Here is a 55649-nt window from a genome sequence, read left to right on the forward strand (position 1 = left end):
AACTGCGCAGAGGACTGGTTCGGGTCGGAGAGACGGGCCAGGTAGCGGTCCAGGGCGCGGATGCCTTCCTGGTACTCGGTTTCCGATGCCGGCAGGGCCCAGCTCTTGTTGTCGAAGTTGAAGCGCGGCTCGGCACGGGCGAGGTCGACGTCTTCGGTGGACTGCGACTGCGAACGGGCGAAGTCCTTGCGCAGGGCGCGGGACAGGTCGCGGACCTGCACCAGCACGCCGTATTCCCAGCTGGGCATGTTGTCCAGCCAGAGGCCGGGCGGGGCGAGGTCGTTGGAGAGGTAGCCACCGGGCTTGTCGAGCAGGGTCTGGCCGACCTGCTTGAGGGTCTCGACCGTGGTGTAGCCGGTCACCAGCTTGCGCTGGGCACGCTCGGCGGCAGCCTGGGCGTTCTGCTGCACCGGGAACAGCCCGGGTTCCTGGCTCCAGTACCAACCCACGATGATCGCACCCACCAGGTAGAGGCCCAGCAGCGCACCAAGGGCGCGGCTCAGCCAGATTCCGCCCAGGTAGCTGCGCACGTCATCCACCGAATCATCGACGCGATCTCGTGCCTGACCCGCACGCTTCTTCCAGTCCAGCATGGCTATGTCCTTAAACTCGTTCAGCTCGGCAGTTTCGACAGCAACCTGCGAGGAGGGTGCCATCCGGCTCTGCACTATAAGTGAAGCGCCGGGCCTTGCCAGCGACAAATGGCCAAACCAAGAGTGGGCCGCAACCTGAGACGGGCCGCACAGCACAACTGTGACCTAATGGTTCTCCGTGAAAAAATACTGGCGTCATTAGATCGGCGGTACTAGCGTACGCATTATCAAGTGCTAGCATAGAGCCACCATTCTGACCGCCCACTCAAAATCCTGCGGTCGAGCATTAGAAGCAACGCCATGACCGAGCATGAAGATCCGAGCCGCGATCGCCTCAAGAATCACTTTGCACAACGAGTGATCCACCAGGCGCGCCATCTTCTGGAAGTCTGGCAACGCCTGCAGCGCGCCGAGTGGACCAGCGCCGACCTGGCCGAGCTGACCGAAGCCAACGGCTACCTGCTGCGCTATGCGGAACGCTTCGAACAACCCGAACACACCCAGCTGGCCCAGGGCATCAAGCACTGCCTGGAAGCCGTCAAGGCCAACCGCGGTCGTCTTTCCAGCGACCTGATCACCGAGCTCAGCCAACTGATGCAGCGCCTGTCGCGCACCGGCCTGCGCCATGGCGACCAACTGGAACAGACCTTCCTGCCGCCCCTGCGCAAGCCGGTGTACCTGGCCCTGCAGGATCAGGAGCGGGCCCAGCGCCTGGGCCAGCAGATGGACTTCTTCGGCCTCTACGTACAGACCTGCGACAGCGCCAATGCCTTCCGCGCCGCCATGGCCGAGCGCCATCCGGCCGCCATCGTCATGGAAGTGGATTTCGCCGGTCGCGGCACGGGACTGGAGCTGGCCCTGGAGGCGCAGAAAGGCCTGGAGCACAAGCTGCCGGTGCTGTTCTTCAGCCATGAGGAAACCGATACGCCGACCCGCCTGGCCGCCGTGCGCGCCGGGGGCCAGGAGTACTTCACCGGTGCCCTGGATGCCTCCAGCCTGCTGGAGAAGATCGAGACCCTGACCCGCACCGCCCACTACGAGCCGTACCGGGTGCTGATCGTCGACGACTCCAAGGCCCAGGCGATGCACACCGAAATGGTGCTCAACAGCGCCGGCATCGTCACCCAGGCCATCACCGAGCCGGCCCTGGCCATGGGTGCGCTGGCCGAGTTCCAGCCGGACCTGATCATCCTCGACATGTACATGCCCGAATGCCTGGGCACCGAGCTGGCCAAGGTGATCCGCCAGCACGAGCGCTACGTCAGCGTGCCGATCATCTACCTCTCCGCCGAGGACGACCTGGACAAGCAGCTGGATGCGATGAGCGAGGGCGGCGACGACTTCCTCACCAAGCCGATCAAGCCGCGCCACCTGATCGCCACGGTACGCAACCGCGCCAAGCGCGCCCGCAGCCTCAAGGCGCGGATGGTGCGTGACAGCCTCACCGGGCTGTTCAACCACACCCACACCCTGCAACTGCTGGAAGACGCCCGCTCCCGTGCGCGCCGCGACGGTCGCCCGCTGACCTTCGCCATGATCGACATCGACCACTTCAAGAAGGTCAACGACACCTACGGCCACCCCATGGGCGACCGGGTGATCAAGAGCCTGGCGCTGTTCCTCAAGCAACGCCTGCGCAAGACCGACCATATCGGGCGCTACGGCGGCGAGGAGTTCGCCATCGTCCTGCCCGATACCGACCTGCAGGCCGCCCACCGCGTGCTGGACGAAATCCGCCGGCGCTTCGCCGAGATCCACTACCCGGCGCAGCCCCACGACCTGTCCTGCACCTTCAGCGCCGGCATCGCCGAGCTGCGCGACGACCTCGACAGCAACGCCCTCTCCAAGCAGGCCGACGAAGCGCTCTATCGCGCCAAGCACGGCGGTCGCAACCGCGTCGAACTGTTCACCTGAGGCCGACCGGCGGGCGTGACGCAGTTCACGCTGTCATCAGGTTGAAACCGAACCGCAATATCTTTCAGGGCCTGTCCGTTATGTAGTCGGTCGAGGCCCCGATGCGCCTGAAACAGCTCACCAATCTCAACACCCTGCTCCTTGTAACCGTCTGCCTGGCCCTGGGCGTCACCCTCTGGTGGTCGCAACGCGCCCTGGAGCGTCCCTACCAGGTGATGGAGCAGTACATGGACCTGGCCCAGCGCTTCCAGCGTGACGTCAGCGCCAACATCGAAGCCTACCTCGGCAGTGGCGACGCCCTGCGCCACAGCGCCGCCACCCAGAGCCTGGATGAACTGGACCAGCGCATGGCCCAGCTGCCGCCGCAACTGGCCACCACCCTGCGCGCCAGCATCGACGACCTGCGCGCCTTCAGCCGCGACCAGCTGCTGGCCGCCGGCAAGCTGGCCGGCGACCCGCAGGGCTTGCTGCTACAGGCCGAACGCGAGATCGACGGAGCCCTGGAACAGCTGGCCCGCTACGCCGACGAAGGCGACCCCAGCCAGGCCGCCGACTACCGCAAGCCCCTGCTGGCTGCCGCCCAGCACCTGACCCGCCTGGCCCACGCCCGGGTCAAGCTGGTGGAGAGCGGCCGCGACGAACTGGCCGCCGACGTCGAGCGCGAGCTGGCCGCCCTGAGCATGGAATCCGCGCGCCTCGACGCCCTGCCGCTGCTGGGCCTGGCCGACGCCTCCAGCTCCGCCTCCGATGATTTCGCCGCGATGATGGGCCTGGCCGCCACCGAAGCCGCGACCGAGACGAAACAGGCCGAGGATCGCGGCATCGCCCTCAAGCGCGACCTGGCCAGCCTGCTCAAGCGCTACCCGGCCGAACTGCAGCGCACCCGCCAACTGATCACCAGCCGCGCCGAACTGGCCGGCACCACCCGCGCCCGCCTCGACGCCCTGCGCCAGGCCCTGGCCGCGCTGGAGCCGCTGGTGCGCTCCGAGCATGGCCGCATCCAGGGCGAGGTACGGGTGATCCAAGGGCTGATGATCGGCCTGATCCTGCTCATCGCCCTGGCCGTGGACCGCATCCAGCGCAACCTCACCCGCGTGCTCGGGCGCCTAGTGCAGTCCCTCTCCGCCTGGGCCTCCGGCGACTTCAGCAAGCCCATCGCCCTGGATTCGAAGATCGACGACCTGCGCGGCATCGAACAGTCCCTGGGCCGCCTGCGCGCCTACCTCGGCGAGCTGGTGGGCACCATCCGCCACCATGCCGAGCAGGTGGCCGGCAGCAGCCACACCCTGGCCGACCTCAACGGTGGCCTGCACGCAGGGGCCGAACGCCAGGCCGGCGGCACCGCGCAGATCCGCGACGCCCTGGGCGAACTGGAGGCGACCATCCAGCAGGTGGCGGGCGATGCCAGCCAGGCCGCCTCTGCCAGCCACGACGCCGGGCGCGCCGTGGAACAGGGCCAGCGCATCATCGGCCAGAGCCTGGAGGGCATGCACAGCCTGGTCGGCGAGGTGCAGGGCAACGCCATCGCCATCGAGCGCCTGGCCCAGGAGTCCGCCACCATCGAAAGCGTGCTGGTGGTGATCCGCGGCATCGCCGAACAGACCAATCTGCTGGCGCTCAACGCCGCCATCGAGGCCGCCCGTGCCGGCGAGCAGGGCCGGGGCTTCGCCGTGGTCGCCGACGAAGTGCGCACCCTGGCGCAACGCACCGCCGGCGCCACCGGCGAAATCCAGGAGCTGATCGGCCGCCTGCAGACCGCCGCCCATCAGTCGGTACAGGGCATGCGCGCCCAGGTGGAGCACGCCGAGGCGACCGCCGCCCGCGCCGCCGCCGCCGATGGCGCACTGGACGAGATAGTCGCGGCCATCCGCACCATCGCCGACACCGCCGGGCAGATCGCCGAAGCCACCGCCAATCAGAGCGGTGCGGTGACCGAGATCCGTGGCTACAGCGAGGAGATCCACCAGCTCGGCGACGACAACCTGCAGCGCATCGGCCGCAGTCGCGACCAGGCCGAACAGCTGCTGCAGCTGGGCGGCGACCTGACCCGCGCGGTGCAAGCCTTCCGCGTCTGACCCCTGCGGCGACGTGTCGCGCCCCGCAACAGCGAAGCGCGTCGCCGCCGGGCGGGCACGGTCGCTGCGCCACGACCACCCGGGCAGCCGAGAAAACCGCTTACAGGATCAGCGCTGCATGGCGGCGGCCGGCTCCGCTATCATGCCCGGCACCTTCGCCTGCCGAGACTTCCATGCGCCGTCTGCTGACCCTGATCCTGCTGCTGGTCGCCCTGCCCGCCAGCGCCGGGCTGCTGGATAACCGCCCCAGCTCCACCCTCGGAGCCGCGCTGAACAACAGCAAGGACTTCCTCCCCGTGCGCGAGGCCTTCCGCCTCAGCCTGGTGGACAGCTCGCCGACCTCGATCAAGCTGCGTTTCGCCAACGCCGAGGGCTACTACCTCTACAAGCACCGTTTCCAGTTCCGCACCGAGCCGGCGGACATCGCCCTGGGCGACGCGCAGCTGCCGGCCGGCAAGCACAAGACCGACGAATATTTCGGCGACGTGGAGGTGTACTACGAAGTTCTCGACGTCGACCTGCCGCTGAACAACCCGTCCAATCGTCCCTTCAAGCTGCTGGTGACCTACCAGGGCTGCGCCGACAAGGGCCTGTGCTACCCGCCGGAGACCGAAACCCTGCAGATCGGCGACGCCCCGGCGGCGCTGGACGGTGCGATCCCGTCCGAGGGCAAGGGCTGGAGCTGGCACGAGCTGGCGCTGTTCTTCCTCGCCGGGCTCGGCCTGACCTTCACCCCCTGTGTGCTGCCCATGCTGCCGATCCTGTCCGGCGTGGTGCTGCGCGGCCAGGTGGGCGGCAGCCGCGGCCTGGTGCTGTCGCTGGCCTATGTGCTGCCCATGGCCGCCTGCTTCGCGGTGCTCGGCGCGCTGATGGGCGTGTTCGGCGCCGAACTCAACCTGCAGGCACGCCTGCAATCGGCCTGGGTGCTGGTGCCCTTCGCCGCCTTTTTCGCAGCCTTCGCCCTGGCCATGTTCGGTCTCTACGAGCTGCGCCTGCCACAGTTCATCAGCGGCCCGCTGGATCGCCTGGCCGGCAACACCCGGGGCGGCTCGATCTGGGGCGCGGCGGCGCTGGGGGTGTTCTCCAGCCTGCTGGTCTCGCCCTGTGTGTCGGCGCCCCTGGCCGGCGCCCTCCTCTATATAAGCGCCAGCGGCGACGCCCTGGGCGGCGGGCTCAAGCTGTTCGTCCTCGGCCTCGGCATGGGCGCGCCCCTGGTGCTGTTCGCCGTGGGCGGCGGCACGCTGCTGCCGAAGTCCGGCAACTGGATGGTCGCGGTGCGCAATGCCTTCGGTGTGCTGCTGCTGGCCGTCTCGGTGTGGCTGCTGGAACGCGTGCTGCCCGGCCCGCTGTCCCTGGCCCTGTGGGGCCTGCTGGCCGGCGGCGTGGCGCTGTTCCTCGGCGCCCTGGAGTTCACCCCGAAAACCGCCCGCCAGCGCCTGGCGCAACTGGCCGGGCTGGTGCTGCTGGTCTACGCGGTGGCCGCCTGGACCGGCGCCCTCAAGGGCGAGTCGGACCCGCTGCGCCCCCTGGGCCGCCCGGGTGCTGCAGCCGTCACCGCCAGCACGGCCGGTGCCTGGCAGACCATCACCACCCCGGCCGAGCTGGCCGCCGCCCAGGCCGAGGCCAAGGCCACCGGCAAGCCGCTGCTGCTGGACTGGTACGCCGACTGGTGCATCAGCTGCAAGGTGATCGAGCGCGAAGTGCTGACCGCCCCCGAGGTGGCCAGCCAACTGGGCGCCTACCACCTGGTGCGCTTCGACATGACCGCGAGCACGCCCGAACAGCGCGCGCTGCTGGACCGCTACAAGCTGTTCGGCCCGCCCGCCATCCTGTTCTTCGCCCCCAATGGTGACGAATGGTCGGAATCGCGTGTCGTAGGTGAGATCACCGCGACGGACTTCGCCGCCAAGCTGCAAGGCGCTGCCCAGCGGCTTTGAGCCGATTTTCACAAATCTGCCGCAAACTACGGGCATCGTGTCGACTACTACCGGCATATGGACAGCCTCTCGGGCTTTCCTGCATAGTCCCGCCTGGCCCCCAATAAGGAAGACATCGCATGGCCACCCTGCTCGTCCTGCACGGCCCCAACCTCAACTTGCTGGGCACCCGCGAACCCGACAAGTACGGCGCCACCACCCTGGCCGAAATCAACCAGGACCTGGAGCGCAGAGCCCGCGAGGCGGGGCATCACCTGCTTTATCTGCAGAGCAATGCCGAGTACGAACTGATCGATCGCATCCATGCCGCACGCAACGAAGGCGTGGACTTCATCCTGATCAATCCCGCCGCTTTCACGCATACAAGTGTCGCCCTACGTGACGCGTTGCTCGCAGTGAGCATCCCATTCATCGAAGTGCACCTCTCCAACGTGCACAAGCGAGAACCTTTCCGCCATCACTCCTACTTCTCCGACGTTGCGGTGGGAGTGATTTGCGGTCTGGGTGCCACCGGCTACCGCCTGGCCCTGGACGCGGCGCTAGAACACCTTGAACGCCCCTGACCTCACCCTTGGGAGTTGATAATTAATGGATATCCGTAAAGTCAAAAAACTGATCGAGCTGCTGGAAGAATCCGGTATCGACGAGCTGGAGATCCGCGAGGGCGAAGAGTCCGTGCGCATCAGCCGCCACAGCAAGCAGGCCGCCATGGCCCAGCCGATCTACGCCGCACCGATGGCCGCCCCGGCACCGGCTCCGGTCGCAGCAGCCCCGGTCGCCCCGGCAGCAGACGCCGCCCCGGCCGCCAAGAAACTCAACGGCACCGTGGTGCGCTCGCCGATGGTCGGCACCTTCTACCGCGCCGCCTCGCCCACCTCGGCAAACTTCGCCGAAGTCGGCCAGACCGTTAAGAAGGGCGACATCCTGTGCATCGTCGAAGCGATGAAGATGATGAACCACATCGAGGCCGAAGCCAGCGGCGTGATCGAATCCATCCTCGTGGAGAACGGCCAGCCGGTTGAGTACGACCAACCGCTGTTCACCATCGTCTGAACCGCGGAGAGCCTGTGATGCTGGAAAAAGTCCTGATCGCCAACCGTGGCGAGATCGCCCTGCGCATCCTGCGCGCCTGCAAGGAGCTGGGCATCAAGACGGTGGCGGTGCACTCGACGGCTGACCGCGAGCTGATGCACCTGTCCCTGGCCGACGAGACCGTATGCATCGGTCCGGCCCCGGCTGCCCTGTCCTACCTGAACATCCCGGCGATCATCAGTGCCGCCGAAGTCACCGGCGCCACGGCGATCCACCCGGGTTACGGCTTCCTCGCCGAGAACGCCGACTTCGCCGAACAGGTGGAGAACTCCGGTTTCGCCTTCATCGGCCCCAAGGCCGACACCATCCGCCTGATGGGTGACAAGGTGTCCGCCAAGGACGCCATGAAGAAATCCGGCGTACCGACCGTTCCGGGCTCCGACGGCCCGCTGCCGGAAGACGAAGCCACCGCCCTGGCCATCGCCGAGGAAGTGGGTTACCCAGTGATCATCAAGGCCGCCGGTGGCGGTGGTGGTCGCGGCATGCGCGTGGTGCACAGCGCCGACGAGCTGATCAAGTCGGCCAAGCTGACCCGTACCGAAGCCGGTGCTGCGTTCGGCAACTCCATGGTCTACCTGGAGAAGTTCCTCACCAACCCGCGTCACGTGGAAGTGCAGGTGCTCTCCGACGGCCAGGGCAATGCCATCCACCTCGGCGACCGCGACTGCTCCCTGCAGCGTCGTCACCAGAAGGTGCTGGAAGAAGCCCCAGCCCCCGGCATCGACGAGAAGGCCCGCGCCGAAGTGCTGGCCCGCTGCGTCCAGGCCTGCGTCGAGATCGGCTACCGCGGTGCCGGTACCTTCGAGTTCCTCTACGAGAACGGCCACTTCTACTTCATCGAGATGAACACCCGCGTCCAGGTCGAGCACCCGGTCACCGAGATGGTCACCGGCATCGACATCGTCAAGGAGATGCTCAGCATCGCCGCGGGTAACAAGCTGTCGATCAAGCAGGAGGACGTGGTCATCCGTGGTCACGCCCTGGAATGCCGGATCAACGCCGAAGACCCGGACAACTTCATGCCCAGCCCCGGCAAGGTGCAGTACTACCATGCACCCGGCGGCAACGGCGTGCGGGTCGATTCGCACCTGTATAGCGGCTATTCGGTTCCGCCGAACTACGACTCGCTGATCGGCAAGCTGATCACCTACGGCAAGGACCGCGACGAGGCCATGGCGCGCATGCGCAACGCCCTCGATGAGCTGGTGGTGGACGGCATCAAGACCAACATCCCGCTGCACCGTGACCTGACCCGCGACAAGGGTTTCCGCAAGGGGGGCGTGAACATTCACTACCTCGAGCACAAACTGGGCAAGAAGTAAGCCCGGCAACCCTGGAAGGGCCGCATAATGCGGCCCTTCTGCATTTCACGCGAAGGATCGCCATGTCCCTGAAGTCCCGCATTCTTGCCATCGGCCCGGCCTTTGGCGAAGCCTTCATCTGCCTCGGCCTGGCCCTGCGCTCCAGCCTGCGTCCCGGCATCCTGCTGCGCTCCTCCGGGCTCTGCCTGCTGACGCTGGTGTTCTGGAGCTGGGTCTTCTACGCCCATGCCGAAATCATCCTCAAGGCCGCCGGACTGCTGTCGTTCTTCGTCGTCTCCGGCGCCGCCATGTTCGGTCTGATTCCCAGCCTCACTGGCGGCCCGGCCACCGTCAGCGGCATGGCCGGCATCGCCCCGGCAGTGGGGCTGATGCTGGTGTATTCCGCCCTCCTGGCACTGGCCATGGTCGGCGTGCTGTTCGTCGCGGCCATCGTCATCAGCATCCGCCTGGCCCTGCGCTGGGTGTTGATGGGCAGCCTGCGCGAGCGCGCCCTCAAGCCCTATCCGGGCCTGGCCTCGCGCAGCCCGGCGGCCAGCGACCTGCTGCGCGCCGGGCGCTACCACCTGGGGCCCTGGCTGGGCATCGGCCTGGGCCCACTGTTGTGCCTGGCGATACCGTTGATAAACGGCGTGCTGCTGATCATCCTGCTGGGCTACCTCAACGTGCGCTTCCTGGTGCCCGCCGCCCTGTCTGGTCTGGCCAGCGGCGCCGAGCAGATGCAAGCGGTGCGCCGCCAGCGCGGCGCCATGATCGCCTTCGGCCTGCTGATCCTGCTGCTGGCGCTGGTGCCGGTGCTCAACCTGCTGCTGCCCGCCCTGCTCGGCGGCGGCGCCTGCCACCTCGCCTATCGCGGCCTGGACCGCCCGGAACGCCCGGCTGGCGTGGCATCAGAGCCTCAAGTAAGCTTGCCCGCCCCATGAAGGCATCCCAAAAACTACCTGCGTTGCCATCGCACAGGTTTTCAAGGTGCCCATAAGGGCCACATTTTCACGTCGCATCGAGGTTCCGCCATGCCCTGGTTACAAGTCCGTCTCGCCATCACCCCGGATCAGGCGGAAACCTATGAAGATGCGCTGCTGGAAGTCGGCGCCGTCTCCGTGACCTTCATGGACGCCGAAGACCAGCCGATCTTCGAGCCCGACCTCGGCACCACCCCGCTCTGGTCCCACACCCATCTGCTGGCGCTGTTCGAAGCCGACACCGACGAAACCAACCTGGTCGCCCACCTGGAACTGCTCACCGGCGGCGCGCTGCCCGAGCACCAGATCGAGCGCATCGAGGACCAGGACTGGGAACGCAGCTGGATGGACAACTTCCAGCCCATGCGCTTCGGCCGCCGCCTGTGGATCGTGCCCAGCTGGCACCAAGCCCCGGAGCCGGACGCGGTGAACCTGCTGCTGGACCCGGGCCTGGCCTTCGGCACCGGCACCCACCCGACCACCGCCCTGTGCCTGGAATGGCTGGACGGCCAGGAGCTGGACGGCTGCGAGCTGATCGACTTCGGCTGCGGCTCGGGCATCCTCGCCATCGCCGGTCTGCTGCTCGGCGCGCGCCAGGCGGTGGGCACCGACATCGACCCGCAAGCCCTGGAAGCCTCCCGCGACAACGCCTCGCGCAATGGCATCGACCCGGCCCTGTTCCCCGTCTACCTGCCCGCCGACATGCCGCAACAGCAGGCGGACGTGGTGGTGGCCAACATCCTCGCCGGCCCGCTGGTGTCCCTGGCACCGCAGATCACTGCACTGGTCAAGGCCGGCGGCCGCCTGGCGCTGTCCGGCATCCTCGCCGAGCAGGCCGAGGAAGTCCGCGCAGCCTATGCCGACGCCTTCGTGCTCGACCCCACCGCCGACAAGGACGGCTGGGTGCGCATCAGCGGTGTACGTCGCTGAGCCACGCCCCATGAGCAGACCCGCGCCAGCGTGCTACCGAGTTGGTAGACTGGCGCCTTGTTTCACACGGACCGCCGCATGACCGAAAGCTTCGTCACCCAGTGCCCCCATTGCCAGACCAGCTTCCGCGTAAGCCGCGCGCAGTTGGGCGCTGCCCAAGGCGCCGTGCGCTGTGGGGCCTGCCTGCACGTGTTCAACGCAGCCAAGCAGTTGCTGGGAGCCATGTCGGCCGGCGAGCTAAAGCCCTCCACGCCCGCGCCCCAGGCGCCGCGCCCTGCCGCGCCGGCAGCACCGAAACCCGCTGCCCCGGTCGCGCCAGTGGCCCCGGCACAGCCGGCCAGCCCGGCACCCAGCGTCGCCACCCTGCTCAAGTCGCCCCTGGCCTCGGCGCCCGTGCCCCCACCCGCGCCGGTGCCGCCCGCCGTGCCGCCAGGCAAGACGGCCGACAAGAACACCCTGTGGATCCACGACGACCTGGACCTCGACAGCCTCGACCTGGACGAGGAACTGGCCAAGCTGGAACAGGAAGAACTCAAGCTCTCCCAGGAATTCCTCGCTCTGCAGGCCGCGCCCAAACCGGGCGAGCAGTCATACGGCCAGCACGTGGAATCCACCGACAAGCATGACGAGCGCTGGGCCGAGGCCCTGTTGCGCGAGGACGCGCCGCGCGCCGCGCCCAGCGCACCGCGCCCTACACCGCCCGCCGTGGCCGAGCGCCCCGCCACCATCGAGCCCCCTGCGCCGCAGCGCAAGGAACCGGCGCTGTCCCTCAACGACGACCTGGACGATGACCCGGCCCCGGCCTTCGGCCCCGCCGCTGATCGCGATGACGAGCCGACGGACGAGCCCGCGCGCGCTCGAATCGGCGCGTCGGACGAAGAAGAAGACGACGAGATCGACGAGCCCCCGGTCGCCCCGGCACGTACGCCACCGCGCAACGAACCGGGCCTGCATGGCGGCAACCTGCTGGATATCGACGACGAGCCGTTGCAGCTCGACTGGCAACAGCCGAAGAAACCCTGGGGCCGCTGGATCGGCTGGGGGGCGCTGAACCTGCTGGGCGCCATCGCCCTGGCCGGGCAATACGTCTGGTACCACTTCGACGAGCTGGCACGCACCGACCAGTACCGCCCCTGGTTCGAACAGCTGTGCCCGGAACTCGGCTGCCAGCTGCCGTCCAAGGTCGAGATCGCCCTGATCAAGAGCAGCAACCTGGTGGTGCGCAGCCACCCGGACTTCACCGGCGCACTGGTGGTGGACGCCATCCTCTACAACCGCGCGTCCTTCTCCCAGCCCTTCCCGCTGCTGGAGCTGCGCTTCGCCGACATCAACGGCCAGCTTCTGGCCAGTCGTCGGTTCAAGCCGGGCGAATACCTCGCCGGCGAGCTTGCCGGGCAGTCGGAAATGCCGCCGCAGACGCCCATCCACATCTCCCTGGATATCCTCGACCCAGGCACCAAGGCTGTGAACTACAGTCTCAGCTTCCACTCCCCCGAGTAGCGCCAGCGGCGGCTTGTCGCCGCTGGAGGGCCTCGCCAGAACCTTCGGCGATAAGCTCATCACTGTTCAGAATTTGTTCAAAACAACCTTTATCCGGTCATCGAGAGCGGGTATCATGCCCACCCTTTTTCGAAGACCAAGATCCGGCCCCACAGGCAGGGAAGACCCATGTCGGCGGTACGCATCGGCCCATACGCACTACCCAATCAAGTGATACTCGCCCCCATGGCGGGAGTGACCGATCGTCCGTTTCGTCTGCTTTGCCGTCGCCTCGGCGCCGGCTTGGTAGTCTCCGAAATGGTCACCAGCGACGTGCGCCTGTGGAACAGCCGCAAGTCGAAACTGCGCCTGCTCCATGAGGGCGACCCCGAGCCGCGCTCGGTGCAGATCGCCGGGGGCGATCCGCAGATGCTGGCCGAGGCCGCCGTCGCCAATGTGGCGCTCGGCGCGCAGATCATCGACATCAACATGGGTTGCCCGGCGAAGAAGGTCTGCAACAAGGCCGCCGGCTCCGCGCTGATGAAGGACGAGGCCCTGGTGGCTGCGATCCTCGAAGCGGTGGTCGGCGCCGTGGACGTGCCGGTGACCCTGAAGATTCGCACCGGCTGGGACCGGGACAACAAGAACGGCATCGCCGTGGCAAGGATCGCCGAACAGTCGGGAATACAGGCGCTGGCCGTGCATGGCCGCACCCGTGCCGATCTGTACACCGGTGAAGCCGAGTACGACACCATCGCTGCGATCAAGCAGTCGGTGTCGATCCCGGTCTTCGCCAATGGCGACATCACCTCGCCACAGAAGGCCAGAGAGGTCCTCGACGCCACCGGCGCCGATGCCCTGCTGATCGGTCGAGCGGCCCAGGGGCGACCCTGGATATTCCGCGAGATCGCGCACTACCTGGAAACCGGCGAACTCCTGCCGGCCCCGGGCTTGAAGGAAATTGAACAGATCCTGCTGGAGCACCTGGCCGCATTGCACGCCTTCTACGGCGACCTGATGGGCGTACGCATCGCCCGCAAGCATGTCGGCTGGTATCTCGCAACCCTGCCGGGCGCCAGGGAGTTTCGCGCCCAGTTCAATCGTTTGGAGTCCACGGACGCGCAGTGCGCCAACGTTCGAGAGTTTTTCATCGAACGTCACAACGACGGAGAACAGGCCGCATGACGACGATGACCGAGAATTTTTTTGATGGGGCAACACCCGTGAGCGACAACGCCAACCTTAAACAGCACCTGACCACACCGACCGCGGAAGGCCAGACCTTGCGCGGCAGTGTCGAGAAGGCCTTGCACAATTACTTCGCCCATCTCGAGGGCGCCGCGGTCACGGACGTCTACAACCTGGTGCTCTCCGAAGTCGAGGCGCCGCTGCTGGAGTCCGTGATGAACTACGTCAAGGGCAACCAGACCAAGGCTTCCGAGATGCTCGGCCTGAACCGCGGTACCTTGCGCAAGAAGCTCAAGCAGTACGACCTCCTGTAAAAGCAGCTGGAAGCTGAAGGCCTGAAGCTGGCATGCACGTGGCTTCGGGCGTCTGACTTCAAGCTCTCGGCTTCAAGCTTCCGGCTCCTCCACTGACATCCCCCTGCACGATGGCCTTCAGATGACCGACCAGACCACCCGCCTCCCCGTTCGCCGCGCACTGATCAGCGTCTCCGACAAGACCGGCATCCTCGAATTCGCCCGCGAACTCGTCGCCCTCAACGTCGAGATCCTCTCCACCGGCGGCACCTACAAGCTGCTGCGGGACAACGGCATCGCCGCGGTGGAAGTCGCCGACTACACCGGCTTCCCGGAAATGATGGACGGCCGGGTGAAGACCCTGCACCCGAAGATCCACGGCGGCATCCTCGGCCGTCGCGCGCTCGACGGCGCGGTCATGGAGCAGCACGGGATCAAGCCGATCGACCTGGTCGCGGTCAACCTGTACCCCTTCGAAGCCACCGTCGCCAAGCCTGATTGCGACCTAGCCGACGCCATCGAGAACATCGACATCGGCGGCCCGACCATGGTCCGCAGCGCCGCCAAGAACCACAAGGACGTCGCCATCGTGGTCAACGCCGGCGACTACGCCAGCGTCCTCGAAGGCCTCAAGGCCGGCGGCCTGACCTACGCCCAGCGCTTCGACCTGGCCCTCAAGGCCTTCGAGCACACCAGTGCCTACGACGGCATGATCGCCAACTACCTGGGCACCATCGACCAGGCCCGCGACAGCCTGTCCACCGAAGCGCGCAGCGCCTTCCCGCGTACCTTCAACAGCCAGTTCGTCAAGGCGCAGGAAATGCGCTACGGCGAGAACCCGCACCAGAGCGCGGCCTTCTACGTCGAAGCGAAGAAGGGCGAGGCGAGCATCTCCACCGCCGTGCAACTGCAGGGCAAGGAGCTGTCGTTCAACAACGTGGCCGACACCGACGCCGCGCTGGAATGCGTGAAGAGCTTCGTCAAGCCGGCCTGCGTCATCGTCAAGCACGCCAACCCCTGCGGCGTGTCCGTGGTCCCGGAAGACGAAGGCGGCATCCGCAAGGCCTACGACCTGGCCTACGCCACCGACACCGAATCCGCTTTCGGCGGCATCATCGCCTTCAACCGCGAGCTGGATGCCGAAACCGCCAAGGCCATCGTCGAGCGCCAGTTCGTCGAAGTGATCATCGCGCCCAAGGTCTCCGCCGAAGCCCGCGCCGTGGTCGCCGCCAAAGCCAACGTGCGCCTGCTGGAATGCGGCGAGTGGCCGAAGGACCGCGCCCCGGGCTGGGACTTCAAGCGCGTCAACGGCGGTCTGCTGGTGCAGAGCCGTGACATCGGCATGATCTCCGCCGACGACCTGAAGATCGTCACCCAGCGCGCACCCAGCGAGCAGGAAGTGCACGACCTGATCTTCGCCTGGAAAGTGGCCAAATTCGTCAAGTCCAACGCCATCGTCTACGCCAAGAACCGCCAGACCGTCGGCGTCGGCGCCGGCCAGATGAGCCGCGTCAACTCCGCCCGCATCGCCGCCATCAAGGCCGAGCACGCGGGCCTGGAAGTCAAAGGCGCGGTCATGGCCTCGGACGCCTTCTTCCCCTTCCGCGACGGCATCGACAACGCCGCCAAGGCCGGCATCACCGCGGTGATCCAGCCGGGTGGTTCCATGCGTGACAACGAAGTCATCGCCGCCGCCGACGAGGCGGGTATTGCGATGGTCTTCACCGGCATGCGTCATTTCAGGCACTAATAGCTCGAAGCCCGAAGCTGGAAGCCTGAAGCCCGCGCGCTTCCAGCTTCCAGCTTCCAGCTTCCAGCTCTTCAGATGAGAGCATCGAATATGAACGTATTGATCATCGGCAGCGGCGGTCGTGAACACGCCCTGGCCTGGAAAGTGGCCCAGGATTCCCGCGTCGCCAAGGTCTTCGTGGCCCCGGGCAACGCTGGCACCGCCACCGAAACCAAGTGCGAGAACGTCGTCATCGACGTACTGGCCATCGAACAACTGGCCGACTTCGCCGCCCAGAATGTGCAGCTGACCATCGTCGGGCCCGAGGCCCCCCTGGTGAAGGGCGTGGTGGACCTGTTCCGCTCCCGCGGCCTGGACATCTTCGGCCCCACCGCCGGCGCCGCGCAGCTGGAAGGCTCCAAGGCCTTCACCAAGGACTTCCTGGCGCGCCACAAGATCCCCACCGCCGACTACCAGAACTTCACCGAAGTCGAGCCGGCCCTGGCCTACCTGCGCGAGAAAGGCGCACCGATCGTGGTCAAGGCCGACGGCCTGGCCGCCGGCAAGGGCGTGATCGTCGCCATGACCCTGGCCGAAGCCGAGGACGCCGTGCGTGACATGCTCTCCGGCAACGCCTTCGGCGACGCCGGTGCCCGCGTGGTGATCGAGGAGTTCCTCGACGGCGAGGAAGCCAGCTTCATCGTCATGGTCGACGGCAAGAACGTGCTGCCCATGGCCACCAGCCAGGACCACAAGCGCGTTGGCGATGCCGACAGCGGCCCCAACACCGGCGGCATGGGCGCCTACTCCCCGGCACCGGTGGTGACCGCCGACGTGCACCAGCGCGTGATGGACGAGGTGATCTACCCCACCGTCCGCGGCATGGCCGAGGAAGGCAACGTCTACACCGGCTTCCTCTACGCCGGCCTGATGATCGACAAGGCCGGCGCGCCCAAGGTCATCGAGTTCAACTGCCGCTTCGGCGACCCGGAAACCCAGCCCATCATGGTGCGCCTGGAGTCGTCCCTGGTCCTGCTGGTGGAAGCCGCCCTGGCCAAGGCCCTGGACAAGGTCGAAGCCACCTGGGACCCGCGTCCCACCGTGGGCGTGGTACTGGCCGCAGGCGGCTACCCGGGCGACTACGCCAAGGGTGACGTGATCTCAGGCCTGGCCGACGCCGCCGAACTGGACGGCAAGGTGTTCCACGCCGGCACCGCGCTGAAGGATGGCCAGGTGGTCACCGCCGGCGGCCGCGTGCTCTGCGCCACGGCCATCGGCCCGAGCGTCCACGAAGCCCAGCAGCAGGCCTACCGCCTGGCGAAGAAGATCAGCTGGAACGGCTGCTTCTACCGCACCGATATCGGTTACCGCGCCATCGCCCGCGAACGCGGCGAAGGTTGAAGGTAAAAAACCGGTAAACCTGCAGAAGAGGCGGCCATATGGCCGCCTTTGTCATATTCCACCGGCCGGTGCTTGGCTATAATCCGGCCACTCACTCACGAAGGGACTTCGCCCGTGCGCCGGCTCAGGATTGCCATCGGTCTTAGCGTCAGCCTGCTGCTGACCCTGCTCTGCCTGCCATCGGCGCAAGCCAGGGATAGCGCGCACTGGAGCATGCTGCTCGATCCCACCGCCAGCCTGCAGCTCGAAGACATCCGCGCCCAGCAGTCCGCCTCGCAATTCACCCCCGTCGACCTCGAACGCCTCTACACCCCCGGTGGCAACAGCGCCCTCTGGCTGCACTACCAATTGCCCCCCGGCGATCACGAACAGCTGCTGCGGGTCTTCGCGCCCTACCTGTCGTTCCTCGACCTCTATGTGATCCGTGGCGATGAGCTCATCGACCACACCCGCACCGGCAGCCGCCTGCCCTTCAGCGACCGCCCGCTGCCCAGCCGGGACTTCCTCCTGCCGCTGCCCATGCGCAGCGAGCCGCTGGAGCTCTACCTGCGGCTCTCCTCCGAACACGCCCTGCGCCCCACCGTGTCCCTGCAATCGGCCGTGAGCATGGCCGCCGACGACAGCCGCCCACTGCTCTTCGGCGTGCTCATCGGCAGCCTGCTGATGCTGGTGGTGCACAACCTCCTGCGTTTCGGCTACGCCCGCGCCACCAGCGGCCTGTGGCTGGCCGCCACCCAGCTGTGCCTGGTGGGTACCGCCCTCAGCCTGCTGGGCATCAGCGCACCCTGGCTGCACAGCTGGCAGAGCGCGCAACCGCAGATCGCCAACCTGTCGATGCTGCTGGCCATGCTCTGCGCGCTGTTCTTCACCGCCAGCTTCTTCCGCAAGGTCTGCCCCAGCACCCCGCTCAATGGCGTGCTCGTCGGCGAGATCGTGCTCATCGGCGTCATCGGCATGCTGCTGATGATCGCCACCGACCTGATGTTCAACCAGCTGGTCTACGCCATGGCGGCGCTCACCGGCGTGAGCATCCTCTTCGTCTCGCTGCACCACTGGCGGCGCGGCTACCGCCCGGCGCGCATGTTCACCCTGGCGCTGCTGGTCTACACCGTCGCCTTCATCAGCGCCCTGCCGGCGCTGTTCGGCTACTGGTCGGTGCAGTCCGACTGGCTGGCCTTCGGCCTGCTGGCGGTCACCGCCATCAGCGGCGTGCTGATGAGCATCGCCATGAGCGAACGCCAGCGGCGCATCCTCCTCGACGATTTCAGCGTCAGCCGTGAAGCGGCGGCCAGCTCCGCCGAGCTCAAGGCCAAGGGCGAGTTCCTGGCCAAGATCAGCCACGAGATCCGCACCCCCATGAACGGCGTGCTGGGCATGACCGAGCTGCTGCTCGGCACCCCGCTGTCGGCCAAGCAACGCGACTACGTGCAGACCATCCACAGCTCCGGCAACGAGCTGCTCACCCTGATCAACGAAATCCTCGACATCTCCAAGCTGGAATCCGGGCAGATCGAGCTGGATGACGTGCAGTTCGACCTCAACGCCCTGATCGACGATTGCCTGGACATCTTCCGTGCCAAGGCCGAGCAGCAGAAGGTCGAGCTCATCAGCTTCATGCAGCCCCAGGTGCCGCGCGTCATCAGCGGCGACCCGACGCGCCTGCGCCAGGCCCTGCTGAGCCTGCTGGACAACGCCTTCAAGCAGACCGACGAAGGCGAGATCCTCCTGGTGGTGGCCCTGGACACCAGCGGCAACGAACCGCGCCTGCGCATCGCCGTGCAGGACAGCGGCCGCCCCCTGGAAGCCGCCGAGCGCGACGCCCTGCTCAACGCCGAGCTGCACAGCAAGGACTTCCTCTCCGCCACCAAGCTCGGTGGCCGCCTGGGCCTGATCATCGCCCGCCAGCTGGTGCGCCTGATGGACGGCGAGTTCGGCGTGCAGACCGGCGGCAACCAGGGCAGCACCCTGTGGCTGACCCTGCCCCTGGAAAGCGAACGCCTGGAGCAACCCGCCTCCGACTTCGACGGCCCCCTGCAGGGCGCGCGCCTGCTGGTGGTGGACGACAACGACACCTGCCGCAAGGTGCTGATGCAGCAGTGCAGCGCCTGGGGCCTGCAGGTCAGCGCCGTGCCCTCCGGCAAGGAGGCCCTGGCCCTGCTGCGCACCAAGGCGCACCTGCGCGAATACTTCGACGTGGTGCTGCTGGACCAGGACATGCCCGGCATGACCGGCATGCAGTTGGCCGCCAAGATCAAGGAAGACCCGAGCCTCAACCACGACATCCTGATCATCATGCTCACCGGCATCAGCAACGCGCCGAGCAAGATCATCGCCCGCAACGCCGGCATCAAGCGCATCCTCGCCAAGCCGGTGGCCGGCTACACCCTCAAGACCACCCTCGCCGACGAGCTCAACCAGCGCGCCGCCGGTGGCGCGGCGGCCCTGCCCGGCTCCCAGGTCAGCACCCCGCTCAACGTGCCCAACGACTTCCGCATCCTGGTGGCCGAGGACAACAGCATCTCCACCAAGGTCATCCGCGGCATGCTCAGCAAGCTCAACCTGCAGCCGGACACCGCCAGCAACGGCGAGGAAGCCCTCAGCGCGATGAAGAACCAGCAGTACGACCTGGTGCTGATGGACTGCGAAATGCCGGTGCTCGACGGCTTCTCCGCTACCGAGATGCTGCGCAACTGGGAAAGCGAAGAGCAGCGCCCGCGCACCCCGGTGGTGGCCCTCACCGCGCACATCCTCACCGAGCACAAGGAACGCGCCCGCCAGGCCGGCATGGACGGCCACATGGCCAAGCCCGTCGAGCTCTCCCAGCTGCGCGAGCTGATCGAGCACTGGGTCGCGGAAAAGGAAATGCGCCGCCAGCACGAACCCGACGACGCCCTGCATTCCTGATCCCCCGTAGCCCGGGCTTCAGCCCGGGATTCCCATCGCGAATGAATTCGCTCCTACAAGAGCGGCGGCGCTGCGCACCGCTTGGCGACTGAAGTCGCCCCTACGAAGGCCTCACGCCCGCGCGCGGACATGACCGCTATGTAGGGTGGATGACGCTCTTTTCATCCACCAAGCGGGGTCGGGTCTGGCATACCAATGTGCCTGGCTCCGGGAGAGCGGTGGGCTGAAGCCCACCCTACGCCCACCCCGACCACCCGGCCTTCACCGAAATCCACCCACGACCACCTGCGCCAGCCCTACGCCCATCTACGCGCGCGCGCGTATGATGACCCGCCGCCAGGGCGACCCGGATCAACGGGCGCAACCCTCGGCTGCTCCTACACTCACAACACTCTCCATCACGAGCCCGTCCGATGCTCTCCATGATGTTCAGCCTGTACCTGAAGATGCTGGTGCTCTACAGCCCCTTCTTCGTCCTTTCCTGCTTCATCGGCCTGACCCGCGGCTACACGGTCAAGGAGCGCAAGCGCCTGGCCTGGAAGGTCGCCCTCGGCACCCTCGTGGCCAGCGTGCTGCTGTACCTGTTCGGCCAGAGCATCTTCAACGTCTTCGGCATCACCATCGACGCCTTCCGCATCGGCGCCGGCAGCGTGCTGTTCATCTCCGCCCTCGGCATGGCCCAGGGCAAGCCGGCGGTGCAGTCGGACAACGTGCAGCAGGACGTCACCATCGTGCCGCTGACCATTCCCCTCACCGTCGGCCCCGGCACCATCGGCGCCATGCTGGTGATGGGCGCCGGGCACCACCACTGGAACGACAAGCTCACCGCCCTGGCCGCCATCGCCCTCGCCAGCGTCACCGTCGGCGTGGTGCTCTACCTCTCCAACCGCATTGAACGCATCCTCGGCGAGCAGGGCCTGCAGATCGTCAGCCGCCTGATGGGCCTGTTCGTCTGCGCCCTCGCGGCCCAGATCATCTTCACCGGGGTGAAGAACTACCTGGCGCCCTGAAAGCGTGCACCCCGTGACCTGACCGACCGTTCAGCTTGTCGCCGCGCACCGCAATGGAGCGCGGCGATTTTCCCGAAATCCTGCTAAGAATCCCGCAAAGCCCTCTAAATCAAGCCTTTAGCGCCGTTGGCACGGATGCTGCCAATGCACTGACAGCAGTACAGATGACCGTACTGATGACCCCATTTCGGTCCCATCCCACTGTCATTGCATGGACAGCCAAGGAGGCTTTACATGAAACGCCGTCCCTTCCTGAAATCCACCCTCGCCGCCAGCGCCCTGGTACTGACCGGCCTGTTCCCCTTCACCCTGCAGGCCGCCGAGACCATCAAGGTCGGCATCCTGCATTCGCTGTCCGGCACCATGGCCATCTCCGAGACCTCGCTCAAGGACATGGCGCTCATGACCATCGACGAGATCAACGCCAAGGGCGGCATCAACGGCAAGAAGCTGGAACCCGTGGTGGTCGACCCCGCCTCCAACTGGCCGCTGTTCGCCGAGAAGGCCCGCCAGCTGCTGACCAAGGACAAGGTGGACGTAGTCTTCGGCTGCTGGACCTCGGTGTCGCGCAAGTCCGTCCTGCCGGTGTTCGAGGAGCTCAACGGCCTGCTGTTCTACCCCGTGCAGTACGAGGGTGAAGAGCTCTCGCCCAACGTCTTCTACACCGGCGCAGCGCCGAACCAGCAGGCCATCCCGGCGGTGGAATACCTGATGAGCGAAGACGGCGGCGCCGCCAAGCGCTACTTCCTGCTGGGCACCGACTACGTCTACCCGCGTACCACCAACAAGATCCTGCGCAGCTTCCTGCACAGCAAGGGCGTGGCGGACAAGGACATCGAAGAGGTCTACACCCCCTTCGGCCACAGCGATTACCAGACCATCGTCGCCAACATCAAGAAGTTCTCCGCCGGCGGGAAGACTGCGGTGATCTCCACCGTCAACGGCGACTCCAACGTGCCCTTCTACAAGGAGCTGGCCAACCAGGGCATCGAGGCCACCGACATCCCGGTGGTGGCCTTCTCCGTGGGCGAGGAAGAACTGCGCGGCATCGACACCAAGCCGCTGGTGGGCCAGCTGGCCGCCTGGAACTACTTCGAGTCCGTGGATAACCCGGTGAACAGCAAGTTCGTCACCGACTGGAAGGCCTACGCCAAGGCCAAGAACCTGCCCAACTACAGCACCGCCGTGACCAACGACCCCATGGAAGCCACCTACGTCGGCATCCACATGTGGGCCCAGGCGGTCGAGAAGGCCGGCACCACCGACGTCGACAAGGTCCGTGAAGCCATGGGCGGCCAGACCTTCGCCGCGCCCTCCGGCTACACCCTGACCATGGACAAGACCAACCACCACCTGCACAAGCCGGTGATGATCGGCGAGGTTCAGGAAGACGGTCAGTTCTCCGTGGTCTGGCAGACCGAAGGCCCGCTGCGCGCCCAGCCGTGGAGCCCCTTCATCCCCGGCAACGACAAGAAGCCGGACTATGCGGTGAAGAACTAAGCCGGAAGTCTTAGCCGAGAGCCGGAAGCCGGAAGTACCTCACTTCCAGCTTCTAGCTTCCAGCTTCCGGTCCCCGCCGATAACGGAGCCTCCCCTCCATGCCCACCTGCCTTTTCCGAATCCTCCTGTCCCTGGCCCTGTTGCTGCCCCTGGCGGCCCAGGCCGGTGACGCCAACGACTTCGCTGCCGCCAACCCGGGCCAGCAGGCCAAGCTGCTGGAACACTGGGCCGCCGAGCCCGACGCCGCGCGCCAGCCCCTGCTCGATGCCCTGCAACAGAACCGCTTTGCCGTCGACGCCAAGCTGGCCTACTTCGAACAGGACGGCACCTGGCTGGCCGCCGAGGGCGACGCCGCCCCCGCCGCCACGCCGAAGAAGCTGCGCCTGAACAACCGCCTGCGCGGCCTGCTGATCACCGCCCAGGCCAGCCACGAGTTACTCGCCGCCGAACCCGCCGCGCGCCTGGACGCCGCCCGCCAGCTGCAGAAGAGTGCCAAGCCCGCACAACTGCCGCTGCTCAACCAGCGCATGGTCGCCGAGGAAGACAGTGCCGTGCGTGACGCCATCGGCCTGGCCCTGGCCAACCTGCAGCTGGTCGACCCCGACCCGGCCATCCGCCTCAACGCCGTGCGCCTGCTGGGCGAAACCGGCGACCCGCTGGCCCGCACCCGCCTCGAGGCGCTGCTCGACCCAGCAGTGGAAACCGACGCCGCGGTGCGCACCGCCGCCGAAACCAGCCTGGCCCAGGTCAAGCGCCGGCTGGCGCTGGGCGAAGTGCTCGGCCAGGCCTTCAGCGGCCTGTCCCTGGGCTCCATCCTGCTGCTCGCCGCCCTCGGCCTGGCCATCACCTTCGGCCTGCTCGGGGTGATCAACATGGCCCACGGCGAGATGCTGATGCTCGGCGCCTACTCCACCTACATCGTGCAGCTGATGTTCCAGCGCCTGGCGCCGGAGCTGCTCGCCCTCTACCCGCTGGTGGCGCTGCCGGTGGCCTTCTTCGTCACCGCCGCCATCGGCATGGCCCTGGAGCGCACGGTGATCCGCCACCTCTATGGCCGCCCCCTGGAAACCCTGCTCGCCACCTGGGGTATCAGCCTGATGCTGATCCAGCTGGTGCGCGTGGTGTTCGGTGCGCAGAACGTCGAGGTGGCCAACCCGGCCTGGCTCTCCGGCGGCATCCAGGTGCTGCCCAACCTGGTGCTGCCGTACAACCGCATCGTCATCATCGGCTTCGCCCTGTTCGTGGTGGCGCTGACCTGGCTGCTGCTGAACCGCACGCGCCTGGGCCTCAACGTCCGCGCCGTCACCCAGAACCGCAACATGGCTGCCTGCTGCGGCGTACCCACCGGCCGCGTCGACATGCTCGCCTTCGGCCTCGGCTCCGGCATCGCCGGGCTCGGCGGCGTGGCCCTGTCGCAGATCGGCAACGTCGGGCCCGACCTCGGCCAGGGCTACATCATCGACTCCTTCCTGGTGGTGGTGCTCGGTGGCGTCGGCCAGCTGGCCGGCAGCGTGATGGCGGCCTTCGGCCTGGGCGTGGCGAACAAGATCCTCGAACCACAGATCGGCGCCGTGCTGGGCAAGATCCTGATCCTCGCGCTGATCATTCTCTTCATCCAGAAACGCCCCCAGGGCCTCTTCGCATTGAAAGGACGGGTGATCGACTGATGAACCAGCCCCTGACCCTCACCGCCGCGCAGAAGGCCGGCCCCAAAGTCACCCTCGGTGTCGGCGCCCTGGTGCTGGCGGTGCTCGTCGCCCTGCCGCTGCTGCACCTGCTGCCAGCCGACAACCCGCTGCAGGTCTCCGCCTACACCCTCACCCTGGTGGGCAAGATCCTCTGCTACGCCATCGTCGCCCTGGCCCTGGACCTGGTCTGGGGCTACGCCGGGCTGCTGTCCCTGGGCCACGGGCTGTTCTTCGCCCTCGGCGGCTATGCCATGGGCATGTACCTGATGCGCCAGAGCGCCGGTGACGGCCTGCCGGCCTTCATGAGCTTCCTCGCCTGGAGCGAACTGCCCTGGTACTGGACCGGCACCTCCAGCTTCCTCTGGTCGCTGTGCCTGGTGGTGCTCGCCCCCGGCCTGCTGGCCCTGGTGTTCGGTTTCTTCGCCTTCCGCTCGCGGATCAAGGGCGTGTACTTCTCGATCATGACCCAGGCCCTGACCTTCGCCGGCATGCTGCTGTTCTTCCGCAACGAGACCGGCTTCGGCGGCAACAACGGCTTCACCGACTTCAAGCGCATCCTCGGTTTCGACATCACCGCGCCGGGCACCCGCGCCGTGCTGTTCCTGGCCACGGTGGCGCTGCTGGTGAGTGCCCTGCTGCTGGGCTGGCGCCTGTCGAAGAGTAAGTTCGGCCGGGTGCTCACCGCCCTGCGCGACGCCGAGAACCGCCTGATGTTCTGCGGCTACGACCCGCGCGGCTACAAGCTGTTCATCTGGGTGCTATCGGCCGTGCTCTGCGGCCTGGCCGGCGCGCTGTACGTGCCCCAGGTGGGCATCATCAACCCCAGCGAGATGTCGCCGACCAACTCCATCGAGGCTGCCGTCTGGGTGGCCCTGGGCGGGCGCGGCTCGCTCATCGGCCCGCTGCTGGGCGCCGGCCTGGTCAACGGCATGAAGAGCTGGTTCACCGTGGCCTTCCCGGAATACTGGCTGTTCTTCCTCGGCGCCCTGTTCATCGTCGTCACCCTGTTCCTGCCCAAGGGCCTGTTCGGCCTGCTGCGCAAGGAGAAGGACCAATGAGAGCGACCCCGGTACCCGAACTCATGCTCGAACCCGCCTACGACCCCAACAGCGACGCCGGCACCGGCCGCGACGCCCTCGGCCTCGGCCAGAGCGCCGGCAAGGGCCTGAACACCCGCCACGGCACCATCCTCACGCTGGAAGACATCAGCGTCAGCTTCGATGGCTTCAAGGCGCTCAACGACCTCAACCTGTACATCGGCGTCGGCGAGTTGCGCTGCATCATCGGCCCCAACGGCGCGGGCAAGACCACGCTGATGGACGTGATCACCGGCAAGACCCGCCCCACCACCGGCAGCGCCTGGTTCGGCGAGACCCTGGACCTGACCCGCATGAGCGAGGTGCAGATCGCCCAGGCCGGCATCGGCCGCAAGTTCCAGAAGCCCACGGTGTTCGAAGCGCTGACGGTGTTCGAAAACCTGGAGCTGGCGCAGAAGACCGACAAATCGGTGTGGGCCAGCCTGCGCGCCAAACTCTCCGACGAGCAGAAGGACCGCATCGACGAGGTACTCGCCACCATCCGCCTGCAGGACTCGCGACGCCGCCCGGCGGGCCTCCTGTCCCACGGCCAGAAGCAGTTCCTGGAGATCGGCATGCTGCTGATGCAAGACCCGCAACTGCTGCTGCTCGACGAACCGGTGGCGGGCATGACCGACGCCGAAACCGAATTCACCGCCGAGCTGTTCAAGGGCCTGGCCGGCAAGCACTCGCTGATGGTGGTGGAGCACGACATGGGCTTCGTCGGCAGCATAGCCGACCACGTCACCGTGCTGCATCAGGGGCATGTGTTGGCCGAGGGCTCGTTGGCGGACGTGCAGGCGAATGAACAGGTGATCGAGGTTTATTTGGGACGTTGAGCTGAAAGCCGGAAGCTTGAAGCTGGAAGCAAGAGCCGCTCCGATGCGCTTTTTCTTCCAGCTTCCGGCTTCGAGCTTCCAGCTCCTCCACCGAGGACTAGACATGCTTCAAGTGAAACAGCTGCATCAATACTACGGCGGCAGCCACATCCTCCGCGGCCTGTCGTTCGAGGTGAAGGTTGGCGAGGTCACCTGCCTGCTCGGGCGCAACGGCGTGGGCAAGACCACGTTGCTGAAATGCCTGATGGGCCTGATCCCCGCGAAGAAAGGCGCGGTGAACTGGGAGGGCAAGCCGATCACCGGCTCCAAGCCGCACCAGCGCGTGCACGCCGGCATCGCCTACGTGCCCCAGGGCCGCGAGATCTTCCCGCGCCTGACGGTGGAGGAGAACCTGCTCATGGGCCTCTCCCGCTTCAGCGCCAAGGAAGCCAAGGCGGTGCCCGAGTTCATCTACGAGCTGTTCCCGGTGCTGCGGGAGATGAAGCACCGCCGCGGCGGCGACCTCTCCGGCGGCCAGCAGCAACAACTGGCCATCGGCCGCGCCCTGGCCAGCCGGCCGCGCCTGCTGATCCTCGACGAGCCCACCGAAGGCATCCAGCCCTCGGTGATCAAGGAGATCGGCGCGGTGATCCGCAAACTGGCCGAGCGCGGCGACATGGCCATCCTGCTGGTGGAGCAGTTCTACGACTTCGCCGCCGAGTTGGCCGACCAGTACCTGGTGATGAGCCGGGGCGAAATCATCCAGCAGGGGCGCGGGGAAAACATGGAAGCCGAAGGCGTGCGCGGCCTGGTGACGATCTGACCCCAGGCCCGGCCCCGTGCACCGAATGGGTTCAGGGCACGCCTCTTGCTTTGCCCGGTCGGTCAACTATTTTGCGGATGCCTCCACAGCCATGAACCTGCCCGCAGCCCTGTTCACGCCGAGCTGGCACGCCGAGCTGGAGCTGGGCTACGCCCGCCGGGACGAACGCACCATTCCGGTGCTTCGCCGCCACCTCGGCCCCCTGAGGGTGCAAAAGCACCTCCATGCCGAAGGCCCCGAGGTGTGCCAGCACATCATCGTGCACCCGCCTGGCGGCATCGCCGGCGGCGACCGCCTGGACATCACCGCCCAGGTAGGCGACGGCGCCTGGGCGCAACTCACCAGCCCCGGCGCGGCCAAGTGGTACCGCGCCCGGGGCCCGGCCTTCCAGGCGCTCGCCCTGCGCGTCGAGGCCGGCGCCACCCTGGAGTGGCTGCCCCAGGAAACCATCGTCTTCTCCGGCGCCCAGGCCGAGTTGAGCACCCGCATCGACCTGGCCGCCGACGCCCGGCTGTTCTACTGGGACGTGGTCGCCCTCGGCCGCCCCGCCGCCGGCGAGCACTTCGCCAGCGGCCACTTCCAGGCACAGCTGGACATCCGCCGCGACGGCCGCGCGCTGTGGCACGAGCGCCAGCGCATCAGCGGCGACGACGGCCTGCTCGACTCGCCCATCGGCCTCGCCGGGCAACCGGTGTTCGCCACCCTGATCGCCACCGGCCAGCTCGACCCGGAGCTGCTGGAACGCTGCCGCGAACTGCCCTCGGCGGTGCGCGGCGACCTGACCCAACTGCCCGGCCTGCTGGTGGCCCGCTGCCTGGCCAGCGAAGCCCTGCACGCGCGCGCCTGGCTGATCGACCTCTGGCGCCTGTTGCGCCCTGCCCTGCTCGGCCGCGACGCCGTGCCGCCACGAATCTGGAGTACCTGATGGACCTCACCCCAAGAGAGAAAGACAAGCTGCTGATCTTCACCGCCGGCCTGGTCGCCGAGCGGCGCCTGGCCCGTGGTGTGAAGCTCAACTACCCGGAAGCCATGGCCTACATCTCCGCCGCCCTGCTCGAAGGCGCCCGCGACGGCCGCACCGTGGCCGAGCTGATGCATTTCGGCACCACGCTGCTGGCCCGCGACCAGGTGATGGAAGGCGTGCCGGAGATGATCCCGGAGATCCAGATCGAAGCCACCTTTCCCGACGGCACCAAGCTGGTGACCGTGCACCAGCCGATTGTGTGATGACCGCGATGAACAACGAGATCCGTGACGCCAGCGAAGCCGACCTGCCCGGCATCCTGGCCATCTACAACGCCGCCGTGGAGCACACCACGGCGATCTGGAACGAAAACCTGGTGGACCTGGCCAACCGCCGTGCCTGGCTGGCCGAACGCAGCGGCGCCGGCTTCCCGGTGCTGGTAGCGCGTGACGCTGCCGGCGAGGTGGTCGGCTATGCCAGCTATGGCGCCTGGCGGCCCCATGACGGCTACAAGCACACCGTCGAGCACTCGGTCTACGTGCGTGCCGATCAGCGCGGCAAGGGCCTCGGGCCGCAGCTGATGCAGGCACTGATCGAACGCGCCCGATCAGCCGGGCTGCATGTGATGGTGGGGGCCATCGAATCCGAGAACACCGCCTCCATCCGCCTGCACCAGCGCCTCGGCTTCGCCATCACCGGCCAGATGCCCCAGGTCGGTCGCAAGTTCGGCCGCTGGCTGGACCTCACCTTCATGCAACTCATCCTGGAGTGACTTCCATGATTCCCGGCGAATACCAGATCCAGGACGGCGAGATCGAACTCAACGCCGGCCGCCGCACCCTGACCCTGAGCGTGGCCAACACCGGCGACCGGCCGATCCAGGTCGGCTCGCACTACCACTTCTTCGAAACCAACGACGCCCTCGCCTTCGACCGCGCCGCCGCCCGCGGCATGCGCCTGAACATCCCGGCCGGCACCGCCGTGCGCTTCGAGCCGGGCCAGAGCCGCGAGGTGGAACTGGTGGACCTCGCCGGCCTGCGCCGGGTGTTCGGCTTTGCCGGAAGGGTGATGGGCGATCTTTGATAGGGCGCTGAAAGCCGGAAGCTCGAAGCTGGAAGCGGACCGCGCCGGCTGATGCTTCCAGCTTCTGGCTTCAAGCTTCCAGCTATTCGGGAACCGAGATATGAAAATCAGCAGAAAGGCATATTCCGACATGTTCGGCCCCACCGTCGGCGACAAGGTGCGCCTGGCCGACACCGAGCTGTGGATCGAGGTCGAGAAGGACTTCACCACCTATGGCGAGGAAGTGAAGTTCGGCGGCGGCAAGGTGATCCGCGACGGCATGGGCCAGGGCCAGCTGCTGGCGGCCGAGGTGGTCGACACGCTGATCACCAACGCGCTGATCATCGACCACTGGGGCATCGTCAAGGCTGACGTCGGCCTCAAGGACGGGCGCATCGCGGCCATCGGCAAGGCCGGCAACCCGGACATCCAGCCCGACGTCACCATCGCCATCGGCGCCAGCACCGAGGTGATCGCCGGCGAGGGCATGATCCTCACCGCCGGCGGCATCGACACCCATATCCACTTCATCTGCCCGCAACAGATCGAAGAGGCGCTCATGAGCGGCGTCACCACCATGATCGGTGGCGGCACCGGCCCGGCCACCGGCACCAACGCCACCACCTGCACCTCGGGCCCCTGGCACATGGCGCGCATGCTCCAGGCCGCCGACGCCTTCCCGATGAACATCGGCTTCACCGGCAAGGGCAACGCCTCGCTGCCGGAACCGCTGATCGAGCAGGTCAGGGCCGGCGCCATCGGCCTCAAGCTGCACGAGGATTGGGGCACCACCCCGGCCGCCATCGACAACTGCCTGAGCGTGGCCGACCAGTACGACGTGCAGGTGGCGATCCACACCGACACCCTCAACGAATCCGGCTTCGTCGAAACCACCCTGGGCGCCTTCAAGGGCCGCACCATCCACACCTACCACACCGAAGGTGCGGGGGGCGGCCACGCGCCGGACATCATCAAGGCCTGCGGCTTCGCCAACGTGCTGCCCAGCTCCACCAACCCGACGCGGCCCTTCACCCGCAACACCATCGACGAGCACCTGGACATGCTCATGGTCTGCCACCACCTGGACCCGAGCATCGCCGAGGACGTGGCCTTCGCCGAAAGCCGCATCCGCCGCGAGACCATCGCCGCCGAGGATATCCTCCACGACCTCGGCGCGTTCTCGATGATCAGCTCCGACAGCCAGGCCATGGGCCGTGTGGGCGAGGTGATCACCCGCACCTGGCAGACCGCCGACAAGATGCACAAGCAGCGCGGCCCGCTGGACGGCGACGGTGCCGGCAACAGCAACTTCCGGGTCAAGCGCTACATCGCCAAGTACACCATCAATCCGGCCATCACCCACGGCATCAGCCATGAAGTGGGCTCCATCGAAGTGGGCAAGTGGGCCGACCTGGTGCTCTGGCGCCCGGCCTTCTTCGGCGTGAAGCCGACGCTGATCCTCAAGGGCGGGGCCATCGCCGCCAGCCTGATGGGCGACGCCAACGCCTCGATCCCCACCCCGCAACCGGTGCACTACCGCCCGATGTTCGCCAGCTACGCCGGCAGCCGCCACGCCACCAGCCTGACCTTCATCAGCCAGGCCGCGCTGGAGGCTGGCGTGCCCGAGCAGCTCGGCCTGAAGAAACGCATCGCAGTGGTCAAGGGCTGCCGCACCGTGCAGAAGAAGGACCTGATCCACAACGACTACACCCCGGACATCGACGTGGACCCGCAAACCTACCAGGTGAAAGCCGACGGCCAGCTGCTCTGGTGCGAACCCGCCGAGGTGCTGCCGATGGCGCAGCGGTATTTCCTGTTCTGAGCACGCCCCTGCCTGCGGCCCGGCATCGCGTAGTTGGGCTTCGCGGGGCTCGGCACCAACCTACGAGTACACCGCGGCACACCGTAGGTTGGGTTGAGGTACGAAGCCCAACGCAGCGGACCCGAACGCCGCTCCGTTGGGCCTCGCTGCGCTCGGCGCCAACCTACGGTCCGTGCAAACGGTCGCTAGGTAGTTTCACCAAATTGCCCGTCCAGCGGGTCGCAGGCCCAATCGGCCGGGAGCCGACCATCCCGGATGAAGCGATGAATGGACGAGTACGGCCAATCGACCGCACGTCTCACATGGCCGTGCTTCACCGGGTTGATGTGGATGTAGTCGACATGCCTGGCGAGGTCCTGCTCATCACGTATCTGGTGTTCCCAGAAGCGCCGCTGCCAGATGCCACGCTCACGCTTGTCGCGCCGAGAGCGATTCACCCAACCCCGCTCAGGCACCCATCGGGAAAAGCTGCCCTTGATCTGCGCCCAACGAAGGGAAAAATCAGCATCGCCCTCAGGCAGGCTCCAGATGGCATGCAGGTGGTCGGGCAGCACCACCATCGCGGGAATCTCGAAGGGATGCCGAGCCCTCACCTGCCTGACGGCCAGGCGAAGCAGGTCGATGTGCCGAGTCAGCAACCCGCTGGAACGATCGGCGAGATTGACGGTGAAGAAATACGTGCCACCGGGCACGAAGCTGCGGCGATAGCGCATGTCCAGTCCCTGGAACAGTGAAGAGATCGCCAGTCTAGGGAGCGCCCATCAAAACCGGAGCCTTGCAACGTGGAGGAAAGGTTAATGCCGCCTGTCGGACCGGAGGTTTCGGCCGGGCACTGAAGCGCATCCAGGCATCGCTGCGTTGGGCCTCGCTGCGCTCGGCGCCAACCTACATGGGGTGCCGGAGTGGGGGTAACCCCCACCAGAATTGACTCGATGGCAATTTGCCGTGTCGTGAACTCCCCCACGCAATGCCTTGTTACGAAACGCTATAGTCAGCCAGCTACACCGTCGGTGTAGGACAAAGCCTTGCCACGAAGACGAGAGTGCCGCTCAGCGCGGCCAAATAAAGGGAGTTTGTTATGGAATGGTATTTGAAGTGCATCAAGCAGCATTACTTCGACTTTAACGGCCGCGCTCGTCGCAAGGAGTACTGGATGTTCACCCTGGTGAACGTCGTGATCTCCGTCGTGCTGTCCGTGGTCCTGGGCATGATCAACGAGAACCTGGCCCTGCTGGCGAACCTGTACAGCCTCGCCGTGCTGCTGCCGGCCCTGGGCGTCACCGCGCGTCGCCTGCACGACATCGGCAAGAGCGGCTGGTGGATGCTGATCGCCCTGGTTCCGATCCTCGGCGGCCTGTACCTGCTGTTCCTGCTGGTTCAGGACAGCGTGCCGGAGACCAACGCCTACGGCCCCAACCCCAAGGCCTGATGGGTCAGGTTCCCGTCGCCCTGACGGGAACCTCAGGGACAGACGCCTGTCCCAGCGCAGTGGCCGGGAGTTCCCCCGGCCATGCCCACGGATGATCAGGAACGCCACAGGATGTCCGATACCCCGCTTCCCCGCCTCAAGGGCGGTCTCTTCGCCCTGATCGGCATCGCGCTGCTCGCTGCGATGGCCATACAGACCTCTTCCCGCGTGGGATTCCTGCAGTCGGCCCTGGAGGCAGACGGCAGCGTCGTCGCGCTCAATGCCGGCGGCTCCCACCCGGAAATCGAATTCACCGACGGCACCGGTACGCGCATCTCCTACCCCCAAGGGGGCTGGATCTACGGCTACCAGGTCGGCATGCCGGTGAAGGTGCACTACCAGGCCGACGCTCCGGCCACCTCGGCCGTGGTCGATGACTTCGGCGCTCTCTGGGGCACCTCGGCCTTCCTCGGCCTGCTGGGCTCCATCTTCACGGTCACCGGATTGATGACCCTCTTCAGGCGTCCCCGCTACGACATCGCCTGAGCCGCACAAGGAAGCCGCAATGCCCAAAATGCCCATCCCCCTGCCCGTCAACCCGAGCCGCTGGGGCTATGTCACCGCCAGTGGCGGTGGCCTGACGGTCGCCTTCGTCGCCGGCGGTGGCGGCTCCATCACCTTGCGTTCGCCCTCGGGGGAGAACGTCGCCCTGCGCTATGGCGGCCTCGGTGCCGGCGTGGGCTTCGGCGCCAAGCTGCCGCGCTTCGGCAAGGTGGATATCAAGATCAAGGGCAAGAGCATCGGCGGTGCCGGTGCGGCGGAAGCCTTCCCCAGTGACGGCGCGGTCTTCGTCGCCGACGACCTGGTGGACCGCGACCTCACCCGTGACGACATCACCGGGCCCTGCATGTACGTGGAGATCGGCGCAGGCGTCGCCGTCGGCGTATCCGGCACGGCCATGCTGTTCGGCCTCGATGCCAAGCTGCTGGCCGCGGTGATGCTGATGAACGCCAGCCCGGTGACCAGCCTCACCGTCTCGCCGATGCTGACCCGCCAACTGATGCAGTCGGCGCGCGGCGCCCTGCTGATGGGTGGCGCCAACCTGGGCATCCAGGCCGGTGCCGGCGGTGCGGTCTATATCGGCGCGCTGTTCTGATCCGCGTCTAACGCCTCAGCGCAACTGGCTGTCCTTGCTGCCCCGGCGGTTATAGCCCGCGTGGCTGGACTGCTCGCGGTCGTGCTCGCTCTGGCAGGTGATGCACAGGCGCACGCCCGGTACGGCTTCGCGCCGTGCCTGGGGGATGATGGCGTCGCATTCTTCGCAGTGCGTCAGGCTCTCGCCCTTGGGCAGCTGGCTGCGCGCCCGCTGGATGGCGTCTTCGATGGTGCTGTCGATCTGTTCCTGTACGGCACCGTCTCCCGCCCAACCACTGGCCATGTCGACCTCCCGATCTCATTCCGCTCACAGGAAGGTTATGGGGGCGGCGGGCGGCCTTTTGCAAGGCCGCGGGCCGGTGGGCGACAAGTGGAGGTCGTTCCGGGCTATTCCTTCACGTCCATGTATTCCCGCGCCCAGATGATGTAGTCCTCGGGCAGGGTGTACTTGTGGGTCAGCTCGGTGGCGCTCAGCTCGGAGGCGGCGGAGTCGATCTGGCGCTGCTCGCGCAGGCAGTCGTAGGTGGCCTTGATGGCGGCGAAGTAGGCCGCATGGCCGTTGACCACGATGCGCACGCCAAGGTCGGCCAGGCGCTGGTTGTCACGCAGTTGCGGGTTGCCATAGGTGACCAGCATCAGCGGCACGCTGAGGTGCGAGGCAATGGTTTCCAGGTGCTCGAAGTCGGTGACGCCGACCATGCAGATGCCATCGGCGCCGGCGGCCTGGTAGGCCTTGGTGCGGGTGATCACTTCCTCGGTGGTCAGCACGCCGGCGTGGGTCCGGGCGATGATCGCCAGGTCCGGGTCGACGCGGGCTTCCAGGGCCGCGCGAATCTTGCCGACGCCTTCCTCGACGCTGATCAGGTCGGTGGACTTGCGCCCGAACTGGGCCGGCAGCAGCGTGTCCTCGATGGTCAGCGCGGCGATGCCGGCACGCTCCAGCTCGACCACGGTGCGCATCACGTTCAGTGCGTTGCCGTAGCCGTGGTCGGCGTCGGCGATCACCGGCAGGCGGCTGACGCGACCGATACGCACGGCCTGCTCGACGAACTCGCTGAGGGTGATCAGCGCGAAGTCGGGGGCGGCCAGTACCTGCAGCGAGGCGACCGAGCCACCGAGGATGCCGACTTCGAAGCCGAGGTCGGCGGCGATGCGGGCGGACATGGGGTCGAAGACGGACGCGGTGTGATAGCAGGTCTTCGAGTTCAACAGCGCACGAAAGGCCGTGCGCAATTCATGGTGGGAAGCTCTTCTCATTGGGAACATCCAGACTGCATGCAAGGTTGATCGAGGAGAAGGATGCAAGTATCGCACCCCTGGTCACATCGACCGGTCCGTCGGGCAGACGGGTGGCGTCATTCTAAGGGATCATTCTTTCAATTCGCTTTGCGCGGCACCTCGCCCCGCTGTCGGTCCATGTCGGAGCAGCCGCACGTGCTGGAACTCATTCCCTACCTGAGCCTCTTTCTTGTCGCCTTCGGCGCCGCCACCCTGCTGCCGCTGCAATCGGAAGCGGTGCTGGCCGGGCTGCTGCTCGCGGGTGGCCAGCCGGTGTGGGCGTTGCTACTGGTGGCGACGCTGGGCAACGTGCTCGGCTCCCTGGTGAACTGGGTGCTCGGCCGGTTCCTGGCGGACTTCCGCCACAAGAAGTGGTTTCCCGTGTCCGAATCCGCCATCGAGCGGGCGCAGGCCACTTATCGCCGCTACGGGCGCTGGACCCTGTTGCTGTCGTGGCTGCCGGTGATCGGCGACCCGCTGACCCTGGTGGCCGGGCTGATGCGCGAGTCGCCCTGGGTGTTCCTGCTGCTGGTGACCCTGGCCAAGGCCGGCCGCTACCTGGCGGTGGCGGCGCTGACCCTGGGCCTGGCCTGAGGCTATTTCTTCTTCAGGCAGTCGCTGAGGAAGGCCTTGCGCTCGTCGCCCTTGAGGGCCTTTTCGCTGGCGGTCTTGTTGCAGCTGATCATCTTCTCCTGCTGGGTGGCCTTGAGGCAGTTGCTCATGAAGGCCTTGCGCGTGTCGCCCTTGAGTTCCTGGGCCGTGGCGTCGGCGTTGCAGCTCTTCATCTTCTCCTGCTGGGTCGCGGCGAAACCCTGGCTGGCGGCCAGCAGCGCGAGTACGAGCAGGGGCAGGCGGATCGACTTCATGGGCGGTCTCCCGGGTGGTCCATGGGGGGATGACGAAGCGTCAGCTGGAGTCTAGCCACTGCGACGAACTGCGCCTCGCCGCCTGAGCAAAGCGCCTTCGGCTCGCGTACACTGCGCGGCCGTTTTTTCCACCGGACTTCTCGCGCCATGAGCAATCTCACCGCAGCCCGTGCCCTGGACATCGACTTCGGCACCTCCAACTCCACCGTCGGCTGGTGGCGCCCGGACGTGGAGCCGCTGATCGCACTGGAAGACGGCAAGATCACCCTGCCCTCGGTGATCTTCTTCAACATCGAAGAACGCCGACCGGTCTATGGCCGCCTGGCCCTGCACGAATACCTTGAAGGCTACGAAGGCCGCCTGATGCGCTCACTGAAGAGCCTGCTGGGCTCCACGCTGCTGAAGAGCGAGACCACCGTCCTGGGCAGCGCCATGCCCTTCAAGGACCTGCTGGGCCTGTTCATCGGCGAGCTGAAGAAGCGCGCCGAGGCGCTCGCAGGCCATGAGTTCGACCAGGTGGTGCTGGGCCGCCCGGTGTTCTTCGTCGACGACGACCCGGCCGCCGACCAGGAAGCCCAGGCGACCCTGGTGGCCGTGGCCAACAAGCTCGGCTTCAAGGACGTCTCCTTCCAGTTCGAACCCATCGCCGCCGCCTTCGACTACGAGCGCAGCATCGAGCGCGAAGAGCTGGTGCTGATCGTCGACATCGGCGGGGGGACGTCCGACTTCTCCCTGGTGCGCCTGTCCCCCGAGCGTCGCGACGTGGCCGACCGCCAGGGCGACATCCTCGCCACCGGCGGCGTGCACGTGGGCGGTACCGACTTCGACAAGCAGCTCAGCCTGCAAGGCGTGATGCCGCAGTTCGGCTACGGCAGCCGCATGAAGAGCGATGCCCTCATGCCCACCAGCTACCACCTCAACCTCGCCACCTGGCACACCATCAACGCCGTCTATGCGCAGAAGTCGCAGCTGTCGCTGAAGAACATGCGCTACGACATCGTCGACACCCGCGGCATCGACCGCCTGTTCCGCCTGATCGAGCAACGCGCCGGGCACTGGCTGGCGATGCAGGTGGAAGACAGCAAGATCGAGCTGACCGAAGCGCGTCACCGCGTGATCGACCTCGAACGCATCGAGCCGGGCCTGCGCGTGGAACTGACCCGCCACCTGTTCGAAGACGCCATCGAGCCGTTGCTGCAGCGCATCCGTGACAGCGTCACACGCCTGCTGGCCGATGCCGGCATCGGCGTGGAACAGGTGGACACGGTGTTCTTCACCGGCGGCTCCAGCGGCATCCCCGCCCTGCGTGACAGCGTCGCCGCCCTGCTGCCCAATGCCCGCCATGTCGAAGGCAACACCTTCGGCAGCATCGGCAGCGGCCTGGCCATCGAGGCGCGCAAACGCTACGGCTGAGCCGGGCGTCGGGCGCCCCACGACGTTCGTGCGGCGCCCCTGGCGGCGACCCCGCCGCTGGATTACCTTCGCCGGCATCGCCCACCTGCGGAGCCCCGCCATGAAACGCCTGCTGACCTGCCTCCCCTTCCTCCTGCTCGCCGGCTGCGGCCTCGGCGAAACCGCCGCCACCGGTGCGGCCCAGGCCAAGCTGCAAGCCGAGCAGGCGCAGCAGGCCCAGCAGCAGATGGACCAGCTCAAGCAGCAGATCGACCAGGCCAACGCCGTCAACCAGCAGCGCCTGCAGGATGCCGAGAAGGCCGCCCAGTAGCCCGGGGCGACAAATTCTTCGAACTCGTCTGGCCATTCGCCACTCAGAAGTCGTGACGGCTTCAACGGCCACTACGAGGAAAACCACCATGTACAAGGAAACGCTCGCGGCAGTGTTCGTGCTGGCATCGGTAGCCGGTTGCAGCACCAAGTTCGAGAACCCCACCGACTACGTCACCTACCGCCATGAACCCCTGGTGGAAAAGGTCGAGGACGGCATGACCAAGGACCAGGTGCTGACCATCGGCGGCCCGCCTTCCACTGAAATCCAGCGCACCGTGCACCCCGGCACCTGCAACAACTACGTGCTGAACAAGGAGGGCCACCAGCAGCCCTACTACGTCAGCTTCAGCGATGCCGGCCGAGTCGACAGCAAGGGCTTCATGACCTGCGAGCAATGGCAGAAACACGAAGCCGAGGCGGCGAAGATCTGATCCGTTGCGGCGCCCGGATCACCGGGCGCCGCAGTGGCCAAATGCCAGAATTGCCAACCCACGCACAGCCCCGGCGCAAATAAATAGCGAACCGGCACGCCTCGCTGATGTCCAAGCGCTGTTATTTACAGCGGATCATCGAGGACCATCAGCATGTTCAAGCGCGCGCTCCTGCTCGCGGCCGCTCTGGGCTCGGTGTCCGGTTGCGCCAGCAAGATCGAGAACCCCACCGACTACATCACCTACCGCAACGAACCCCTGGTGCGGCAGGTGGAAGAAGGCATGGCCAAGGAGCAGGTACAGGCCATCGGCGGGCGCCCCTCCTCCATCGTCCAGCGCAGCGTGCACCCCGGCTCCTGCAACAACTACATCCTCAATCACGAGGGCCACCAGCAGGCCTACCACGTCAGCTTCGGCGCCAGTGGCCGTGTCCAGCACATGGGCTTCATGACCTGCAGGCAGCGCGAAAACGTCGAGCGCGATCGCCTGGACTGACGCCCCGGCCGCGCAGATTTCCTAAACTTTTCCCGCTGCGTATCACTCACATCCCAGGTAGGGCCCACGACGCCACCGGCCGCCAGAGCCAGGCACCCGGGCCTGATTAGCCAAGGAGAACCCTGATGAGTGATGTGCAACTGACCGATGTGAACACCCTGCGTCAGCGCGCCCGGCAGAACGTGCTGGACGGCGCCGTGACCGAGGGCTACCACGCTGACCGCGCCACCGTGCTGCGCCTGCTCAACGAGTCGCTGGCCACCGAGCTGGTCTGCTACCTGCGCTACAAGCGCCACTACTACATGGCCACCGGGCTCAAGGCGAGCATCGCTGCCAGCGAATTCCTCGAACACGCCCAGCAGGAACAGCAGCATGCCGACCGCCTGGCCGAACGCATCGTGCAACTGGGTGGCGAACCGGACTTCAACCCCGCCGGCCTGGAAGCCCGCTCCCATGCCCAATACGTCGCCGGAGAAAACCTGCGCGAGATGGTCACCGAAGACCTGATCGCCGAGCGCATCGCCGTCGACAGCTATCGCGAGATCATCCAGTACCTCGGCGACAAGGACCCGACCACCCGCCGCCTGTTCGAAGAAATCCTCGAGCAGGAGGAAGAACACGCCGACGACATGGCCGATATCCTCGCCGACCTGAAGTAACCCCTCCCCCACCCCGTCGCCCGGGCTTCAGCCCGGGTCACGGGCACCCCGCCAGCCCGCGCACTAACTTCGCAACCGGGTAGCCCGGGCTTCAGTCCGGGAGTCACGAGCATCCGCTATTCCGCGCACGCGCCTCCCGTAGGTTGGGTAGAGGCACGAAACCCAACGCAGCGATGCCAGACAACCCGCGTTGGGCCTCGCTACGCTCGGCGCCAACCTACGTGAATTCCCAACCCGCACCGGAGCGCGGCTTCAATTGGCCTTGCGCATCTTCTCCAGCAGCGGCGTGCAGGTGTTGGTGACATCGCCTCCGCCGCTCGGCGCGACCAGGGCCAGCAGCCCGGCGGCCGGGGCCACCACGGCGCCCAGCACCACCATGCCGGCGCCACGGGCGATCAGCGGCACCGCCTTGACTCCTGCATCCGGCTTCTTGAAGGTGCCGCGCACATAGAGCGGCGAGCGCAGGGAGAAAATGCGCACGCCCTTGGATTCCGGGGTGACGGTCATGTCCAGGCGCTCGCTGGCGAGGTTGGCCGAACCGTCGATCTGGATCAGCGCGTTCTCGGTATCGAAGATGAACACCCGTGGCGTCACCAGGCCCTTGGTCAGCTTGAGGTCGGCAGCGGCGCAGTTGATCTTCACCTCGTCGTCGCCGAACAGCTTGCCCACCAGGTAGTTGCCCACGTTGAGCCCGGCGATCTCCATCAGCCCACGGCTCACCGCACCGTCGTTGATCAACAGCTTGAGGTTGCCGTTGGCGCTGCCCAGCAAAGCCGCTACCGAGTTGCCGGTGCCCGCCAGGTCGGCGTCACCATTGAGCTCGCCGAAGCTGGTGCGCATGGGCTCGAAGGTGGGGAACAGCTGCTTGAGCTTGAAGTGCCGCGCGCTGAGCCGGGCACTGCCCTGCAGGGGCACGCTGCTGCCATCCAGGCGGATGGTGGAGTCCAGGCTGCCGCCGGCCATGCCGAAGCGCAGGGGCTCCAGGCTCAGCTTGCCGTCGTTGAGCACCACGTGGGTGTCGAGGTCATTGAAGGGCAGCTTGTCGCTGTGGACGATGCGCTTGCCGGTGAAGCGCACGTCGGCATCCATCTGCCGCCAGCGCTCGGTGCGGAACTCCTCCACCGGGAGCACCTTGTCCGCCGGCTGCTTGCTGGCCACGCCGCGCTCCTTCTTCTCGGCATTGGAGTCGGCACCGATCAGCGGCGCCAGGTCGGCGAAGCGCAGCTGGTTGGAGGTCAGCGCACCGGACAGCTTGGGCCGGGGCTGGCGGGCGACGAAGTGCAGGTCGCCATGGATGTCGCTGTCGCCAATGGCACCGTTGAAGCCCTGGTAATGGAACTGTGGGCCCGCCGGGTCCTGCAGCTGCGCCACCAGGCGGCCATCTGTGGAATAGGCCGGCGTATCGGGCAGGGTCACGCCGGTCAGCGGGTAGAGGTTGCCCAGGCTGTTGCCGGCCAGCTTCAGGCGCAGGTCCAGGGCGCCCAGGTGCGTCGGGTCGGTGAGGGTACCGGCCAGGGCGATGCGGGTGGCACCGATGCGCAGGTCGGCCTGCAGGGGGAAGGGCTTGCGCGCGTCCTGGAGCGCCAGCAGCCCGCCGATCTTGCCGCTGCCATCCAGCGCCTGGCCCTTGTAGCTGCCCTTGACCTTCCAGCCGAAGGCGTAGTCCTGGGGCGCGTCGCCCTGCTCCGCCGCCTTGCCGGCGGCCTTCTCGCCAACGATGTCGCTGAAGGGGATCGGCTTGCCCAGCGGGTCCACCAGCACTTCCAGGCGCGTCTGCGTGGGCTGGTCGTCCACCTTCACCTGGCCCTTGTCGAAACCGATGGCGCCGATGTCCAGGGTCCAGGCGGAGGGTTTCTCGTCGGCCTGCTCGGGGGTGCTGGCGAGCTTATCGAAGGTCCAGTTGTTGCTGCCGTCGGCGCGGCGCTTGAGGTCGGCGCGCGGCTCGGTGAGGTCGATGCGCGGGATGGTCACGGTCTTCCACAGCAACGGCAGCGGCGACAGGCTCGCCTCCACGCGCGCGAGGGTGACGAACTGCTGCTCCTTGGCCCATTCGGGGTTGCCCAGGGTCAGGTCCTCGGCCTTAACGTGGGGCCAGGGCACCCAGGCGCGCAGGCCCTCCTCCTCCGGCTCGCGCTGCCACTTCACGCTGAGGTCACCATTGATGGCGAAGGGGCGGCCCAGGGTTTCGGAAACCCGGGCATTGAGCGTCGGCTTGATGCGGTTCCAATCGAAGGTGGCGACGAACACCACCAGCGCGGCCAACAGCAGCACCAGGCTGGCGGTGGTCCAGGCGAGGATCCTGCGTCCACGCGACATGCACTTCTCCTTCTTATGGCGGCATCGGGCCCCTGAGGCGGGTTCGATACACGAGGCTTGTTGATCTATCGACTGGCAAACGCGGCGGATGACTCCGGTAAATACAGGCGGAAATTCACCGGGGCGCGCAGCTTAAACCGCCCAAGGCCCCCTCAGGAAGCGCCATGGAAACAAGCAAACGATTGATTCGAAAGCGCTTTTCCAATCATCACCGGCGTCGATGCCGACTATCGCGAGTGATCACTTTTTAATCGCCTGGCCGTCCGTAACATGGGCCCCGTAGCCACTTGCTACCCCCCACAACCCAGGAGATACCGACATGAAAACCCAAGCCCTCGCCACCCTGTTCCTCACCGGCCTGTTCGCCATCCCGGTCGTCCAATCCGCTGTTTCCTATCCGCTGGTCGCTGAAGGCGAAGGCGCCTACATGGTCATCGACCGCGTCGCCGAGGGCGGTGCAGAGCGCACCCTGAACCGTGTTGCCGAAGGTGGCGCCGAACGTACCCCTGGCTTCCGTGTCGCTGAAGGCGGCGCTGAACGTACCCCTGGCTTCCGTGTCGCTGAAGGCGGCGCCGAACGTACCCCTGGCTTCCGTGTCGCTGAAGGCGGTGCCGAACGCACTCCTGGCTTCCGTGTCGCCGAAGGCGGCGCTGAACGCACTCCTGGCTTCCGTGTCGCCGAAGGCGGCGCTGAACGCACCCCTGGCTTCCGCGTTGCTGAAGGCGGTGCCGAACGCACCCTGAACCGTGTCGCCGAAGGTGGCGCCGAACGCACCCCGGCTTTCCGTGTCGCTGAAGGCGGCGCCGAACGCACCCTGAACCGCGTTGCCGAAGGTGGCTCCGACCGTCTGCTGCAAGCCCACGGCGTGGTCTGACAGCACCCCTGCTTCACCTTGCAGTCAAAGCCCGGCACCGGCCGGGCTTTTTATTGCCCGCCATTCCCCCGCCGCCAACCTGGCACGCCCTGCCCTGATACACACGCGGGTTTCACCCGCCCTACGCCCCCGTCATCGGTAACCGGAACCTGTAGGTCGGGTGCAACCCGACACGCGCGCGCCCATCACTCACCGACTGCCACGGCCCGCATCACCGCCATCGATAAGAAGCCCGCAAAGCCTGTTCCAGGCCTGGGGAGAAGCGCCAAAAACACCTTCAACCCATTGATCTTGAATGGAAAACTCAACCATTAAAGAGATCGATGCTCACTATCGCCCGCCTTCACTTCTGGGCTTTCCGGGGGCTCCGTAACATTGGCTCCGTAGTCACTTACCAGCCCCCCACGAGGAGCCACAGATCATGAAAGCCCATGCCATTGCCGCCCTGTTCCTGACCAGCCTTTCCGCCACCGCCTTTGCCCTGCCCTCCGAGCCGCAACCGGTTCTGGGCGAATCCCGCGACAACAGCGGCTTCATCCAGGTCGTCGAGCCGGTTGCCGAAAACGGCTCCGATCGCACCCCCGGCCTGCGCGTTGCTGAAGGCGGTGCCGAACGCACCCTGAACCGTGTCGCCGAAGGTGGCGCCGAACGTACTCCCGGCTTCCGTGTTGCCGAAGACGGCGCTGATCGCACCCCTGGCTTCCGCGTTGCTGAAGACGGTTCCGATCGCACCCCGGGTTTCCGCGTCGCTGAAGGCGGTGCCGAACGCACCCTGAATCGTGTCGCCGAAGGTGGCGCCGAACGTACCCCGGGCTTCCGCGTTGCCGAAGACGGCGCTGATCGCACCCCGGGCTTCCGCGTCGCTGAAGGCGGTTCCGACCGTACCTCTGGCTTCCGCGCCGTTTGAGGTGGGGTCGCTCACTGAGGCGAAAACCTGCACGCCGCCCGATCGGCACTCCTCCACAGACTGAAAGCCCGGCACACGCCGGGCTTTCGCATTTCTGGGGTCAGGCCGGGACGGCCGCCGGTGGCGAACGGTAGATCCAGATGCGCTTGAGCACGGTGGCGAACTGCGCCGAGAGCCGGCCGCTGTTGTAGACCTGGCCGTAACGCCGGGCTATCTCCCTCACCTCCCGCGACAGGGCGGCATAGCGACGCGCCGGCAGGTCGGGGAACAGGTGGTGCTCGATCTGGTGGCTGAGATTGCCGGTGAGGATATGCAGCAGCGGCCCGCCGGCGAGGTTGCTGGAGCCGCGCAGCTGGCGCAGGTACCACTGGCCTCGGGTCTCGCCTTCCAGCACCTCGGGGGGGAACACCACGGCCTGCTCGGTGAAGTGGCCGCAGAAGATCACGGTGAAGGTCCACAGGTTGCGGATCAGGTTGGCCAGGGCATTGCCCGCCACCACCGCCCAGGCGTTGGCACCCAGCGCCAGCGCGACCAGGGGGAAGAACAGGTAGTCCTTGACCAGCTGGCGCAGCACCTTGGCATTGAACTGGCGCAGGCGCGGGCGCAGCTCATCGCGGCTCATGCGGCCCTTGAAGTACTGGTCCAGGCGCAGGTGCTGCACCGCCACGGAAAACTGGAAGAGCAGCGCCTGCAAGGTCACCCACAACGGCTGCCAGCGGTAGAAGGGCTTCCAGCGCTGCTCGGGAAACAGCCGCACCAGGCCATAGCCGACATCGTCGTCGCGGCCCAGCACATTGGTGTAGGTGTGATGGATGTGGTTGTGGGTGTGCCGCCAGAAATCCCCCGGCCCGACGATGTCCCACTCGTAGCGCTGCCCGGAGAATTCCGGGTCGTTCATCCAGTCGTACTGGCCGTGCATCACGTTGTGGCCCAGTTCCATGTTCTCGAGGATCTTGCCCAGCCCCAGCAGGGCGCTGCCCAGCAGCCAGGTGGGTGGGAACCAGCCGAGCAGCAACAGCAGCCGGCCGGCCCAGCAACAGGCGCGGGTCACGGCACGGATGCGGCGGATGTAGCGGGCGTCCGCCTCTCCCAGGTCGTCCAGGGTGCGCTGGCGCAGGGCGTCCAGCTCGGCGGCGAAGGCCCGCAGCTCTTCAGGGCCCAGTTCTCGGTCGATACGCATCTCGTTCTCGCTCGTGGAGGCGTTGTCGGCATGACGCCGGTTCAGAGGTCGAGCACCAGGTCGCCCTGGGGCGCGCTGACGCACAGGCGGATCGGCTGGCCCGGTTCGGCGGACAGCGCGCCGGTTCGCAAGTCACGCACCGTGCCACTGACCAGCTTGCAGGTGCAGCTGGTGCACACGCCCTGGCGGCAACCGTGGGCCGGGCGCAAGCCATGGGCCTCGGCCTGTTCCAGCAGGTTGTAGCGGCTGTCACCCTGCATCTCGCTGCGCGAGCGGGCGAAGCCCAGGCGCACCTGGCGCGCGGGTTCATCCGGGTTCACCGTCGGCGCACTGAAGGCCTCCAGTTGCAAAGCGCCCCGCCGGGGTTCGGCCTGCCACCATTGGCGCACCCGGGAGACGAAGCCGTGGGGCCCACAGGCCAGCAGGTCGCTGGCGTCGATGTGCTGCACATGGTCCACCTGGAATCGCCCGGCCACCTCGTCGGCCGCCGGCGGCTCGCCGCTTATCGCCCAACGCACGCTGAAATTCGGATGGCGACGCGCCAGGGCCTGGAGCTCCTCGGCGAACGCCCGCTGGCCGCGCTGCCGCACGTAGTGCAGCAGCGTCACCGGCGCCGCGAACCCTTGCGCCAGGGCCTCGCGCAGCAAGCCCAGCAGCGGCGTGAGACCGCTACCAGCCGCCAGCAGCAGCACGCCGTCGGGCCCGTGAGGCCAGCGCAGCTCGCCCTCGGCCTGGCCCATCTCGACCTGCGAGCCGACCTCGAGGAAGTCCAGCAGTCGGTTGGACAGGCGCCCGCCGGGCTGGCGCTTGATCGCCAGCTCCACGCGGCCATCGCCGTGCACGGCGGTCAGGCTGTAGCTGCGCCCCAGGCGTACGCCATCGAGGGTCTGGTGCAGTTGCACATGCTGACCGGGGCGCCAGCCCCGGGCATTGCCGTTGACGCGAAAGGTCAACGCCAGCATGTCGTCCGCGACCCAATGGCGCGCCTCCAGGCGGGCGAAGACCCGGTTGAGACGCAGCAACGGGTGCACGCGGGCCAGGAAGAAATCGACCTCGGCTTCACGCAGCCAGGCACGCTCGGCGAGCACCCGCAAGGGCTTCAGGCCGGGCGCCAGGTGGCGGGCGAGGGACAGGGGAATGAGGGGCATCGACAATACCAGTGAACACTTGTGCACTAGCCTGCATGAGCACCCCGCGCTCAGTCAACAACTGTTCACTGAAAGCGGTTCGCGCCGGCAGGGGGCATTTGCTAGAGTGCGGCGCACCCACACCCCCGCGAACCGGCTCCATGACCCCACGCTCGGAACAGAAACAGCAGACCCGCCAGGCCCTGATGGATGCAGCGCGCCTGCTGATGGACAGCGGCCGCGGGTTCGGCAGCCTGAGCCTGCGCGAAGTCGCCCGCACCGCCGGCATCGTGCCCACCGGCTTCTACCGTCACTTCGCCGACATGGACCAGCTCGGCCTGGCTCTGGTCAGCGAGGTGGGCGAAACCTTCCGCGACACCATCCGCGTGGTCCGCCACAACGAGTTCGAGATGGGCGGGATCATCGACGCCTCGGTGCGCATCTTCCTCGACGCGGTGAAGGCCAATCGCGGCCAGTTCCTGTTCCTCGCCCGCGAGCAGTACGGCGGCTCGCAACCGGTGCGGCAGGCCATCGCCGCACTGCGCGAGCGCATCACCGATGACCTCGCCGCCGACCTCAAGCTGATCAACCGCATGCCGCACCTGGACGACCCGGCGCTGGACGTGGTTTCCGACCTGGTGGTGAAGACGGTGTTCGCCACCCTGCCCGAGCTCATCGATCCGCCCGCCCAGGGCCTGCCCACGCACCTCACCCCCGAGGTGAAAATGATCCAGCAGCTGCGCTTCATCATGGTCGGCGGCAAGCACTGGCAGGGCCTCGGCAAGGCGAAAAGCTGACCGAGCCGACAGCGCGCACCAAAACGGAACAGCGCGCACCAGGACAACGCAGAACCACGCCCCGATAACAGGCAGCCCCTGCCCCAGAGCCCGCGCTGCGGGGCTCTGGGGCGTCTTGGCAAGCACCTTGCTCTAGCACCGGCATTGCACACTGCCGGAACCACCCCATGCTGGTCATCCAGGAAAGAACCGAAGCCCGCACGCGCTGGGACGAAGAACTGCTGCTCACCTATGAGGCGCGCAGCAAGAGCCGCCTGCGCTGCTTCAGCGTCAAGGGTGAAGACGTCGGCCTGTTCCTCGAGCGCGGCCAACCGCCCCTGCGCGATGGCGACTGCCTGCTGGCCCAGGACGGCCGCGTGGTGCGGGTGTGCGCCCGCCCCGAGGCGCTGCTCCACGTCACCTGCGCCAATGCCTTCGAACTGACCCGCGCCGCCTACCACCTGGGCAACCGCCATGTCGCCCTGCAGATCGGTGACGGCTGGCTGCGCCTGCTGGACGACTACGTGCTGCTGGCCATGCTCGAACAGCTCGGCGCCCAGGTCGAACGCATCGAAGCCGGCTTCCAGCCCGAGCACGGTGCGTACGGCGGCGGCCACCACCACTCCCACCACGGCGACGCCGACTTCAACTATGCCCCGCGCCTGCACCAGTTCGGAGTGCGTACGTGAACAACGCCTGGCAACTGCTGCGCCTGGCCAGCCCGCAACTGCCCATCGGTGGCTACAGCTACTCCCAAGGGCTGGAGCTGGCGGTGGACCAGGGCCAGGTGCATGACGCACCGAGCGCCGAACGCTGGATCACCGACCAGCTGCGTCTCAACCTCGCCCGCTTCGAAGCCCCGCTGCTGCTGGCGCTTTGCGAAGCCGCCGCCGAGGAAGACTGGGCCGGCCTCGCGCAACTGGGCGGCTGCCAGCGCGCCAGCCGTGAAACCCGCGAACTGCAGCTGGAAAACCGGCAGATGGGCTACTCGTTGCAGCAGTTGCTCGAAGGCCTGCCCGAGCTGGACGAAGCCGGCCGCAATGCCCTCGCGGCCCTCGACGAACCGGTGCTCGGCGTGGCCTGGGCCCTGGCCGCCCGCGCCTGGAGCATCACCCCGCAGGACGCCCTCGCCGCCTGGCTCTGGGGCTGGCTGGAAAACCAGCTGGCGGTGCTGATGAAAACCCTGCCGCTGGGCCAGCAAGCCGCCCAGCGCCTGACGTCCAGCTTGTTGCCGGCCCTGCAGAAGGCGCAGGAGACGGCCAGCGAGATTCCCGAAAACCAGTGGGGCAGCGCCGCCTTCGGCCTGGCCCTGGCGAGCATGGCGCACGAGCGCCAGTACAGCCGTCTGTTCCGTTCCTAGGAGAGCAACATGCACAGCCAACCCCTGCGCGTCGGCATCGGCGGCCCCGTCGGTTCCGGCAAGACCGCCCTCACCCTGGCCCTCTGCCGCGCCCTGCGCGACCGCTACAACCTGGCCGTGGTGACCAACGACATCTACACCCAGGAAGACGCCCAGTTCCTGGTGCGCAACGAGGCCCTGGACCCCGAGCGCATCATCGGCGTGGAAACCGGTGGCTGCCCCCACACGGCCATCCGCGAAGACGCCTCGATCAACCTCGAAGCTGTCGACCAGCTCAACCGCCGCTTCCCCGGCCTGGAGCTGATCATCGTCGAGTCCGGTGGTGACAATCTCTCCGCCACCTTCAGCCCGGAGCTGTCGGACCTGACCCTCTACGTGATCGACGTCTCCGCCGGCGACAAGCTGCCGCGCAAGGGCGGCCCGGGCATCTGCAAATCCGACCTGCTGGTGATCAACAAGGTCGACCTGGCACCCATGGTCGGCGCCTCCCTCGAGGTGATGGACCGCGACGCCCGCAAAATGCGCGGCGACAAGCCCTTCGTCTTCAGCAACCAGAAGGTCGGCCAGGGTCTCGACGAGATCATCGCCTTCATCGAGAAGCAGGGCCTGCTCGGCGCTGCCTGACCCGCACAACAAGGAGCCACACATGACCCTTCGCAAAGCCCTCTACGCCCTTGCCCTGTTCCTCACCCCGGCGCTGGCGTTCGCCCACCCCGGGCATGATTCCTCGGGCCTGATGGCCGGCGTCGCCCACCCCATCACCGGCCTCGACCACCTGCTGGCCATGCTCGCCGTGGGCCTCTGGGCCGCGCAGCAGCAGGGCGCCGCGCGCTGGGCGCTGCCGGTGACCTTCGTTGGCACCATGTTGCTCGGCGGCCTGCTGGGCTTCGAAGGCCTGCAACTGCCCTTCATGGAAACCGGCATCGCCGCCTCGGTGCTCGCCCTCGGCCTGCTGGTGGCCGTGGCCGTGCGCCCGCCGATGTTCGTCGCCGTCAGCCTGACCGCCCTGTTCGCCCTGGCCCACGGTGTCGCCCACGGCCTGGAGCTGCCCGAGCTGTCCAGCCCCTGGGGCTACGCCGCCGGCTTCGTCGCCGCCACCGCCGCCCTGCACGCCGCCGGCTACGGCCTGGTGCGCGCGCTGCCGCAAGCCGCCGCCCCGCTGGTACGCATCGCCGGCGGCGCCTCCGCCGTGGCCGGCGCCTGGCTGCTGGCGGGCTGAATCCCTGCGTTGCACCGGACGGCCAGGGGCTCCCCCATCCTCCCCTGGCCGGTCGCCCATCGCTGCTCCCCTCGAAGACTCCACCCGCACGAAAGCGCAGCGGCGGGCATCGCCTTGGCGTCACGCTTTTGTCATAGTCCTCGCGTCTGATTCGGCACGCCCGTCCCTCTTCCTCGGAATATCGCCATGCGCTTCGCCCGTTTCCTGCTCGTCCCCCTGCTGCTGGTCGCCATCGCCCTGGTGGTCCTCGTCCTCACCAGCAAACCGGCGTCGCCACCGGCGGTGATCCAGGCGCTGGGCGACAAGCCGCTGGTGATCGCCCACCGGGGCGGGCGCGGGCTGTGGCCGGAAAACACGCTGTTCGCCTTCGAGCGCGCCAGTGCCCTGGGCGTGGACATGCTGGAGATGGACATCCGCCTGACCGCCGACGGCAAGGTGGTCGTCCTGCATGACGCCGACGTGGACCGCACCACCGATGGCAGCGGCCCCATCGCCGGGCTGACCCTGGAACGCGCCCAGGCGCTGGATGCCGGCTACCACTGGACCGCCGACGGCGATGAGAACCACCCGTATCGCGGCCAGGGCATCCGCATCCCGACCCTGGACGCGGTGCTGCAGGCCTTCCCGGAGCAGGCCAAGGTCATCGAGATCAAGGTGCCCGACGTGGGCCTGGAGGATCGCCTCTGCGAGGCGCTGACGGAGGCGAAGCAGCGCGACAAGGTGATAGTCGGCAGCTTCTACGAGCGCAGCCTGAAACGCTTCCGCGACCAGTGCCCGGACGTGGCCACATCGGCCAGCCCGGGCTCGGTGAAACTGCTGGTGGCGCTGAACTGGCTGGGCCTCGGCCGCCTGCTGTCACCCTCCTACCAGGCGCTGCAGATCCCCGAGCGCAGCAGCGGCCTGGAGGTGGCCACGCCGAGCCTGCTGGCCACCGCCATCGACCGCGGCCTCAACGTGCAGATGTGGACCATCAACGAGCAACCGGCCATGCGCCACCTGCTGGACATGGGCGCGCACGGCCTGATCACCGACTATCCGGATCGCGCCCTGCAACTGCTGGGGCGATCCACCCGCATCACTTCGCTGAACGATCAATAGCGAAGCCGGCCCAGGTCTGGCTCACGGGCATCAGCTCCAGGGTGTTGATGTTGATGTGCGCCGGCTGGTTCAGCACCCAGAAGATGGTCTCGGCGATGTCCTGCGGCTGGATCGGCTCGGCGCCGGCGTAGGTCGCGTCGTACTTGGCCTGGTCACCACCGAAGCGCACCAGGGAGAACTCGCTCTCGCACAGTCCCGGCTCGATGTCGGTGACGCGCACGCCGGTGCCGACCAGGTCGTTGCGCAGGTTCAGCGAGAACTGCCGGACGAAGGCCTTGGTGCCGCCATACACGTGGCTGCCCGGATAGGGGTAGCTGCCGGCGATGGACCCCAGGTTGACGATGCCGGCGCCGCGCCCGTGGGCGATCAGCTTCGGCAGCAGCAGGCGCGTGGTGTAGAGCAGGCCCTTGATGTTGGTGTCGACCATGGTGTCCCAGTCATCCAGGCTGCACTTGGGCGCCGGGTCGGTGCCCAGGGCCAGGCCGGCGTTGTTGATCAGGCCACGCAAGGTGCCGAAGCGCTCCGGCAGGCCACCGATGGCCGCCTCCATCGCCGCGCGGTCACGCACGTCGACCACCAGCGGCAGCACCTCGACCTTCTCGCCAAGCTCCTCGGCCAGCGCCTTCAGGCGCTCCTCGCGGCGGCCGGTGATCACCAGCGACCAGCCCGCCTCGGCGAAACGCCGGGCGCAGGCCTCGCCGAAGCCGGAAGTGGCGCCGGTGATGAACAGGGTGGACGTCATGGGAATCTCCTCGAATCGATGGCGGCGGCACGCCCTTCAGGCGTCGCCCGGCCGGTTGGGCAGGAAGGCGTCCACAGTGCCAGAAACCTGCCTCTCTCTCCTAGCCCGGGCGCCGGTTGCCGGACGCGTGCCGCACCGTTCGGCAGAGCCCTTGCCAGGCCTGCATCCGGGCCATCCATACCCAGCTTATCCACAGCTCGATAACAGCTTGATCCACAGTTATCGGGGACAAGCCCGGGCATGGCGCGGACGCCTGCGCAGGCTTTTCCTGTTTTTCTCAAACCCAGCAGCTGCGCCGCTTGCAGGCCAGCGCCCCGGACGGGAATGGCCGATTTTCGACCAGACCGCGCCAGCCCCTGGCGATACTGGCGCCTGGCCAGGACTCCAGAGCTTGCCCACAGAGTTATCCACAGCTCGTGGGGATAACTGCGAGGGCACTTCAAGGGGCATTGGCAAGTAACTGTTCCGCTTGAAAAAAGCATGACTGTACGAATCTCGACCAGACCACCCGGACAACCGCCGGTCCGGCCTGGCAGCCACCTGCCCACACCTTTTCCACAGTTCGCTCCACAGATTTTGTGAGTGGCACGGCTCGGTTCACGGCGCGATGGCCGACCAACCTCGCGCGCCAACCTCGTAGGCTGGTGCCGAGCGCAGCGAGGCCCAACGGCACCATGCCCACCCCGAAACCAGCGCATCACCCAGCACCTGTAGGGGCGAATTCATTCGCCCAGGCAGCACAAAGCGCTGCCCAGAGGCTTCGCGAGCAGAGCTCGCTCCTACAGGGCGTATCCAGGTGTGAGGTGGGAGTGGGATCGAACTCCGTTTGGTGGATGAAAAGAGCGTCATCCACAAAGCCCCTGGATCAGGCGCTAGCCAGCAGCAGGCGTGCCGCCACCAGGTCTTCCAGGGCGTAGCCCACGGACTTGAACAGGGTGATTTCCTCGGCGTTACGCCGGTGGCCACGGCCGTGCAGAAGCTCGCGCAGCTCGGTGCCGATCGCGTCCTCGTCGAGCAGGCCGTCGGCGATGGCGAAGAGCAGGTCGCCGGCTTCCTCCAGGGCTCCCTCGCGGGTGTCGACGACGATGCGCGCGCGGGCCACGGCGGCGGAATCGGTCTCGCGCATGCTCGGCAGGAAGGCGCCCACCAGGTCCAGGTGGGTCCCGGGACGCAGCCAGTCACCCAGCACCAGCGGTGAGCGCGAGGTGGTGACGCAACTGATGGAGTCGGCCTGCTGCACCAAGCTTTGCAGGTCGCCGCCGACCTGCACCGGGTAGCCCTCTTCGCGCAGGGCCGCCACCAGCCGGGCGGACTTGTCGGCGTCACGCCCCCAGATATCCACACGCCGGTAATCACGCACCTGGCAATGGGCACGGACCATGTGCCTGGCCAGGGTGCCATTGCCCACTACCAGCAGGCGCTCGGCGTCTTCGCGCACCAGGTGAGCGGCCGCCAGCGCCGAGGTGCAGGCGGTGCGGCGGGCGGTAAGCTCCGAGGCTTCGAGCACGGCCAGGGGCTGGCCGGTCTCGTCATCGAACAGGGTGAACAACGCCGCCACCGACGGCAGCCCCCGCGCGCCATTGCCGGGGAACACGGTGACCAGCTTGACGCCGACGCCCTGCCCCGCCTGCCACACCGGCATGGTCAGCAGGGACGCCCCCTCCGGCAGCTCATGACAGCCCCGCATCGGCGCCGCGCAAGGTTCGGCGAGGCCTACCCGCAGCGCATCGATCAGGGCGGGATAACCGAGGGCACCGGCGACCTCGGCGTTGGTGAAGAAACGTAGGTGGGACATTCACATTCTCCGAATGAGCCGGAAGCCAGAAGCTGTAAGCCTGAAGCGAGCGGCTCCTACCTCCAGCTTCTGGCGTCCAGCTTCCAGCTGCTTTAGTGCCCCCCCAGATACGCGTTGCGCACGTCCTGGTTGCCGAGCAGTTCCTCGCCCGTGCCGCTCATGCGGATTTCCCCGGTGACCATCACGTAGGCGCGGTCGGAGAGGCGCAGGGCGTGGTTGGCGTTCTGCTCCACCAGGAAGATGGTCATGCCGCTCTTCGCCAGTTCGCGCAGGGTCTGGAAGATCTGCTTGACCACGATGGGCGCGAGCCCGAGCGAGGGTTCGTCGAGCAGCAGCAGGCGGGGACGGCTCATCAGCGCGCGGGCGATGGCGAGCATCTGCTGCTCGCCGCCGGACATGGTCATGGCGCGCTGGTTGCGCCGCTCCTTGAGCCGCGGGAAGAGGTCGAACATGCGCTGCATGTCCTCGTCCGCGTGCTGGGCGCCGATGGGAATGGTGCCCATCAGCAGGTTCTCCTCCACGCTCATGTCGGGGAATACCCGGCGCCCTTCCGGCGACTGCGCGATGCCGTTGGAGGCCACGTAGTGCGAGGACTTGCGCGAGATATCCACACCGCCGTAGAGGATCTCCCCGGCGGCGGCGCGGGGCTGGCCGAAGATCGACATCAGCAGCGTCGACTTGCCCGCGCCGTTGGAGCCGATGAGGCTCACCGTCTCGCCTTCGTTGATGTGCAGGCTGACCTTCTTCAGCGCCTGGATGGGGCCGTAGAAGACGTCGACGTCCTTGAATGCCAGGAGGGGTGCAGTCATGCCACTTCCTCCTCGTCGGCGCCCAGGTAGGCGGCTATCACCTTCGGGTCGTTGCGGATCGCCTCGGGGCCGCCCTGGGCGATCACCACGCCGTGGTCCAGCACCACGATGTGGTCGGAAATGCTCATTACCATGCCCATGTCGTGCTCGATCAGCAGTACGGTCAGTTCGTGTTCGTCGCGCAGCTTGCGGATGATCCGGCTGAGCGCCTCGGTTTCCGCCGGGTTGAGGCCGGCGGCGGGTTCGTCCAGGCAGATCAGTTGCGGCCGCGTGCACATGGCGCGGGCGATCTCCAGGCGGCGCTGCTGGCCGTAGGAGAGTTCACCGGCCAGGCGGTTGGCGCAGTCCACCAGGTCTACCACCTCCAGCCAGTAGAAGGCGTGGTTCAGCGCGTCCTCCTCGGCGCGGCGGAAGCCGGGGGTGTTGAGGATGCCGGCCAGCAGGTTGCGGTTGACCCACATGTGCTGGGCCACCAGCAGGTTCTCCACCACCGACATCTCCCGGAACAGGCGGATGTTCTGGAAGGTGCGCGCCAGCCCGGCGCGGTTCACCAGGTGGGTGCCGCCGAACATCTTGAACCAGACGCGGCTGCCGAACTGCGCCGGGTTGACGAAGTCGGTGGCCTGGAAGGGCTCGCCCAGCACCTTGATCACGTCGGTGCAGGTGCCCCGGGCGTTGAGGCGGATGCTGCCGCCGGTGGCCTTGTAGAAGCCGGTGAGGCAGTTGAACACGGTGGTCTTGCCGGCGCCGTTGGGGCCGATCAGGGCGGAAATGGAATGGCGCTTGATGTCGAGGCTGACGTCGTTGAGCGCCTTGATGCCGCCGAAGTGCATCATCAGGCGTTCGACGCTGAGGATGTTGTCGTCGCTCATGGCGCTACTCCTTTACGCGGTGTGAAGCCGCTGCGGCTGATACGGATCAGCCCGCGCGGCCGCCAGATCATCATCAGCACCATGAGGATGCCGAACAGCAGCACGCGGTAGTCGGCGAAGCTGCGCAGCAGTTCCGGGGCGACGGTGAGGACGAAGGCGGCGATGACCACGCCCACCGTCGACCCCATGCCGCCCAGCACCACGATGGCGAGGATCAGCGCCGACTCGAAGAAGGTGAAGGAGGACGGGTTGACGAAGCCCTGGTAGCTGGCGAAGAACACCCCGGCGAGGCCGGCGGTGGAGGCGCCCAGGGTGAAGGCGGAGAGTTTCACCAGCACGTGGTTGAGGCCCAGGGAACGGCAGGCGATCTCGTCCTCGCGCAGCGCTTCCCAGGCGCGGCCGACGGGCATGCGGGTCAGGCGGTGCTTGATGTAGAGCACCAGCATCACCACCAGGAACAGCACCACGTAGATGAACAGGAACTTCAGGTTGGGGTTGTAGGCGATGCCGAAGAACTCGTGGAACGGCACGCCCCCGTCCTTGGCGCGACGGCCGAACTCCAGGCCGAAGAAGGTCGGCGACGGCACCGGCATGCCGTTGGGGCCGCCGGTGAAGCTCAGCCAGTTGTTGAGCACCAGGCGGATGATCTCGCCGAAGCCCAGGGTGACGATGGCCAGGTAGTCGCCATGCATGCGCAGCACCGGGAAGCCCAGCAACCCGCCCGCCAGCGCCGCGGCCAGGGCCGACAGCGGCAGCACCGACCAGAAGCCCAGCCCCAGGTGCTGGTAGCCGAGCGCGAGGCCGTAGGCGCCGATGGCGTAGAAGGCCACGTAGCCGAGGTCGAGCAGGCCGGCGAGGCCGACCACGATGTTCAGGCCCAGGCCCAGCAGCACATAGATCAGCCCGAGGATGACCACGGTGAGCAGGTACTTGCTGGCGAAGAAGGGGAAGATCACCGCCGCCACCAGGATCAGCGGCAGCACCCAGCGCAGGCTGCTCTTGAAGTCCGGCGCACGCACGTGCACGCCCGAGCCGCTGCTTTCGAAGCGCTCCAGCAGCACGGAGCCACGGGCGCTCTGCAGGTACAGGCTGAGCAGGAAGCGCCCGAGCATGACGATGCCGATCATCCAGCCGACGCGACCGAACTCCAGGTTGAAGCTGTAGCCGTCGAGCACCACGCCGACGATGGGGCCGAAGACGATGAGCGCCAGCAGCCCGGCGAGCACCGTGTCGAGGAGGCTCTTCTTGATATCGATGGGTTTTCTAGCAATGGCAGAGGACATGCTTACACCTTGGCGACATGCGGGCGGCCAAGCAGGCCTTGGGGACGGAAGATCAGGATCAGCACCAGCAGGGAGAAGCTGAAGACGTCCTTGTAGTCGGTGTTGACCATGCCCGAGAACTGCGCCTCGGCGACGCCGAGGATGATCCCGCCGAGCATCGCGCCGGGCAGCGAGCCGATGCCGCCGAGCACCGCCGCGGTGAAGGCCTTGATGCCGATGATGAAGCCGGCATAGAAGTCGAAGGTGCCGTAGTTCATGGTGATCAGCACGCCGGCCAGCGCGGCCATGGCGGCGCCGATGACGAACACGTAGGAGATCACCCGGTCGGTGTTGATGCCGAGGATCGAGGCCATCTTGCGATCCTGCTGGGTGGCGCGGCACATGCGGCCGAGCTTGGTGCGCTGGATCACATAGGTGAGCACGCCCATGCCGAGGAAGGCGGCCACCAGGATGAACACCTTGGTGTAGGTGAGCTGGACGAAGCCGTCACCGACATGGAACTTCAGCGCGCCGTCGAGCAGCGTGGGCACGCCCTGCTGGCGGGCGCCCTGGCTGATCTGCACGTAGTTCTGCAGGATCAGCGACATGCCGATGGCGGAGATCAGGGGCGCCAGGCGCGTGGAGTTGCGCAGGGGCTTGTAGGCGATGCGTTCGATCACGAAACCGTATACGCCGGTCACCGTGATGGTGAACAG

The 55649-nt window shown here is 66.9% G+C and carries 56 protein-coding genes (2 of these 56 cut by a window edge); 42 read left to right on the forward strand and 14 right to left on the reverse strand.

Features of this window, described 5'->3' with window-relative positions; translation table 11 throughout:
* Window positions 1–593: the 5' portion of a DUF2333 family protein gene (locus RTW82_RS06385; RefSeq protein ID WP_021222373.1), read on the reverse strand. Its footprint begins 475 nt before the window's first position; only the first 593 of its 1068 coding nucleotides appear in the window; it begins with the start codon at window positions 591–593; its stop codon lies off the left edge, out of view.
* Window positions 594–893: 300 nt separating this feature from the next.
* Here RTW82_RS06385 and RTW82_RS06390 point away from each other — a divergent pair, with 300 nt between their 5' ends.
* From RTW82_RS06390 to ureC, 25 genes are all read left to right on the forward strand, one after another.
* The gene (locus RTW82_RS06390; protein WP_316924585.1) at window positions 894–2507 is read left to right on the forward strand and encodes a PleD family two-component system response regulator; all 1614 of its coding nucleotides are present in this window, start codon (window positions 894–896) and stop codon (window positions 2505–2507) included.
* Between the two features lie 1487 nt (window positions 2508–3994).
* Complete coding sequence (locus tag RTW82_RS31635) at window positions 3995–4582, forward strand: methyl-accepting chemotaxis protein (protein WP_371877111.1); 588 nt, start codon at window positions 3995–3997, stop codon at window positions 4580–4582.
* Window positions 4583–4755: 173 nt separating this feature from the next.
* Window positions 4756–6519, forward strand: coding sequence for a protein-disulfide reductase DsbD (locus RTW82_RS06400; protein WP_316924587.1), 1764 nt, complete (start codon window positions 4756–4758; stop codon window positions 6517–6519).
* Between the two features lie 119 nt (window positions 6520–6638).
* Entirely contained in the window at window positions 6639–7082 is a 444-nt protein-coding gene (aroQ, locus tag RTW82_RS06405; protein WP_021222377.1) for a type II 3-dehydroquinate dehydratase, read from the forward strand.
* 25 nt (window positions 7083–7107) lie between these two features.
* Window positions 7108–7572 carry an acetyl-CoA carboxylase biotin carboxyl carrier protein gene (gene accB, locus RTW82_RS06410; RefSeq protein ID WP_021222378.1) on the forward strand — a complete coding sequence of 155 codons (465 nt, stop codon included), beginning with the start codon at window positions 7108–7110 and terminating at the stop codon, window positions 7570–7572.
* A gap of 17 nt (window positions 7573–7589) precedes the next feature.
* Window positions 7590–8933, forward strand: a complete 1344-nt coding sequence (gene accC / locus RTW82_RS06415; protein WP_021222379.1) for an acetyl-CoA carboxylase biotin carboxylase subunit — start codon at window positions 7590–7592, stop codon at window positions 8931–8933.
* A gap of 62 nt (window positions 8934–8995) precedes the next feature.
* Window positions 8996–9853 (forward strand): EI24 domain-containing protein, encoded by an 858-nt coding sequence (locus RTW82_RS06420; RefSeq protein WP_021222380.1) that lies wholly within the window; start codon window positions 8996–8998, stop codon window positions 9851–9853.
* A 90-nt stretch (window positions 9854–9943) separates the two neighbouring features.
* A complete protein-coding gene (gene prmA, locus RTW82_RS06425) occupies window positions 9944–10822 on the forward strand; it encodes a 50S ribosomal protein L11 methyltransferase (protein WP_316924588.1) in 879 nt (292 codons plus the stop codon).
* A 78-nt stretch (window positions 10823–10900) separates the two neighbouring features.
* On the forward strand, window positions 10901–12322 hold the full coding sequence (locus tag RTW82_RS06430; RefSeq protein WP_316924589.1) for a DUF3426 domain-containing protein: 1422 nt from the start codon (window positions 10901–10903) through the stop codon (window positions 12320–12322).
* Window positions 12323–12490: 168 nt separating this feature from the next.
* On the forward strand, window positions 12491–13486 hold the full coding sequence (gene dusB, locus RTW82_RS06435; RefSeq protein WP_031288887.1) for a tRNA dihydrouridine synthase DusB: 996 nt from the start codon (window positions 12491–12493) through the stop codon (window positions 13484–13486).
* Window positions 13483–13803: a DNA-binding transcriptional regulator Fis gene (fis, locus tag RTW82_RS06440; protein WP_031288889.1), complete on the forward strand. Its 321-nt coding sequence runs from the start codon at window positions 13483–13485 to the stop codon at window positions 13801–13803. The genes dusB and fis overlap by 4 nt, the downstream gene beginning before the upstream one ends.
* 121 nt (window positions 13804–13924) lie before the next feature.
* Window positions 13925–15532 carry a bifunctional phosphoribosylaminoimidazolecarboxamide formyltransferase/IMP cyclohydrolase gene (gene purH, locus RTW82_RS06445; protein WP_316924590.1) on the forward strand — a complete coding sequence of 536 codons (1608 nt, stop codon included), beginning with the start codon at window positions 13925–13927 and terminating at the stop codon, window positions 15530–15532.
* 90 nt (window positions 15533–15622) lie between these two features.
* Window positions 15623–16912 carry a phosphoribosylamine--glycine ligase gene (purD, locus tag RTW82_RS06450; protein WP_316924591.1) on the forward strand — a complete coding sequence of 430 codons (1290 nt, stop codon included), beginning with the start codon at window positions 15623–15625 and terminating at the stop codon, window positions 16910–16912.
* 114 nt (window positions 16913–17026) lie between these two features.
* Complete coding sequence (locus RTW82_RS06455) at window positions 17027–19816, forward strand: response regulator (RefSeq protein WP_316924592.1); 2790 nt, start codon at window positions 17027–17029, stop codon at window positions 19814–19816.
* 413 nt (window positions 19817–20229) lie between these two features.
* Window positions 20230–20826 carry a MarC family protein gene (locus tag RTW82_RS06460; protein WP_263404214.1) on the forward strand — a complete coding sequence of 199 codons (597 nt, stop codon included), beginning with the start codon at window positions 20230–20232 and terminating at the stop codon, window positions 20824–20826.
* A gap of 234 nt (window positions 20827–21060) precedes the next feature.
* The gene (urtA, locus tag RTW82_RS06465) at window positions 21061–22326 is read left to right on the forward strand and encodes an urea ABC transporter substrate-binding protein (protein ID WP_021222389.1); all 1266 of its coding nucleotides are present in this window, start codon (window positions 21061–21063) and stop codon (window positions 22324–22326) included.
* Between the two features lie 98 nt (window positions 22327–22424).
* A complete protein-coding gene (gene urtB / locus RTW82_RS06470; RefSeq protein ID WP_316924593.1) occupies window positions 22425–23993 on the forward strand; it encodes an urea ABC transporter permease subunit UrtB in 1569 nt (522 codons plus the stop codon).
* Window positions 23993–25072 (forward strand): urea ABC transporter permease subunit UrtC, encoded by a 1080-nt coding sequence (gene urtC, locus RTW82_RS06475; protein WP_316924594.1) that lies wholly within the window; start codon window positions 23993–23995, stop codon window positions 25070–25072. Before urtB ends, urtC begins: the two co-directional genes overlap by 1 nt.
* Complete coding sequence (gene urtD / locus RTW82_RS06480) at window positions 25069–25929, forward strand: urea ABC transporter ATP-binding protein UrtD (RefSeq protein ID WP_316924595.1); 861 nt, start codon at window positions 25069–25071, stop codon at window positions 25927–25929. The genes urtC and urtD overlap by 4 nt, the downstream gene beginning before the upstream one ends.
* Window positions 25930–26032: 103 nt before the next feature.
* The gene (gene urtE, locus RTW82_RS06485) at window positions 26033–26731 is read left to right on the forward strand and encodes an urea ABC transporter ATP-binding subunit UrtE (protein ID WP_316924596.1); all 699 of its coding nucleotides are present in this window, start codon (window positions 26033–26035) and stop codon (window positions 26729–26731) included.
* A 91-nt stretch (window positions 26732–26822) separates the two neighbouring features.
* A complete protein-coding gene (locus tag RTW82_RS06490) occupies window positions 26823–27656 on the forward strand; it encodes an urease accessory protein UreD (RefSeq protein WP_316924597.1) in 834 nt (277 codons plus the stop codon).
* A complete protein-coding gene (gene ureA, locus RTW82_RS06495; RefSeq protein ID WP_021222395.1) occupies window positions 27656–27958 on the forward strand; it encodes an urease subunit gamma in 303 nt (100 codons plus the stop codon). The genes RTW82_RS06490 and ureA overlap by 1 nt, the downstream gene beginning before the upstream one ends.
* Before the next feature lie 8 nt (window positions 27959–27966).
* Window positions 27967–28467 carry a GNAT family N-acetyltransferase gene (locus RTW82_RS06500; RefSeq protein ID WP_031288895.1) on the forward strand — a complete coding sequence of 167 codons (501 nt, stop codon included), beginning with the start codon at window positions 27967–27969 and terminating at the stop codon, window positions 28465–28467.
* Between the two features lie 5 nt (window positions 28468–28472).
* Window positions 28473–28778, forward strand: a complete 306-nt coding sequence (locus RTW82_RS06505) for an urease subunit beta (RefSeq protein WP_021222397.1) — start codon at window positions 28473–28475, stop codon at window positions 28776–28778.
* Window positions 28779–28878: 100 nt separating this feature from the next.
* A complete protein-coding gene (gene ureC, locus RTW82_RS06510) occupies window positions 28879–30579 on the forward strand; it encodes an urease subunit alpha (RefSeq protein ID WP_184492219.1) in 1701 nt (566 codons plus the stop codon).
* Window positions 30580–30764: 185 nt separating this feature from the next.
* Here the strand turns inward: ureC and RTW82_RS06515 are convergent, their stop codons facing one another.
* Entirely contained in the window at window positions 30765–31292 is a 528-nt protein-coding gene (locus tag RTW82_RS06515; RefSeq protein WP_316924598.1) for an REP-associated tyrosine transposase, read from the reverse strand.
* Between the two features lie 365 nt (window positions 31293–31657).
* Between RTW82_RS06515 and RTW82_RS06520 the strand changes: the two genes are divergently transcribed.
* From RTW82_RS06520 to RTW82_RS06530, 3 genes are all read left to right on the forward strand, one after another.
* Window positions 31658–32008 (forward strand): DUF805 domain-containing protein, encoded by a 351-nt coding sequence (locus RTW82_RS06520; RefSeq protein WP_021222400.1) that lies wholly within the window; start codon window positions 31658–31660, stop codon window positions 32006–32008.
* Between the two features lie 111 nt (window positions 32009–32119).
* Window positions 32120–32533, forward strand: coding sequence for a DUF3592 domain-containing protein (locus RTW82_RS06525; RefSeq protein ID WP_021222401.1), 414 nt, complete (start codon window positions 32120–32122; stop codon window positions 32531–32533).
* Window positions 32534–32552: 19 nt separating this feature from the next.
* Complete coding sequence (locus tag RTW82_RS06530) at window positions 32553–33143, forward strand: hypothetical protein (protein ID WP_043243599.1); 591 nt, start codon at window positions 32553–32555, stop codon at window positions 33141–33143.
* 15 nt (window positions 33144–33158) lie between these two features.
* Here RTW82_RS06530 and RTW82_RS06535 read toward each other — a convergent pair whose 3' ends face one another.
* Window positions 33159–33425: a DksA/TraR family C4-type zinc finger protein gene (locus RTW82_RS06535; protein WP_184492216.1), complete on the reverse strand. Its 267-nt coding sequence runs from the start codon at window positions 33423–33425 to the stop codon at window positions 33159–33161.
* Between the two features lie 104 nt (window positions 33426–33529).
* Window positions 33530–34399 carry an oxaloacetate decarboxylase gene (locus tag RTW82_RS06540; protein WP_316924599.1) on the reverse strand — a complete coding sequence of 290 codons (870 nt, stop codon included), beginning with the start codon at window positions 34397–34399 and terminating at the stop codon, window positions 33530–33532.
* Window positions 34400–34576: 177 nt separating this feature from the next.
* Between RTW82_RS06540 and RTW82_RS06545 the strand changes: the two genes are divergently transcribed.
* Window positions 34577–35014, forward strand: coding sequence for a YqaA family protein (locus RTW82_RS06545; RefSeq protein WP_316924600.1), 438 nt, complete (start codon window positions 34577–34579; stop codon window positions 35012–35014).
* A gap of 2 nt (window positions 35015–35016) precedes the next feature.
* Here the strand turns inward: RTW82_RS06545 and RTW82_RS06550 are convergent, their stop codons facing one another.
* Window positions 35017–35286: a PsiF family protein gene (locus RTW82_RS06550; RefSeq protein WP_263404227.1), complete on the reverse strand. Its 270-nt coding sequence runs from the start codon at window positions 35284–35286 to the stop codon at window positions 35017–35019.
* A 147-nt stretch (window positions 35287–35433) separates the two neighbouring features.
* Between RTW82_RS06550 and RTW82_RS06555 the strand changes: the two genes are divergently transcribed.
* From RTW82_RS06555 to RTW82_RS06575, 5 genes are all read left to right on the forward strand, one after another.
* Complete coding sequence (locus tag RTW82_RS06555) at window positions 35434–36699, forward strand: Hsp70 family protein (RefSeq protein ID WP_316924601.1); 1266 nt, start codon at window positions 35434–35436, stop codon at window positions 36697–36699.
* 100 nt (window positions 36700–36799) lie between these two features.
* Window positions 36800–37009, forward strand: coding sequence for a hypothetical protein (locus RTW82_RS06560; protein WP_021222409.1), 210 nt, complete (start codon window positions 36800–36802; stop codon window positions 37007–37009).
* A gap of 88 nt (window positions 37010–37097) precedes the next feature.
* Entirely contained in the window at window positions 37098–37442 is a 345-nt protein-coding gene (gene osmE, locus RTW82_RS06565) for an osmotically-inducible lipoprotein OsmE (RefSeq protein WP_021222410.1), read from the forward strand.
* Between the two features lie 153 nt (window positions 37443–37595).
* Window positions 37596–37937, forward strand: coding sequence for an osmotically-inducible lipoprotein OsmE (gene osmE, locus RTW82_RS06570; RefSeq protein ID WP_316924602.1), 342 nt, complete (start codon window positions 37596–37598; stop codon window positions 37935–37937).
* Between the two features lie 125 nt (window positions 37938–38062).
* Entirely contained in the window at window positions 38063–38596 is a 534-nt protein-coding gene (locus RTW82_RS06575; RefSeq protein WP_021222412.1) for a bacterioferritin, read from the forward strand.
* A gap of 252 nt (window positions 38597–38848) precedes the next feature.
* On the opposite strand, the gene RTW82_RS06580 is transcribed toward RTW82_RS06575, so the two are convergent.
* Entirely contained in the window at window positions 38849–40912 is a 2064-nt protein-coding gene (locus RTW82_RS06580; RefSeq protein WP_316924603.1) for an AsmA family protein, read from the reverse strand.
* A gap of 319 nt (window positions 40913–41231) precedes the next feature.
* Between RTW82_RS06580 and RTW82_RS06585 the strand changes: the two genes are divergently transcribed.
* Entirely contained in the window at window positions 41232–41786 is a 555-nt protein-coding gene (locus RTW82_RS06585) for a hypothetical protein (protein WP_316924604.1), read from the forward strand.
* A gap of 421 nt (window positions 41787–42207) precedes the next feature.
* Window positions 42208–42693 carry a phage infection protein gene (locus RTW82_RS06590; RefSeq protein WP_316924605.1) on the forward strand — a complete coding sequence of 162 codons (486 nt, stop codon included), beginning with the start codon at window positions 42208–42210 and terminating at the stop codon, window positions 42691–42693.
* Between the two features lie 100 nt (window positions 42694–42793).
* Here RTW82_RS06590 and RTW82_RS06595 read toward each other — a convergent pair whose 3' ends face one another.
* Both RTW82_RS06595 and RTW82_RS06600 read right to left on the reverse strand, forming a co-directional pair.
* The gene (locus RTW82_RS06595; protein WP_316924606.1) at window positions 42794–43873 is read right to left on the reverse strand and encodes a fatty acid desaturase; all 1080 of its coding nucleotides are present in this window, start codon (window positions 43871–43873) and stop codon (window positions 42794–42796) included.
* Between the two features lie 41 nt (window positions 43874–43914).
* Window positions 43915–45021 (reverse strand): ferredoxin reductase, encoded by a 1107-nt coding sequence (locus RTW82_RS06600; RefSeq protein WP_316924607.1) that lies wholly within the window; start codon window positions 45019–45021, stop codon window positions 43915–43917.
* A 140-nt stretch (window positions 45022–45161) separates the two neighbouring features.
* Between RTW82_RS06600 and RTW82_RS06605 the strand changes: the two genes are divergently transcribed.
* The 6 genes from RTW82_RS06605 (at window position 45162) to RTW82_RS06630 (ending at window position 49453) form a co-directional block, all read left to right on the forward strand.
* On the forward strand, window positions 45162–45797 hold the full coding sequence (locus RTW82_RS06605) for a TetR family transcriptional regulator (RefSeq protein WP_316924608.1): 636 nt from the start codon (window positions 45162–45164) through the stop codon (window positions 45795–45797).
* A 167-nt stretch (window positions 45798–45964) separates the two neighbouring features.
* Window positions 45965–46465: an urease accessory protein UreE gene (gene ureE, locus RTW82_RS06610; protein WP_043243583.1), complete on the forward strand. Its 501-nt coding sequence runs from the start codon at window positions 45965–45967 to the stop codon at window positions 46463–46465.
* On the forward strand, window positions 46462–47136 hold the full coding sequence (locus RTW82_RS06615) for an urease accessory protein UreF (protein WP_316924609.1): 675 nt from the start codon (window positions 46462–46464) through the stop codon (window positions 47134–47136). Before ureE ends, RTW82_RS06615 begins: the two co-directional genes overlap by 4 nt.
* Before the next feature lie 9 nt (window positions 47137–47145).
* Window positions 47146–47760: an urease accessory protein UreG gene (gene ureG, locus RTW82_RS06620; protein ID WP_021222421.1), complete on the forward strand. Its 615-nt coding sequence runs from the start codon at window positions 47146–47148 to the stop codon at window positions 47758–47760.
* 22 nt (window positions 47761–47782) lie between these two features.
* Window positions 47783–48355, forward strand: coding sequence for a HupE/UreJ family protein (locus RTW82_RS06625; protein ID WP_316924610.1), 573 nt, complete (start codon window positions 47783–47785; stop codon window positions 48353–48355).
* Between the two features lie 186 nt (window positions 48356–48541).
* Window positions 48542–49453: a glycerophosphodiester phosphodiesterase gene (locus RTW82_RS06630; RefSeq protein WP_173171443.1), complete on the forward strand. Its 912-nt coding sequence runs from the start codon at window positions 48542–48544 to the stop codon at window positions 49451–49453.
* On the opposite strand, the gene RTW82_RS06635 is transcribed toward RTW82_RS06630, so the two are convergent.
* From RTW82_RS06635 to RTW82_RS06660, 6 genes are all read right to left on the reverse strand, one after another.
* A complete protein-coding gene (locus RTW82_RS06635; protein ID WP_213626527.1) occupies window positions 49431–50195 on the reverse strand; it encodes an SDR family oxidoreductase in 765 nt (254 codons plus the stop codon). The two genes, RTW82_RS06630 and RTW82_RS06635, sit on opposite strands and share 23 nt — an antisense overlap.
* An 865-nt stretch (window positions 50196–51060) precedes the next feature.
* Complete coding sequence (locus RTW82_RS06640; RefSeq protein ID WP_316924611.1) at window positions 51061–51990, reverse strand: ornithine cyclodeaminase family protein; 930 nt, start codon at window positions 51988–51990, stop codon at window positions 51061–51063.
* Window positions 51991–52082: 92 nt separating this feature from the next.
* Window positions 52083–52799 carry an ABC transporter ATP-binding protein gene (locus tag RTW82_RS06645; protein WP_184490512.1) on the reverse strand — a complete coding sequence of 239 codons (717 nt, stop codon included), beginning with the start codon at window positions 52797–52799 and terminating at the stop codon, window positions 52083–52085.
* The gene (locus tag RTW82_RS06650; protein WP_316924612.1) at window positions 52796–53671 is read right to left on the reverse strand and encodes an ATP-binding cassette domain-containing protein; all 876 of its coding nucleotides are present in this window, start codon (window positions 53669–53671) and stop codon (window positions 52796–52798) included. Before RTW82_RS06650 ends, RTW82_RS06645 begins: the two co-directional genes overlap by 4 nt.
* Window positions 53668–54954, reverse strand: coding sequence for a high-affinity branched-chain amino acid ABC transporter permease LivM (gene livM / locus RTW82_RS06655; RefSeq protein WP_316924613.1), 1287 nt, complete (start codon window positions 54952–54954; stop codon window positions 53668–53670). The genes RTW82_RS06650 and livM overlap by 4 nt, the downstream gene beginning before the upstream one ends.
* A 2-nt stretch (window positions 54955–54956) precedes the next feature.
* Window positions 54957–55649: the 3' portion of an ABC transporter permease subunit gene (locus tag RTW82_RS06660; protein WP_316924640.1), read on the reverse strand. 222 nt of this gene lie beyond the right edge of the window; only the last 693 of its 915 coding nucleotides appear in the window; the start codon falls outside the window, past its right edge — the gene reads right to left on this strand; it ends in the stop codon at window positions 54957–54959.

This window comes from Pseudomonas sp. zfem005, assembly GCF_032621735.1.
In the GTDB taxonomy this organism is placed as follows: Bacteria; Pseudomonadota; Gammaproteobacteria; order Pseudomonadales; family Pseudomonadaceae; genus Metapseudomonas; species Metapseudomonas solani.

What these genes read in the sequence shown, in the direction of transcription:
- RTW82_RS06640 (WP_316924611.1), bottom strand. Translation starts at nt 51,990, where the DNA reads ATGTCCCACCTACGTTTCTTCACCAACGCCGAGGTCGCCGGTGCCCTC.
- RTW82_RS06520 (WP_021222400.1), top strand. Translation starts at nt 31,658, where the DNA reads ATGGAATGGTATTTGAAGTGCATCAAGCAGCATTACTTCGACTTTAAC.
- RTW82_RS06605 (WP_316924608.1), top strand. Translation starts at nt 45,162, where the DNA reads ATGACCCCACGCTCGGAACAGAAACAGCAGACCCGCCAGGCCCTGATG.
- dusB (WP_031288887.1), top strand. Translation starts at nt 12,491, where the DNA reads ATGTCGGCGGTACGCATCGGCCCATACGCACTACCCAATCAAGTGATA.
- RTW82_RS06600 (WP_316924607.1), bottom strand. Translation starts at nt 45,021, where the DNA reads ATGCCCCTCATTCCCCTGTCCCTCGCCCGCCACCTGGCGCCCGGCCTG.
- RTW82_RS06590 (WP_316924605.1), top strand. Translation starts at nt 42,208, where the DNA reads ATGAAAGCCCATGCCATTGCCGCCCTGTTCCTGACCAGCCTTTCCGCC.
- RTW82_RS06490 (WP_316924597.1), top strand. Translation starts at nt 26,823, where the DNA reads ATGAACCTGCCCGCAGCCCTGTTCACGCCGAGCTGGCACGCCGAGCTG.
- urtB (WP_316924593.1), top strand. Translation starts at nt 22,425, where the DNA reads ATGCCCACCTGCCTTTTCCGAATCCTCCTGTCCCTGGCCCTGTTGCTG.
- RTW82_RS06550 (WP_263404227.1), bottom strand. Translation starts at nt 35,286, where the DNA reads ATGAAGTCGATCCGCCTGCCCCTGCTCGTACTCGCGCTGCTGGCCGCC.
- ureA (WP_021222395.1), top strand. Translation starts at nt 27,656, where the DNA reads ATGGACCTCACCCCAAGAGAGAAAGACAAGCTGCTGATCTTCACCGCC.
- ureC (WP_184492219.1), top strand. Translation starts at nt 28,879, where the DNA reads ATGAAAATCAGCAGAAAGGCATATTCCGACATGTTCGGCCCCACCGTC.
- RTW82_RS06540 (WP_316924599.1), bottom strand. Translation starts at nt 34,399, where the DNA reads ATGAGAAGAGCTTCCCACCATGAATTGCGCACGGCCTTTCGTGCGCTG.
- RTW82_RS31635 (WP_371877111.1), top strand. Translation starts at nt 3,995, where the DNA reads ATGCACAGCCTGGTCGGCGAGGTGCAGGGCAACGCCATCGCCATCGAG.
- RTW82_RS06630 (WP_173171443.1), top strand. Translation starts at nt 48,542, where the DNA reads ATGCGCTTCGCCCGTTTCCTGCTCGTCCCCCTGCTGCTGGTCGCCATC.
- osmE (WP_021222410.1), top strand. Translation starts at nt 37,098, where the DNA reads ATGTACAAGGAAACGCTCGCGGCAGTGTTCGTGCTGGCATCGGTAGCC.
- RTW82_RS06585 (WP_316924604.1), top strand. Translation starts at nt 41,232, where the DNA reads ATGAAAACCCAAGCCCTCGCCACCCTGTTCCTCACCGGCCTGTTCGCC.
- RTW82_RS06525 (WP_021222401.1), top strand. Translation starts at nt 32,120, where the DNA reads ATGTCCGATACCCCGCTTCCCCGCCTCAAGGGCGGTCTCTTCGCCCTG.
- RTW82_RS06635 (WP_213626527.1), bottom strand. Translation starts at nt 50,195, where the DNA reads ATGACGTCCACCCTGTTCATCACCGGCGCCACTTCCGGCTTCGGCGAG.
- RTW82_RS06555 (WP_316924601.1), top strand. Translation starts at nt 35,434, where the DNA reads ATGAGCAATCTCACCGCAGCCCGTGCCCTGGACATCGACTTCGGCACC.
- RTW82_RS06460 (WP_263404214.1), top strand. Translation starts at nt 20,230, where the DNA reads ATGCTCTCCATGATGTTCAGCCTGTACCTGAAGATGCTGGTGCTCTAC.
- purH (WP_316924590.1), top strand. Translation starts at nt 13,925, where the DNA reads ATGACCGACCAGACCACCCGCCTCCCCGTTCGCCGCGCACTGATCAGC.
- RTW82_RS06625 (WP_316924610.1), top strand. Translation starts at nt 47,783, where the DNA reads ATGACCCTTCGCAAAGCCCTCTACGCCCTTGCCCTGTTCCTCACCCCG.
- RTW82_RS06575 (WP_021222412.1), top strand. Translation starts at nt 38,063, where the DNA reads ATGAGTGATGTGCAACTGACCGATGTGAACACCCTGCGTCAGCGCGCC.
- RTW82_RS06530 (WP_043243599.1), top strand. Translation starts at nt 32,553, where the DNA reads ATGCCCAAAATGCCCATCCCCCTGCCCGTCAACCCGAGCCGCTGGGGC.
- ureE (WP_043243583.1), top strand. Translation starts at nt 45,965, where the DNA reads ATGCTGGTCATCCAGGAAAGAACCGAAGCCCGCACGCGCTGGGACGAA.
- fis (WP_031288889.1), top strand. Translation starts at nt 13,483, where the DNA reads ATGACGACGATGACCGAGAATTTTTTTGATGGGGCAACACCCGTGAGC.
- accB (WP_021222378.1), top strand. Translation starts at nt 7,108, where the DNA reads ATGGATATCCGTAAAGTCAAAAAACTGATCGAGCTGCTGGAAGAATCC.
- aroQ (WP_021222377.1), top strand. Translation starts at nt 6,639, where the DNA reads ATGGCCACCCTGCTCGTCCTGCACGGCCCCAACCTCAACTTGCTGGGC.
- urtC (WP_316924594.1), top strand. Translation starts at nt 23,993, where the DNA reads ATGAACCAGCCCCTGACCCTCACCGCCGCGCAGAAGGCCGGCCCCAAA.
- RTW82_RS06420 (WP_021222380.1), top strand. Translation starts at nt 8,996, where the DNA reads ATGTCCCTGAAGTCCCGCATTCTTGCCATCGGCCCGGCCTTTGGCGAA.
- RTW82_RS06650 (WP_316924612.1), bottom strand. Translation starts at nt 53,671, where the DNA reads ATGAGCGACGACAACATCCTCAGCGTCGAACGCCTGATGATGCACTTC.
- RTW82_RS06560 (WP_021222409.1), top strand. Translation starts at nt 36,800, where the DNA reads ATGAAACGCCTGCTGACCTGCCTCCCCTTCCTCCTGCTCGCCGGCTGC.
- urtA (WP_021222389.1), top strand. Translation starts at nt 21,061, where the DNA reads ATGAAACGCCGTCCCTTCCTGAAATCCACCCTCGCCGCCAGCGCCCTG.
- RTW82_RS06515 (WP_316924598.1), bottom strand. Translation starts at nt 31,292, where the DNA reads ATGCGCTATCGCCGCAGCTTCGTGCCCGGTGGCACGTATTTCTTCACC.
- osmE (WP_316924602.1), top strand. Translation starts at nt 37,596, where the DNA reads ATGTTCAAGCGCGCGCTCCTGCTCGCGGCCGCTCTGGGCTCGGTGTCC.
- RTW82_RS06500 (WP_031288895.1), top strand. Translation starts at nt 27,967, where the DNA reads ATGAACAACGAGATCCGTGACGCCAGCGAAGCCGACCTGCCCGGCATC.
- accC (WP_021222379.1), top strand. Translation starts at nt 7,590, where the DNA reads ATGCTGGAAAAAGTCCTGATCGCCAACCGTGGCGAGATCGCCCTGCGC.
- RTW82_RS06645 (WP_184490512.1), bottom strand. Translation starts at nt 52,799, where the DNA reads ATGACTGCACCCCTCCTGGCATTCAAGGACGTCGACGTCTTCTACGGC.
- RTW82_RS06580 (WP_316924603.1), bottom strand. Translation starts at nt 40,912, where the DNA reads ATGTCGCGTGGACGCAGGATCCTCGCCTGGACCACCGCCAGCCTGGTG.
- ureG (WP_021222421.1), top strand. Translation starts at nt 47,146, where the DNA reads ATGCACAGCCAACCCCTGCGCGTCGGCATCGGCGGCCCCGTCGGTTCC.
- prmA (WP_316924588.1), top strand. Translation starts at nt 9,944, where the DNA reads ATGCCCTGGTTACAAGTCCGTCTCGCCATCACCCCGGATCAGGCGGAA.
- RTW82_RS06595 (WP_316924606.1), bottom strand. Translation starts at nt 43,873, where the DNA reads ATGCGTATCGACCGAGAACTGGGCCCTGAAGAGCTGCGGGCCTTCGCC.
- RTW82_RS06400 (WP_316924587.1), top strand. Translation starts at nt 4,756, where the DNA reads ATGCGCCGTCTGCTGACCCTGATCCTGCTGCTGGTCGCCCTGCCCGCC.
- purD (WP_316924591.1), top strand. Translation starts at nt 15,623, where the DNA reads ATGAACGTATTGATCATCGGCAGCGGCGGTCGTGAACACGCCCTGGCC.
- RTW82_RS06390 (WP_316924585.1), top strand. Translation starts at nt 894, where the DNA reads ATGACCGAGCATGAAGATCCGAGCCGCGATCGCCTCAAGAATCACTTT.
- urtE (WP_316924596.1), top strand. Translation starts at nt 26,033, where the DNA reads ATGCTTCAAGTGAAACAGCTGCATCAATACTACGGCGGCAGCCACATC.
- RTW82_RS06535 (WP_184492216.1), bottom strand. Translation starts at nt 33,425, where the DNA reads ATGGCCAGTGGTTGGGCGGGAGACGGTGCCGTACAGGAACAGATCGAC.
- RTW82_RS06505 (WP_021222397.1), top strand. Translation starts at nt 28,473, where the DNA reads ATGATTCCCGGCGAATACCAGATCCAGGACGGCGAGATCGAACTCAAC.
- urtD (WP_316924595.1), top strand. Translation starts at nt 25,069, where the DNA reads ATGAGAGCGACCCCGGTACCCGAACTCATGCTCGAACCCGCCTACGAC.
- RTW82_RS06430 (WP_316924589.1), top strand. Translation starts at nt 10,901, where the DNA reads ATGACCGAAAGCTTCGTCACCCAGTGCCCCCATTGCCAGACCAGCTTC.
- livM (WP_316924613.1), bottom strand. Translation starts at nt 54,954, where the DNA reads ATGTCCTCTGCCATTGCTAGAAAACCCATCGATATCAAGAAGAGCCTC.